Source organism: Pseudomonas eutrophicaquae (assembly GCF_023544715.1).
Classification (GTDB): Bacteria; Pseudomonadota; Gammaproteobacteria; order Pseudomonadales; family Pseudomonadaceae; genus Geopseudomonas.
Genome location: NZ_JAMJEZ010000012.1, coordinates 1 through 57,671, shown reverse-complemented (window position 1 = coordinate 57,671; position 57,671 = coordinate 1). Strand labels below are relative to the sequence as shown.

Here is a 57,671-nt window from a genome sequence, read left to right as displayed (position 1 = left end):
CACTGCAGGCCGAAGCGCTCGACCACGATGTCGTCCAGACCCTGAGCGTGCAGCACCGAGGGGATCTTGTAGATGGTGTCAACGTCTTCCAGGCTGATCACCGCGCGCTCTTCGACGTTGGTGAACAGGGCGATCTTGCGCCGCGAGGACAGATCGACCGGATGGTCAGAACGGCAGATCAGCACGTCCGGCTGCAGGCCGATGGAGCGCAGCTCCTTGACCGAATGCTGGGTCGGCTTGGTCTTGGTCTCGCCGGCGGTAGCGATGTACGGCACCAGGGTCAGGTGCATCAGCATCGCGCGCTTGGCACCGACCTCGACACGCAGCTGGCGGATCGCCTCGAGGAACGGCTGCGATTCGATATCACCGACGGTGCCGCCGATCTCCACCAAGGCCACGTCGGCATCGCCGGCGCCCTTGATGATCCGGCGCTTGATCTCGTCGGTGATGTGCGGAATCACCTGCACGGTGGCGCCCAGGTAATCGCCGCGGCGCTCCTTGCGCAGCACGTCCATGTAGACGCGACCGGTGGTGAAGTTGTTGTTCTGGGTCATGGTGGTGCGGATGAACCGCTCGTAGTGGCCCAGATCAAGGTCGGTTTCCGCACCATCGTGGGTGACGAACACCTCACCGTGCTGGAACGGGCTCATGGTACCTGGATCGACGTTGATGTACGGATCCAGCTTGAGCATGGTGACCTTCAGCCCCCGCGCCTCCAGGATTGCCGCCAGGGAAGCCGAGGCGATGCCTTTCCCCAAAGAAGAAACAACACCACCCGTGACGAAGATGTAGCGCGTCATGAAAAACCCTAGAAGTCTGCGTTTAGGCGGCTGGCCGCCGGGGAATGCGAAGGGAGGCGCAAAGCCTCTTAAAGACGGGAGAATAGTTTACGGCAAAGGTGCAACCTTCTCAAACCTTCGCCCGGCGTGCACTGCCCAATGGCGGTGCATCGGGCGGCTGCCAGCACAGGCGCAGCGTGTCGGCAGAGCCTGCGATCGGTAGCGGCAGATTGGCCACCGCCAGCAGCTGTTCGCTGGCATACAGCAGCGGCAGACGCTCGCGCACGAAGGGGGGCACGCCGGCCTCCTGCAGGAGCCGCTTGAAATCACGCCGCCCGCGCCCAGCCAGCACCAACTGCTCGCCGCCCTGCCGGTAGCGGATCTGCAGGGGCTCGCCAGGCGCTGCCCCCTCCAGCCAGACCGTGCCGTTGCCGGGCAGGCTCAGCGCCTGCTCAGGGATAGGCCAAGCCTGACGATCCATAGCCGGCGCTGATAGCCACTCCCCGCCCAGCCACCACACCCGCCCGGCAAAGCGATGCAGCTCCCCCTGCCCCAGGCGCCAGCACGGCGTGGCATCACGCCCTGCATCACGCAGGGATTCCCAGCCCACCCAGTGCTCGCGGGGCGGCAGCAGGGTCAGCCCTCGCAACCAGTAACGCAGAGCATTGCGCTGCCGTGCCGCCGACAGTACCTGCAAGGGCGCCAGCGCCAGCGAGGGCAACGGCAGCCAGCCGGGCGCGGCAGGCGTCTGCGCACGCGCTAGGTCTTCTACCGCCAGTTCATCCAACAGGCTCGCCGCCTCCTGCTGCTGCGCGGCATCGCGTGCCAGCACCGTGCTGACCGCCGGCCAGTGCTGCGCCAGGCGCGGCAGGATTTCATGGCGCAGAAAGTTACGCGCCAGGCGTGTATCGCGATTGCTTGGGTCCTCAACCCAGTGCAGCCCCTGTGCCTGCGCCCACTGCTCCAGCTCGGCGCGCCCGACCTCCAGCAAGGGGCGCAGCAGCCAACCCTGCCCGAGCGGGCGACTGGCGGGCATGGCCGCCAAGCCCTGTACACCACTGCCACGCAGCAGGCGCAGCAGCAGGGTTTCTGCCTGATCATCACGATGCTGCGCCAACAGCAGCAGCGCACCTGGCGCCAGATGCTCGGCAAAGGCCGCATAACGAGCCTCGCGCGCCGCCCGCTCGACACTGGCGCCCGAGTCCACCGTGACGCGGCATACCGTCAGAGGAATATCCAGCGCCGCACACGCGGCCTGGCAATGTTCCGCCCACTCATCGGCGAAGGCTTGCAGCCCGTGATGTACATGTAGCGCTGAGAGCGGTGGCAATGCCTGATGCCGGGCCAGACGCGCCAGCAGATGCAGCAGCACCAGAGAATCGAGCCCACCAGAGAGCGCCAGGGTCCATAACGGTGCCTGACGCCAGGGCGTCAATACGTGCAACAGGTGAGCTTCAAGGGACATGGCGCAACGGGCCAAGGAGACAGGACAAGAGAGGGAGCGTGGCGCAGAACGGAGCACCTCCATCCTGCGCCAGAGGAATTGCGCCGCCGTCAGGCTACGCCGTAGCTCATCAGACGCTGGTAACGACGCGCCAGCAGGGTCTTGCTGTCGAGCTTGACCAGCTCGCCCAGCTGCTTGCTCAGCGACTGACGCACAGCCTCGGCCATGGCGGCATGGTCACTGTGCGCGCCACCCAGCGGCTCGGGGATCACGGTATCGACGATACCCAGATCCTTGAGGCGCTCGGCGGTCACGCCCATGGCCTCGGCCGCTTCCGGCGCCTTCTCAGCGGTACGCCAGAGGATCGAGGCACAGCCTTCCGGGGAAATCACCGAGTAGGTGGAATACTGCAGCATGTTCAGCTGATCGCACACCCCAATGGCCAGCGCACCGCCAGAACCACCCTCACCGATGACGGTGGCGATGATCGGGGTCTTCAGGCGCGACATGACTCGCAGATTCCAAGCAATCGCCTCGCTCTGCCCGCGCTCCTCAGCATCGATGCCCGGGTAGGCACCGGGGGTGTCGATGAAGGTCAGGATCGGCAGACGGAAACGCTCGGCCATCTCCATCAGGCGGCAGGCCTTGCGGTAGCCCTCCGGACGCGGCATGCCGAAGTTGCGGCGCACCTTCTCACGGACTTCACGGCCTTTCTGATGGCCAATCACCATCACCGGACGGTCATCCAAGCGTGCTACACCACCGACAATGGCCGCATCATCGGCAAAGTGACGATCACCGTGCAGCTCATCGAACTCGGTGAAGATGTGCTCGATATAGTCGAGGGTGTACGGGCGGCGCGGATGGCGGGCCAGGCGGGCGATCTGCCAGCTGGTCAGATTACCGAAGATGCTCTGGGTCAGCGTCTGCACCTTGTCCTGCAGGCGGGTGATCTCTTCGCTGATATTCAGCTCATTGTCGTTGCCCACCATGCGCAGGCCATCGATCTTGGCTTGCAGGTCGGCGATCGGCTGTTCGAAATCCAGATAGTTCGGGTTCATAGCTTTTCCGTGGTGAGCAGGTGGCTGTTCGGCTCAAAATCAGGCGGCCGACTTTACGGTATCGCACGCCTGTGGTCGAGCCTGACGGGGCCAAGGCCCCGCCGATCTAGCGGTATTGCAGAAAGACGTTATCGCGTCCGAACTGGTCACGCAGCGTCTGAAGCAGGCTATCGGCCGGATCGATACGCCACTGATCGGCAAACTGCAGTATCGCCCGGGCATTCTCCCCCTGGTACTCGACACTGACCGGACACCCGCCCCGGCAGGTCGCCAGCTGCTCGCGCAGCCACTGCAGGCGCGATGCCTCAAGCTGGCGGGTATCCAGACGCAGCCGCAGGCTCTCGGCCAGCGAGGTGCGCGCCTCCTCGAGACTCATCACCCGCTTGGCCCGCAGGCGCAGGCCGCCGGAGAAGTCATCCATGCTCACCTCGCCCTCCACCACCACCAGCGCATCGGTCTGCAGCAGCGCCTGTGCCGCGGCGAAGGCCTCGGCAAACAGCGAGGCTTCGATGCGTCCGGAGCGATCATCCAGGGTAACAAAGCCCATCTTGTCGCCGCGCTTGTTCTTCATCACCCGCAGGTTGACGATCAGCCCGGCCACCGTCTGCAGCTCGCGCGCCGGGCGCAGGTCATTGATGCGCTGGCGGGCAAAACGGCGCACCTCGCTCTCATACTCGTCGATCGGATGGCCGGTCAGGTACAGACCGAGGGTCTCTTTTTCACCACGCAGCCGCTCCTTGAGCGACAGCTCGCGCACCTGCCGGTAACTGGCATACACATCGGCTTCGGGCTCGGCAAACACTCCACCAAACAAATCCATGTGCCCGCTGTCCGCGCTGCGTGCCGTCTGCTCGGCGGCCTGCACCGCCTCCTCCATGGCGCCCAGCAGCGCCGCCCGATTGAGGTTGATGCTGGCCTGCCAGGCCTTGGGCTCGTCCTCGTAATACGGCCCGAGGCGATCCAGCGCACCACAGCGGATCAGCGCCTCGAGGGTGCGCTTGTTGATGCGCTTGAGATCGACCCGGGCGCAGAAGTCGAACAGGTCCTTGAACGGCCCCGCCGCACGCGCCTCGACAATCGCCTCCACCGGCCCCTCACCCACACCCTTGATCGCCCCCAGTCCGTAGACGATGCGCCCATCCTCGTTGACGGTGAACTTGAACTCCGAGGTATTGACGTCCGGGGCGTCGATGCGCAGCTTCATGCTGCGGCATTCCTCGATGAGAATCACCACCTTGTCGGTGTTATGCATGTCCGCCGAGAGCACCGCGGCCATGAACGGTGAGGGGAAATGGGTTTTCAGCCAGGCCGTCTGGTAAGACACCAGACCATAAGCCGCCGAGTGCGACTTGTTGAACCCGTAACCGGCAAACTTCTCCACCAGATCAAAGATGTTGCCCGCCAGCTCTGCACTGATGCCATTGGCCGCGCAGCCTTCAATAAAGCCGCCACGCTGCTTGGCCATCTCTTCGGGCTTCTTCTTGCCCATCGCCCGGCGCAGCATATCGGCGCCACCCAGCGTGTAGCCGGCCATCACCTGGGCAATCTGCATCACCTGTTCCTGATAGAGGATGATGCCGTAGGTGGGCTTGAGCACCGGCTCAAGGCCAGCGTACTGGTAATCCGGGTGCGGGTAGGACAGCTCGGCGCGGCCGTGCTTGCGGTTAATGAAGTCGTCCACCATGCCCGACTGCAAGGGGCCGGGACGGAACAGTGCCACCAGCGCGATCAAATCCTCCAGGCAGTCCGGCTTGAGCTTCTTGATCAGCTCCTTCATGCCGCGCGATTCGAGCTGGAACACCGCGGTGGTCTCGGCGCGCTGCAGTAACTGGTAGGTCGGCTTATCATCCAGCGGGATGAAATCGATGTTCACCGGCGGCAGTTGCTGCTTGGCCTGCTCGCGGTTGATGGTCTCCAGCGCCCACTTGATGATGGTCAGGGTACGCAGGCCGAGGAAGTCGAACTTGACCAGCCCAGCGGACTCGACATCGTCCTTGTCGAACTGGGTCACCAGCCCGCCGCCCTCCTCATCACAGGCAATCGGCGCAAAGTCGGTCAGCTTGGTCGGCGCGATCACCACACCACCGGCGTGCTTGCCGGTGCCGCGCACAACCCCCTCGAGCTTGAGGGCCATGTCCCAGATTTCCTTGGCATCCTCGTCGCTGGCGAGAAATTCGCGCAGCGGCTCTTCCATCTCGAAGGCCTTCTCCAAGGTCATGCCGACCTCGAAGGGGATCATCTTCGACAGCCGATCGGCTAGGCCGTAGGACTTGCCCTGCACCCGCGCCACGTCGCGCACCACCGCCTTGGCCGCCATCGAGCCGAAGGTGATGATCTGACTCACCGCGTTGCGCCCGTACTTGTCGGCCACGTAATCGATCACCCGGTCGCGGCCATCCATGCAGAAGTCGACGTCAAAGTCGGGCATCGAGATCCGCTCGGGGTTGAGGAAGCGCTCGAACAGCAGGTCGTAGGCCAACGGATCGAGATCGGTGATCTTCAGCACATAGGCGACCAGCGAGCCGGCACCCGAGCCCCGCCCCGGACCAACCGGCACGCCGTTGTTCTTCGCCCACTGGATAAAGTCGGCGACGATCAGGAAGTAGCCGGGAAAGCCCATCTGGATGATGGTGCCGAGCTCAAACTCCAGTCGATCGACATACACCTGGCGCTTGGCCGCGTAATCGGGCGTGTCCTTGGGCAGCAGGACCGTCAGCCGCTCCTCCAGCCCCTCGTAGGAGGCATGGCGCAGGTAGTCGTCGATGCCCATGCCGTTGGGCGTCGGGAAATCGGGCAGGAAGTAGGTGCCCAGCTGCACCTCAAGGTTGCAGCGCCGGGCGATCTCGACGGTGTTCTCCAGCGCCTCGGGAAGGTCGCTGAACAGCTCGGCCATCTCCTGCGGGGTCTTCAGGTACTGCTGGTCGGAGTAGGTGCGCGGGCGGCGTGGATCATCCAGCGTGCGTCCCTCACCAATGCAGACGCGGGTTTCATGGGCCTCGAAATCCTCGGGACGCAGGAAGCGCACATCGTTGGTGACCACCAGCGGCGCGCCCTGCTCGCCGGCCAGCTGCACGGCGCGGTGCAGGTATTCTTCGTCCCCCACCCGCCCGGTGCGCTGCACTTCCAGATAGAAACACTGCGGGAACGCCGCCTGCCACTCCTCAAGCAGCGCAGCTGCCTCATTCAGCTGACCGGAGAGCAGCGCCAGACCAATCTCGCCCTCGCGCGCACCAGACAACGCAATCAGCCCCTCGGCCGCTTCCATTACCCAGCCACGCTGCAGCACCACCAGCCCGGCGCGCTGCCCCTCGCTCCAGCCGCGGGAAATTAGTTCGGTGAGGTTGCGATAGCCGGTGGCATTCATAGCCAGCAGCGTCAGACGGGTCAGTGGACCTTCTTCATTGCGGCTGTCCAGCCAGACATCCGCCCCGCAGATCGGCTTGATCCCTGCGCCCATCGCACTCTTGTAGAACTTCACCAGCGCGCACAGGTTGCTCATGTCGGTGACCGCCACCGCCGGCATCTCGGCGGCAGCCACAGCCTTGATCAGCGGCTTGATGCGGACCAGACCATCGACCAGAGAGTATTCGGTGTGCAGACGCAGATGAACGAACGAGACAGGCATGGCGGATCCGGGCAGCAGGAACAATGGCCACGGATTGTACAAGTATCAATGCGGCCGCGCTGCAGTCGTCCAGACCTCAGCCTTCGAGCAGGCGCCGCACCGGGGCGAAGGAGCGGCGGTGGATCGGCGTCGGCCCCAGACGCTCCAGCGCAGCCAGATGGGCGGGGGTCGGGTAGCCCTTGTGGGTGGCCAGTCCGTAGCCGGGATAGCAGCGATCCAGCGCCAGCATTTCGCGGTCACGGGTGACCTTGGCCAGGATCGAGGCGGCGGCGATCGCCGGGACGGTCGCATCCCCCTGCACCACCGACGCAGCCGGCACCTCCAGCACCGGGCAACGATTGCCGTCGATCAGCGCCAGGGTCGGGCGGACCGAGAGACCGGCTACGGCGCGCTGCATGGCCAGAAAGGTCGCCTGCAGGATATTCAGCCGATCGATTTCCTCGACCTCAGCGCGGCCCAGACTCCAGGCCAGCGCCTTGCTGCAGATTTCCTCGAACAGCTGCTCACGGCGGGCTTCGCTGAGTTTTTTGGAGTCGTTGAGGCCAATGATGGGGCGCGCCGGATCCAGAATCACCGCTGCCGTGACCACCGGACCGCAGAGCGGCCCACGCCCGACTTCATCGACCCCGGCGACGCAGTCCTCAACCAGCGCAAAATCCAGTCCCAACTGCATCAGCGCTGCTCGATCAGCGTCAGGAGCGCTTCCGCGGCCCGTACCGATGCACCGCGGCGCAGGGTGCGGTGAATGATCTCAAAACCTTCGGTCTGTACCTCGCCGTGCTCCAGCAGCGGCGACAAGGCATCGGCCAGCGCCTCGGCAGTCGCGGCATCCTGGATCAGCTCGGGGACCAGAAAGCGCCCTGCCAGCAGGTTGGGCAGCGCCACGTAAGGGCCTTTGACCAGACGCTTGAGGATCTTGTAGGTCAAAGGGGCCAGGCGATAGGCAACGACCATCGGCCGCTTGAACAGCAGCGCCTCCAGGGTGGCGGTGCCGGAGGCAATCAGCACGGCATTGCAGGCCGCCAGCACCTCGTGGGAGCGCCCATCCACCAGCTTGACCGGCAGATCGCGGCCGACCAGCATGGCTTCAAGCTGGGTGCGCCGCTCGGCACTGGCGCAGGGCACCAGAAAGCGCACGCCAGGATGCAGACTGCGCAGGCGCGTTGCCGCATCGAGGAACAGATCCCCCAGGCGCTGCACCTCGCCACCACGGCTGCCCGGCATCAGCGCCACCAGCGGCCCTTCCTCATCGACCCCCAGTGCGCGGCGTGCTGCGGCACGGTCATTCTCAAGCGCGATGCTGTCGGCCAGCGGGTGACCGACAAAGCACACCGGCACTTGCTGCTCTTCGTAGAAGCGCGCCTCGAAAGGGAACAGGGTAAGCATCAGATCGCAGGCTTCACGGATCTTCAGCACCCGCTTCTGCCGCCAGGCCCACACCGAGGGGCTGACATAATGGGCGGTGCGAATGCCGGCACGCCGCAGGCGCAGCTCAACCCCCAGATTGAAATCCGGGGCGTCGATCCCGATGAACACATCGGGGCGCTCGCTGATCAGGGTTCGCACCAAGCGACGACGGCGCAGCAACAGTTCCGGCAGGCGGCCCAGCACCTCGACCAGCCCCATCACCGCCAGGCGCTCCATCGGGAAATAGCTGTTCAGCCCTTCGGCCTGCATGCGTGGCCCACCGATACCGATGAACTGCGCATCCGGATGCTGCACTTTGAGCGCCTGCATCAGACCCGCACCGAGGATGTCGCCGGACATCTCGCCGGCCACCAGGGCAATTTTCAGAGGACGGGACATAGGATCAGCGGGTAATGCCGCGGGTGGAGCGACGGATCGTGTCGCAGAACAGCTCGACCTCCGGATACTGCGCCGCATCCGCCGCCAGCTCGCCCAAGGCTTCCTCGACGGTCAATCCCTTGCGGTACACCGCCTTGTAGGCGCGGCGCAGGGCCTGCATGGCCTCCTCGCTGAAACCACGCCGGCGCATCCCTTCAAAGTTCATGCTGCGCGCTTCGGCCGGGTTACCGAACACGGTGACAAACGCCGGCACATCCTTGCCGATCGCCGTGCCCATGCCGGAGAAACTGTGGGCGCCGATGTGGCAGAACTGGTGGACCAGGGTGAACCCCGAGAGGATGGCCCAGTCGCCCACATGCACATGCCCGGCCAGCGCGGTGTTGTTGACCAGAATGCAGTGATTGCCGATCACGCTGTCGTGACCGACGTGCACATAGGCCATCAGCAGGTTGTGATCACCGATGGTGGTTTCATTACGATCCTGGACCGTACCGCGGTGAATGGTCACGCCTTCACGGATCACATTGTGATCACCGATCACCAGCCGGGTCGGCTCCCCCTTGTACTTAAGATCGGGCGTATCTTCACCGACCGAAGAGAACTGGTAAATCCGGTTGTGGCGCCCGATGATGGTCGGTCCCTTGACGATCACATGGGGGCCAATGACCGTACCCTCGCCAATTTCCACATCCGGCCCGATGATCGACCAGGGACCGACTTCGACGCTGTCAGCCAGTCGGGCACTCGGATCGATGATGGCACGAGGGTCGATCAGACTCATTTTTTCTGTTCCGCAACGATGATCTGTGCCGAACAGACGGTTTTACCGTCAACACTGGCCTGGCATTCGAACTTCCAGATCCCACGCTTGGCGCTGAGGAAGCGTGCCTCCAGCAGCAGCTGATCACCCGGCGTGACCGGAGCACGGAAGCGCAGATTATCGGAGCCGACAAAGTAGTAGAGGGTATCGGCTGCGGCCTTGGCATCCATCATGCTAAAGCCCAGCAGACCTGCCGCCTGGGCCATGGCTTCGATGATCAGCACGCCCGGCATGATCGGGTGCCCCGGAAAGTGACCGTTGAAGAAGGGCTCGTTGACGGTCACATTCTTGTAGGCGCAGATGCGCTTTTCCTCGAGATCCAGTGCAGTCACGCGATCCACCAGCAGGAACGGGTAGCGGTGCGGCAAAAGCTCACGAATCTCGTTGATATCCATCATGTTCTGGGGGCCTTGAGCAGAAAGAAAAATACGCCGCGTAGCGGCATCAGGCTTCTGATGCCGGATCGGCGTCGGGGGTCACGGCAGCCAGCTGTTTTTCCAGCTGTTGCAGGCGGCGTGCCATGTCATCGAGTTGACGGATACGAGCAGCGCTCTTCTTCCACTCCCCGGCCGGCTGCATAGCCGTACCCGAGGAGTAGGCGCCAGGTTCGGTGATCGAGCGGGTCACCATGGTCATCCCGGTGACAAACACGTGATCGCACACCTCGATATGACCCACCATGCCGACACCGCCCGCGATCATGCAGTGCTTGCCGATCCTGGTGCTGCCAGAAATCCCGCAGCAACCGGCCATGGCGGTGTGATCACCAACCTGCACATTGTGGGCGATCATGATCTGGTTATCGAGCTTGACGCCATCACCGATGACAGTGTCAGACAGCGCCCCGCGATCAATCGTCGTGTTCGCACCGATTTCCACATCATCACCGATGCGCACACCGCCGATCTGGGCAATCTTCACCCAACGGCCCTGTTCATTGGCAAAACCAAAGCCTTCACCACCGATCACCGCGCCAGACTGGATCACCACGCGCTGACCAATCTGCACATCGTGGTAGAGGGTGACACGCGGGGCCAGCCAGCCCCCCGCGCCGATCACGCTGCGCGCACCAATCACACAATGCGCGCCGATCGTTACCCCTGCGCCGATGCGGGCGGCCGACTCGATCACGACACCCGGGCCAATCGAGGCGCTCGGGTCGATGCAGGCATCGTCCGCCACCACCGCGCTGGGGTGAATGCCCGCTACGCCCTGCGGCTTGCGGTCAAACAGATGGGAGATGCGCGCAAAGGCCAGATACGGGTTGGCTACCACCAGAGCATGCCCGGCAAAATGCTCGGCATCTGCAGCGGTCAGCAGTACCGCGGCCGCGCGGCAGCTGCCCAGATGCTTGCGGTACTGGGCATTGGCCAGAAAGCTCAACTGCCCGTCCCCGGCATCCTGCAAGGTGGCCAGGTCATGGATCGGCAGATCAGCCGGACCACGCAACTCAGCCTGCAGGTACGCGGCGAGATCTCCGAGGGTATGCATCGGCATCAGGTGATTCTCAGCGCGACTGGTTCATGCGTTCGATCACCTGCTTGGTGATCTCGAACTGCGGCTTGACGTCAACCACCGCAGCACTCTCCAGCACCAGATCAAAGTTGCCACGCTTGATGACCTCTTCGACGGCCTTGTCCAGCTTGGGCTTGAGCTGCTGCAGCATGTCGCGGTCGGCCAGCGCCTTGGCCTCGTTCAGCTCCTTGGACTGGAACTGGAAGTCACGAGCCTTTTGCTTGAATTCCAGCTCCAGACGCTCACGCTCACTGGTCTGCATCTTCTCGCCATCCTTCATCAGGCGATCCTGGATGCGCTTGGCGTCGCTTTCCAGGGTCTTGAGGCGATTGAGCTGCGGGCCAAACTTCTTTTCCGAGTCCACGGCATACTTCTTCGCCGCATCGGATTCCAGCAGAGCCATCTGATAGTTGAGCACCGCCACCTTCATTTCAGCAAAAGCGGGGAAGCTCACCAGGGCGGTGGCAAACAGAGCAGCTTGGGTCAACTTGCGCACGATGAACTCCTGCGGCGGATCGGTTAGGTAAGTGCGGGGTAAAAATCAGAAAGTCTGTCCCAGCGAGAACTGGAAGACCTGCGTATCGGCGTTATCCGGCTCCTTGACCGGCATCCCGAGACTGAAGCTCAGCGGCCCCAGCGCCGTTAGCCAGGTCAGGCCGACGCCCACGGAGCTGGCCAGATTGCTCAGGTCAATATCGCAGGATGCATCGTTGCGGGCATTCTGCCCGGTGCTGCAGCGGGTACTGAAGACGTTACCGGCATCCCAGAACAGAACGGTACGCAGCGAGCGCTGATCCTGAACAAAGGGCAGCGGGAACAGCAGCTCTGCACCGCCCTGCACCAGCACGTTACCACCAAAGGGTTGCGGATCCTGATCCGGGTCATTGATGGCCGGGGTACTGCGCGGGCCGAGGGAGTTATCCTCAAAGCCACGTACCGAGCCAAAACCACCCGCGTAGTAGTTCTCGTAGAACGGCACTTCACTGGTCGAGCCATAACGCTCGGCGTAACCCAGGCGGGTGTGGAAGCGCAGCGCATAATCCCCCGAGAGCGGCGCAAACACCTGGCCGCTATAGTCGAGGCGGCCGAAGGACAGATCGCTGCCCGGCAGGGTCACCTCGGCACTCAGGCTCTGCGAATAGCCACGGTTGGCGAATACCCCGCGGTTCAGGGTCGATTCAGACCAGCCGATCGAGGCCTTGAAGTTGGTGTAGTTGTCACCCTCGCGGCGAATGAAATCATTGATCTCACCGACGGTGTAAGTGCCCGGCTTGATCTTGTCCTGTTGCAGACTCAGGCCGTAATTCAGGCGCGCTGTCTCGTTGATCGGGTAGCCCAGATTGATGCCAGCCCCGAAGCTGTCAACCGAGTAGCTGGAGACATCGACATCCAGATCGTCATAGTCGGTGGTGCGGTAGAACATATTGTAGCCGAGGCTGACACCGTCTTCGGTCCAGTAGGGGTCCACGAAGCCGAAGCTGTAACGGGTCTGGTACTGGCTGCGGGTCAGACCGATGTTCACTTTGTTACCGGTACCGAGGAAGTTGCTCTGGTTGATCGAGCCACCCAGGATCAGGCCTGCACTCTGGGCAAAGCCAACGCTGGCGGTCACCGAGCCGGAAGGTTGCTCCTCAACGGTGTAATTGACATCGATCTGGTCATCGACACCCGGCACCTGCGGGGTTTCGACGTTGACCTCTTTGAAGTAGCCCAGCCGCTCGAGACGGGTCTTGGACTGATCGATCAGATAGGTAGAAGCCCAGCCGCCTTCGAGCTGGCGCATCTCGCGGCGCAGCACTTCATCTTCGGTCTTGGTGTTACCGCGGAAGTTCACCCGGTTGACGTACACACGCTTGCCCGGATCAACCATGAAGGTCAGGCTGACGCTGTCATCTTCGTCATGGGTTTCCGGAATGCCATTGACGTTGGCAAAGGTGTAACCCTCATTGCCCAGGCGGCGGGTGATCAGCTCACTGGTGCTGGTCAGCACCTTGCGGGAGAAGATCTGCCCAGGCTGCACCAGCAGCAGGCGGCGCACCTCCTCCTCCGGCACCTTCAGATCACCGGCCAGCTTGACCTCGCGAATCCGGTACTGCCGCCCCTCATCCAAATTGATGGTGATGTAGACGTGCTTCTTGTCGGGGGTAATGGACACCTGCGTCGAGGTGATGTCCATGTTGATGAAGCCGCGGTCTAGGTAATAGGAGCGCAGACGCTCCAGGTCACCGGAGAGCTTTTCACGGGAATATTTGTTGTCGCTGCGGAAGAATGACAGCCAGTTGCTCGGGCGCAGTTCCAGGAGCGTGCGCAGCTCTTCATCGGCAAACTTCTGGTTGCCGACGATGTTGATGTGCTCGATAGTCGCGACCGAGCCCTCGGCAATCTCGATCTTCAACGCAACACGGTTGCGCTCCAGCTGCTCGATGCGGGTTTCGATGCTCGCCGAGTAACGACCTTGCGCCACGTACTGGCGCTGCAGCTCGTTACGCACCCCCTCAAGGGTCGCCTGCTGGAAGATTTCGCCTTCCGCAAGGCCCGACTGACGCAGCCCCTTGAGCAGATCATCGGTGGCGATGGCCTTGTTGCCGGTGATCTCGATGGTCGAAATCGACGGCCGCTCGACCACCTCGATGACCAGCACATCGCCCTCGCGGGCCAGGCGGATATCCTGGAAGAAGCCGGTGCGGAACAGCGAGCGCGTGGCATCTGCCAGGCTGTTCTCATCGACCGGGTCACCGACATTAAGCGGTAGGGCACCGAATACGCTACCGGCCGAGACACGCTGCAGACCGTTGATGCGGATGTCGGTGATGGTGAAGGACTCGGCGTGAACCTCGGCGGTGATCAGCGCGGCGATTACCGCAGGTAGCAGCAAGCGTTTCATGGAGTCCTTTTACTTATGCAGACAGTCAAAAAAGGAACTGCCGCCAGGGCGGCAGCTCCACAATACGGGCTTACAGTCGACTGAAGTCGTTGAGCAGCGCCAGCAGCATCAAACCAAAGACCAGTGTCATGCCAATCTGTAGCCCTGCCGCCTGAACACGCTCGGACAGCGGCTTGCCACGCACCCACTCGGCCAGATAATAGACGAGGTGTCCACCGTCAAGCACCGGGATCGGCAGCAGGTTCAAAACGCCCAGACTGATGCTGAGATAAGCCAAAAAACCCAGGAAATCCGCCAGACCCGACTCGGCTGAAGCGCCGGCCACTTTAGCAATGGTTATCGGACCGCTCAAGTTTTTTACCGACAGCTCGCCAAACAGCATCTTGCCGATGGATTCGAGGGTCAGCACGCTCATCGACACGGTACGCTTGACCGCCTCCAAGGCCGATTCCAGTGGCCCGTGCCGGATCTCCCGCAGCATCTCCGCTGGCCATTCGACCTCGCTGACACCCGCGCCCAGATAACCGCTGCGCACATCACCTTGCACCCGCTCGCCCAGCGTCAGCGCAATGCGCAGCAAGCGCTCTTCACGCTCAATCTGGAACTCAACACGCTGCCCCGGCGCACTGCGCACCGCCTCGACCACCGCTTGCCAGTGCTGGAGCGGCTGACCATCCAGGGCCAGCAAACGATCCCCCGCCCGCAGGCCAGCGGCATGCGCAGGCCCATCAGGATCGATGAACGACAGCAGTGGATCGACCGCCGGCATCCACGGACGAATCCCCAGCGAGCCCAGCACATCCGGCGTATCGACACCGCGCTGCCAGTTGTCGAGCACCAGACTGCGCTCAACCTCAAGGGTCGAATCCGGCTCCAACAGCCGCAGGCGCAGGCTACCGCTCTCACCCAGACGGCGGATCAGCTGCAGATTCACCTCCGCCCAGCCGGGCGTTGGCTGACCATCAACAGCCAGCAGTTCAGCTCCAGCCGTCAGCCCCGCCTGAGCCGCGAGACTACCCGGCGTCACCTCACCAATGACCGGACGCGACTGCTGAGTGCCCAGCATCGCCACGCACCAGAAAAACAGCAACGCCAGGAGGAAATTCGCCACCGGCCCGGCCGCCACGATGGCAAAACGCTGGCGCACCGTCTTGCGGTTGAAGGACTGCTCCAGCAGCGCAGCCGGCACATCGCCTTCACGCTCATCCAGCATCTTCACGTAGCCGCCCAAAGGCAGGGCGGCAATCACGAACTCGGTGCCGTGGCGGTCATGCCAGCGCAGCAACGGCCGGCCAAAGCCGACCGAGAAACGCAATACCTTGACGCCACAGCGCCGTGCCACCCAGAAGTGCCCAAACTCGTGAAAGGTCACTAGCACGCCCAGCGCCACCAGGGTACCGAGCAACATGTACATCGCGCTCATCGACTTCTCCTCAGTGTGCGTACTGCTGCAGCCACGCCTGAGCTGCCAGACGGGCCTGACGATCGGCCTCCAGCACCTGCTCAAGGCTACCCGCATCATCTCTCGGCAATTGCTCGAGGACCGCGGCGATCAGCCGTGGAATGTCAGCAAAACCGCTGCGCCCGTCAAGGAAAGCCTCTACAGCCACCTCGTTCGCGGCATTCAGCAGGGCCGGCACCGTCCCACCGGCCTCAGCGGCCTGCCGGGCCAGCGCCAGACAGGGGAAGCGCTGCAGGTCCGGGGCTTCAAATTCCAGGCGCGCAATGGCAAAGAGATCCAGCGGCTCTACCCCGGAATCAATACGCCGCGGCCAGGCCAGCGCGTGGGCAATCGGGGTACGCATGTCCGGATTACCCAGCTGCGCCAACACCGAGCCGTCGATATAGTCGACCAGCGAATGAATCACGCTCTGCGGATGGACCACCACCTCGACCCGTGCGGGCGGCGCATCGAACAGCCAGCAGGCCTCGATCAGCTCCAGCCCTTTGTTCATCATGCTAGCGGAATCGACAGAAATCTTCCGACCCATCGACCAGTTAGGGTGGCGGCAAGCCTGCTCAGGGGTCGCGCGGGCAATCTGCTCCAGCGACCAGTCACGGAATGGCCCGCCGGAGGCCGTCAACAGTACGCGGCGCACCCCCACCCGCTGCAGACCACGCGCATAGTCACCGGGCATGCACTGAAAAATCGCATTGTGCTCACTGTCGATCGGCAGCAACTCAGCCCCCGAGCGCTCGACAGCCTGCATGAACAGCGCACCAGACATCACCAGCGCTTCCTTATTGGCCAGCAGCACGCGCTTGCCTGCCTCCACCGCCGCCAGGGTAGATGTCAGCCCGGCAGCGCCGACAATCGCGGCCATCACAATGGCACAATCCGGATGAGAAGCCACAGCGCAGAGGCCTTGCTCACCACTGAGCACCTCAGTCGCCAGACCTGCAGCCCGTAACGCCTCGCGCAGTGCACTGGCTGCCGCCTCGTCAGGCACCACGGCATAACGCGGCCGGTGCTGCAGGCACTGACGCTGCAGCAGTTCAAGACGCGAGAAGCCCGTCAGGGCGAAGACCTGATAGTCCTGCGGATGGCGGGCCAGCACATCCAGCGTTGATTGACCGATCGAACCGGTCGCGCCCAACACCGTGACCGGGCGAGGCTCCAGGGTATTGACCGCACTCATGTCGCACTCCAGCCATACAGCCACAGCAGGACGGCAAACAGTGGCACCGCAGCCGTCAGGCTATCGATACGATCCAGCACCCCGCCATGCCCGGGCAACAGCGCACTGCTGTCCTTGAGGCCGGCCTGGCGCTTGAACATGCTTTCAGTCAGATCACCCACCACCGACACCAGTACCAGCAGCGCCACCGCCGGCAGCGCCAGCAGCAACTGGCGCACCGTCCAGTCGAAATACACCGATGCCAGCACCGTCAGCAGCAGGCAGGCTGCCAGCCCCCCATACACACCCTCGCGGCTCTTGCCCGGACTGACCGCCGGTGCCAGCTTGCGCTGGCCATAACGACGCCCGACAAAATAGGCACCGATATCGGCCGTCCAGACCAGCAGCATCACCGCAAGGATCAGCAGGTTACCCAGCGGCCAAGCCTTGAGCAGCATGAGCCCCTGCCAAGCGGGCAGCAGCACCAGCAGACCGATCAACAGCCGCAGACCGCGTGCCTGCCAGAAACGGGCACTGGACGGATAACCGTACAGCAGCAAGACCGCCAGCAGCCACCAGAGCAGCGCCAGCCACAGCACCGGCACCGCCAGCGCCGGCAACAGATACAGAACCCCCAGTGCCAGCAGCACCAGTGCGGCGTAACCGATACGCTGACGCTGCGCCGCAAGGCCCGCCAGCTGCGCCCACTCCCAAGCACCCACCGTGATCACCGCCGCAATGAACAGGGCAAACCAGCCGCCCTGCAACCAGAAGAAGCCAGCCAGTGCAACCGGCAACATGAACAGGGCGGTGATGATGCGCTGTTTCAGCATGTGGAATCCCGTGAGTGTTGGTCAGCGATCACCTGCTCGCTGGTGCGGCCAAAGCGCCGCTGCCGGCTGGCAAAATCATCCAGCGCCTCGCGCATCGCCGCCTGCTTGAAGTCGGGCCAGAACAGCGGCGAGAAATACAGCTCGGCGTACGCCATCTGCCAGAGCAGGAAATTGCTGATGCGCTGCTCGCCACCGGTACGGATACACAGATCCACCGACGGCTGCCCGGAGGTCACCAGCGCCGCTTCAAGGTGCTGCGGCTGGATCTCTTCGACCGCCAAGCGCCCCGCCACGGCCTCACTGGCCAGATGGCGAGCAGCCTGGGTGATATCCCACTGCCCGCCGTAATTGGCGGCGACTTGCAGCAGCATGCGCGTGCCACCTGCCGTCTCTGCCTCGGCTTTCTCCATAGCGGCCTGCAGTTCAGGCTGGAAGCGGCTACGGTCGCCAATGATGCGCAGCGCGATGCCATGCGCCGCCAGACGCCGCACTTCACGGCGCAGCGCCAGCAGAAACAGCTCCATCAGCGCGCCGACCTCATCAGCCGGACGCCGCCAGTTTTCGCTGGAGAAGGCGAACAGGGTCAGCACCTCGACCCCGGCATCCGCACAGACCTCAATGACGGCGCGGACCGCATCGACCCCTGCTTTATGACCGGCCACGCCGGGCAGGAAGCGCCGCTTCGCCCAGCGATTATTGCCATCCATAATGATGGCCACATGGCGCGGCACCGTATGGGTGCCGGCCTGCAGGGTCTTGTCCATGCGTAGCCTTCGTCAGACCGCCATCAGATCGGCTTCCTTGGCCTCGAGGGCCTTGTCGATCTCGGCAACGTGTTTGTCGGTCAGCTTCTGCACGTCTTCAGCGGCGCGGCGCTCTTCGTCTTCGCTGATTTCCTTGTCCTTGACCAAGTCCTTGAGCTGACCCAGGGCATCGCGGCGGATGTTGCGCACGGCGACACGCGCGTTTTCAGCCTCGCCACGCGCCTGCTTGGTGTAGCCCTTGCGGGTTTCCTCAGTCAGCGCTGGCATCGGCACACGAATGGTAGTGCCCGCCGTGGCCGGATTGAGACCCAGATCAGAGGTCATGATCGCTTTCTCGACTGCCTGGATCATGCTCTTGTCGAACACGGTCAGGGCCAGGGTACGCGAGTCCTCAGCGGTCACGTTGGCGACCTGGCGCAGCGGGGTGTCGGCGCCGTAGTAGGAGACCATCACGCTGTCCAGAATGCTCGGGTGGGCGCGACCGGTACGGATCTTGGCAAAGGCATGATCCAGCGATTCCAGCGACTTCTTCATGCGCTCCTGCGCGTCCTTCTTGATCTCGTTGATCATTTTTCAACCCTCTTCGACCAGGGTGCCTTCAGCGCCCCCGACAACAATGTTTAGCAAGGCTCCGGGCTTGTTCATGTTGAACACCCGCAGCGGCATCTTGTGATCACGGCACAGGCAGATGGCCGTCAGGTCCATCACGCCCAGCTTGCGATCCAGCACCTCGTCATAGGTCAGACGCTCGAATTTCTCGGCGTTGGGATCCTTGAACGGGTCAGCAGTGTACACACCATCGACCTTGGTGGCCTTGAGCACCAGATCGGCATCGATCTCGATGCCCCGCAGGCAGGCCGCCGAGTCGGTGGTGAAAAAGGGATTGCCGGTACCGGCAGAGAAGATCACAACCTCACCGGTGTTGAGATGGCGCACCGCCTTGCGGCGATCGTAATGATCGGTCACCCCGACCATGGAAATCGACGACATCACCAGCGCCGGGATATTCGAGCGCTCCAGGGCATCACGCATGGCCAGCGAGTTCATCACGGTCGCCAGCATGCCCATGTGATCACCGGTCACGCGATCCATGCCGGCAGCACTCAGCGCTGCACCGCGGAACAGGTTGCCACCACCCAGCACCAGACCGACCTGTACACCGATACCGACCAGCTGGCCGATTTCCAGTGCCATGCGATCCAGCACCTTGGGATCGATGCCAAACTCTTCGCTGCCCATCAGCGCTTCACCGCTGAGCTTGAGCAGAATGCGTTTGTAGCGGGGTTGGCGACCACTGAGCTGGGCCATACGAATCTCCTGCGGCATGGGAAACGGAAAAACCGGGGCTGCACCACCAGCGCAGCGGCTGGTACGGGGAAGTTCGCCAGTCACTGCCTGGCGCCGGCCCGCAGCACTTTCGGGCCTTCATAGAAAAGGCTGCACGCCAGGGCGGGCAGCCTTTTCAGGATGGTATCAGACCATCTTACTGCTTGCTGGCAGCCGCTACCTGGGCAGCCACTTCGGCCGCGAAGTCGCTCTCGGCCTTCTCGATGCCCTCGCCCACTTCGTAACGCACGAAGGACACGATCTCGGCACCGGCTTTCTTGGCCAGCTCACCGACCTTGACATCCGGATCCTTGACGAACGGCTGCTCGACCAGGCTGGCTTCAGCGAGGAACTTGGCAATACGGCCCTTGACCATGTTCTCGACGATGTTTTCCGGCTTGCCGGCGATCTTCTCGGCGTTCAGCTGCAGGAAGATTTCCTTTTCCTTAGCGATGGCTTCTTCAGAAACCTGGTCACCGCTCAGGAACTGCGGGTTGGACGCAGCCACGTGCATGGCGATGTCCTTGGCCAGCTCTTCGTTGCCGCCCTTCAGGCAGACCAGCACGCCGATGCGGTGGCCGTGCAGGTAGGCGCCAACCACGTCGCTTTCCACGCGCACCAGACGGCGGATATTGACGTTCTCGCCGCACTTGGCGACCAGGGCTTCACGTGCGGACTCGCGGGAAGCGATCAGCGGCGCGACGTCGGTCAGACCGTTGGCAACGGCTTCTTCCAGGCTCGCAGCGACAAAGCCCTTGAAGTCATCCTGCAGAGCCAGGAAGTCGGTCTGCGAGTTGACTTCGATCATCACCGCGGACTTACCGTCAGCGGCAACCTTGGCAGCGATCGAACCTTCAGCGGCAATGTTGCCCGCCTTCTTGGCCGCCTTGATGGCGCCGGACGCGCGCATGTCGTCAATGGCCTTCTCGATGTCGCCACCAGCGGCCACCAGCGCCTTCTTGCACTCCATCATGCCCTGACCGGTACGCTCACGCAGTTCTTTTACCAGGGCTGCAGTCACTTCTGCCATGTACAAAATCCTCTTGGATGGGTAATCAACCATGCCGCCCGCAGGCGGGCTTTCGATTCTCGAGGTGGCAAAAAGGGGGCCTAGCCCCCTTTTTGCGCACTGGATGACGCGACGCGAGTCGTGACTCAGCCAGCAGCGGCTTCGCCAGCAACGGCCTCGGCGAACTCTTCGCCAGTGCCGGACTTGGCCTTGCCACTCAGCACGGCATCAGCCATCGCGCCCAGATACAGTTGCACGGCGCGGATGGCATCGTCGTTACCGGGGATGATGTAGTCCACACCTTCCGGGCTGCTGTTGGTATCGACTACGCCGATGACCGGGATGCCCAGCTTGTTGGCTTCACTGATGGCGATGCGCTCGTGGTCAACGTCGATCACGAACATGGCGTCCGGCAGACCGCCCATGTCCTTGATGCCACCCAGGCTGCGCTCGAGCTTCTCGAGTTCACGGGTGCGCATCAGTGCTTCTTTCTTGGTCAGCTTGTCGAAAGTGCCGTCCTGAGACTGGGTTTCGAGCTCACGCAGACGCTTGATGGAAGCGCGGATGGTCTTGAAGTTGGTGAGCATGCCGCCCAGCCAGCGGTGGTCAACGAACGGCATGCCAGCGCGGGCTGCTTCTTCGCGAACGATCTTGCCTGCAGAGCGCTTGGTGCCGACGAACAGAATCTTGTTCTTGCCAGCAGCCAGCTTCTCAACAAAGCTCAGGGCTTCGTTGAACATCGGCAGGGTCTTTTCGAGGTTGATGATGTGAATCTTGTTGCGCGCGCCGAAGATGAACTTGCCCATCTTCGGGTTCCAGTAACGGGTCTGGTGACCGAAGTGGCAGCCGGCTTTCAGCATGTCGCGCATGGAAACTTGGGACATTGGTATTCCTCGATGTATCGGGTTGTGCCTCCACGCATCCCAAAGTCCAACCATTGAAGGCACCCAGGACAGTGTGTCGATGCGTGTGTGGTTTCTTGTGCCTTTTCGGGACCACCCCGAAAAGCGCGGCGCTTTATAGCACGTTTACCGGCGACGATAAACCACTGCCGGCGCAGGCAGGGCTGGCCCTGCGGGGCCTGTCTGCTAGAATCGCGGCCTTCCTGTACGCTGCGCCTCCCGGCCGAGAGATCCCATGACCGTTTCCATCAAGACCCCCCAGGATATCGAGAAAATGCGCATCGCCGGCCGTCTGGCCGCCGAAGTGCTGGAGATGATCGAGCCACATGTACGCGCCGGCGTCACCACTGATGAGCTCAACCGGATCTGCCATGACTACATCATCGAGGTGCAGCAGGCGATCCCGGCGCCGCTCAACTACAAGGGCTTCCCCAAGTCGATCTGCACCTCGGTCAACCATGTGGTCTGTCATGGCATTCCCAATGACAAGCCGCTCAAGGATGGCGACATCATCAATATCGACATCACCGTGATCAAGGATGGTTATTTCGGCGATACCAGCAAGATGTTCCTGGTCGGCAAGGTGCCGGAGTGGGCAGAGCGTCTGTGCAAGATCACCCAGGAGTGCCTGTACAAGGGCATCTCCGTGGTGCGCCCCGGCGCGCGTCTTGGCGACATCGGCGAAATCATCCAAAAGCATGCCGAGAAAAACGGCTTCTCGGTGGTCCGCGAATACTGCGGCCACGGCATCGGCACTGTTTTCCATGAAGAGCCGCAGGTGGTGCATTACGGCCGCGCCGGCACCGGCATGGAACTCAAAGCCGGGATGACCTTCACCATCGAGCCGATGATCAATCAGGGGCGTTATGAAACCCGCCTGCTCGGCGATGGCTGGACGGCGATCACCCGTGATCGCAAGCTCTCCGCCCAGTATGAGCACACCATCCTGGTCACCGAGACCGGCTACGAGATCCTGACCCTGCGCGCGGACGACACCATCGCCCATTGCGCCCCCTGACCCGCCAAGGAATCGCCGATGCCCACGCTCCATGCTGATCCTGAACTGTTCGACCGTGGCCAGTTCCAGGCCGAACTGGCGCTGAAAAGCAGCCCGGTGGCGGCCTTTCGCAAGGCAATCCAGCGGGCATCGGACATCCTCGACAGCCGCTTCAGCGCGGACGGCGACATCCGCCCACTGATCCACGGCCGCGCCTGGTTCATCGATCAGCTCCTCACCGCCGCCTGGTCGCGCTTTGACTGGGGATCGGCGGGAGTCGCCCTGATCGCGGTGGGCGGCTATGGGCGTGGTGAGCTGCACCCGCACTCGGATATCGACCTTCTGATCCTGCTGGATGGCAACCATCACGAGTCGCTGCGCACGCCCCTGGAAGGCTTCCTCACCCTGCTTTGGGACTGCGGCCTCAAGGTTGGCCAGAGCGTGCGCTCGATCGAGGAGTGCGTCAGCGAAGCACGCGCCGATCTGACGGTGATCACCAACCTGATGGAAAGCCGCACCCTGGCCGGCAGCGATGCCCTGCGCCAGCGCATGCTCGAGGCCACCTCAACGCAGCACATGTGGCCGGCACGCGAGTTCTTCCTCGCCAAGCGCGCCGAGCAGCGCGCCCGCCACGCCAAGTACAACGACACCGAATACAACCTTGAGCCCAATATCAAAGGCTCGCCCGGCGGCCTGCGTGACCTGCAGAAGATCCTCTGGATCGCCTGCCGGCTGTACGGCACCCTGGAGCTGGACAAGCTGGTCGGCAGCGGCGTACTCAGCGAGCGGGAACTGGCCATCCTCAAGAGCTCGCGTGATTTTCTCTGGAAGGTCCGCTACGCCCTGCACATGATCACCGGACGGGCCGAGGATCGCCTGCTCTTTGACCACCAGCGCCGCCTGGCCGGCCTGCTTGGCTTTGAAGCCAGCACCAGCAAGCTGGCGGTCGAGCGCTTCATGCAGAAGTATTACCGGGTGGTCATGGCGGTTTCCGAGCTGGGCGATCTGGTCAATCAGAGCTTTGAGGAACTGCTGGCCGAACCCAGCGAACCCGGCCCGCCGCGCGCCCTCAACAACCGCTTCCAGGTGCGCGATGGCTTCATCGAGGTCACCTCGCCCAGCGTGTTCAAACGCACCCCCAGCGCCCTGCTGGAAATCTTCGTGCTGATGGCCGCTCATCCGGAAATCCGTGGCGTGCGTGCAGCGACCATCCGCCTGCTGCGCGACCATCGCTATCTGATCGATGAGGCGTACCGGTCTGACCTGCGCAACACCAGCCTGTTTGTCGAGCTGTTCCGCTCACCGCGCGGCATCCATCGTAACCTGCGACGGATGAACCGCTACGGCATCCTCGGCAGCTATTTGCCGGAGTTCGGCCACATCATCGGGCAGATGCAGCATGATCTGTTCCATATCTATACCGTTGATGCCCACACCCTCAACCTGATCCGCCATCTGCGCAAGCTGAGTCACCCGGAATTTGCCGAGAAGTACCCGCTGGCCAGCGAGCTGATGGGCAAGCTGCCCAAGCCCGAGCTGATCTACTTCGCCGGCCTGTTCCACGACATCGCCAAGGGCCGTGGCGGCGATCACTCCGAGCTGGGCGCTGCCGATGCGCTGGCCTTCTGTGCCCGCCACCAGCTACCGTCCTGGGATGCCCGCCTAGTGGCCTGGCTGGTGCGCCATCACCTGGTGATGTCCACCACCGCCCAGCGCAAGGACCTCTCCGACCCGCAGGTGATCCATGAATTTGCCGTGCGCATGGGCGATCAGGTGCACCTGGATTACCTCTATGTGCTGACCGTGGCCGACATCAACGCCACCAATCCCAGCCTGTGGAACTCCTGGCGCGCCGCGCTGCTGCGCCAGCTGTACGCCGAAACCCGCCTGGCGCTGCGGCGCGGCCTGGAAAATCCGCCGGATCGCGAAGACCTGATCCGCGAGCACCAGCATGCGGCACTGGCCCTGCTGCGCCAGCGCGGCATCATCGACAGCGATGCCGCCGAGCAGCTGTGGAGTCAGCTGGGCGACGATTACTTCCTGCGCCACAGCGTCGCTGACATCGCCTGGCACAGCGAGGCCATCCTGCAGCATCGCCATGACGGATCGCCGCTGATCCTCATTCAGGAAACCACCCAGCGCGAGTTCGAGGGCGGCACGCAGATCTTCATCTATGCCCCCGACCAGCACGATTTCTTCGCGGTGACCGTCGCCGCGATGGATCAGCTCAACCTGAGCATTCAGGACGCCTGCATCCTCACTTCGACCAGCCAGTTCACCCTCGATACCTATGTGGTGCTGGATGCTGATGGCGGCTCGATCGGCGAAAACCCTGCGCGTATCGAGGAGATCCGTGCCGGGCTGGCCGAAGCGCTCCAACACCCCGAGCACTACAGCAGCATCATCCAGCGCCGGGTACCGCGCCAGCTCAAGAGCTTTGCCTTCGCGCCCAGGGTCACCATCCAGACCGATGCCCAGCGCTCGCTGAGCATCATCGAGGTGATTGCCCCGGACCGCCCGGGCCTTTTGGCGCGGATCGGGCAGATCTTCCTCGACTTCGACCTCTCGCTGCAGAACGCCAAGATCGTCACCTTGGGCGAGCGGGTCGAGGACGTATTCTTCGTGACCAATGCCGCCGGTCAGCCGCTGGCCGACCCCGAGCTCTGCGCGCACTTGCAGGATGCCATCATCCAGCAGCTCTCCGATGCGGCCGCCACGCTGGCGACGCCCTCCAGCATCCGCTTCTGATACAGGATTTTTTCGATGAATCGAGCCCTTGACCTGCTGCAGCCCTACCCGTTCGAGAAGCTGCGTGCCCTGCTGGCCAGTGCCCAGCCACCGGCAGAGAAGAACCCCATCGCCCTCTCGATCGGCGAGCCCAAGCACCGCTCCCCGGAGTTTGTCGCCCAGGCGCTGGCTGATAATCTGGCTCAGCTGGCCGTCTACCCGACTACCCTGGGTCTACCGGCATTGCGCGAATCGATCAGCGCCTGGTGCGAGCGGCGCTTTGGCGTGCCGGCCGGCTGGCTGGATCCGGCCCGCCATGTGCTGCCGGTCAACGGCACCCGCGAGGCGCTGTTTGCTTTCACACAAGCCGTGGTGAATCGCTCGGCGGACGCGCTGGTGGTCAGCCCCAATCCGTTCTACCAGATCTACGAAGGCGCCACCCTGCTGGCCGGCGCCCAGCCGCACTACCTGCCCTGTCTGGAAGACAACGGCTTCAACCCGGACTTCGACGCCGTGCCGGCCGAGGTCTGGCAGCGCTGCCAGATCCTGTTCATCTGCTCACCGGGCAATCCCACCGGTGCACTGGTACCGCTAGAGACCCTGAGGAAGCTGATCGCCCTGGCGGATCAGTATGATTTCGTGCTCGCCGCCGACGAGTGCTACAGCGAGCTGTATTTCGACGAGGACAACCCGCCGCCCGGCCTGCTCAGCGCCTGCGTGGCCCTTGGCCGCCAAGACTTCAAGCGCTGCGTGGTGTTCCACAGCCTGTCCAAGCGCTCCAACCTGCCGGGCCTGCGCTCGGGCTTTGTCGCCGGGGATGCCGAGATCCTCAAGCCGTTCCTGCTCTATCGCACCTACCACGGCTGCGCCATGCCGGTGCAGACCCAGCTGGCCAGCATCGCCGCCTGGAACGACGAAGGCCACGTGCGTGCCAATCGTGACCTGTATCGCGAGAAGTTTGCCGCGGTGCTGGAGATTCTCCAGGGCGTACTGGAGGTCGAATACCCGGACGGTGGCTTCTACCTGTGGGCGAAGACCCCGCTGGATGATGCCACCTTCACCCGCGAGCTGTTCGAGCAGGAACACGTCACCGTGGTCCCCGGCTCCTACCTGTCCCGTGAAGCCGACGGCATCAACCCGGGCGCCGGGCGGGTGCGCATGGCGCTGGTCGCGCCGCTGGCCGAATGCGTCGAAGCCGCGCAGCGTATCCGCGCCTATCTGGAGCGCCGCGCCGGATGATGGACAATCCGCTCAACGTAATGACCGCGCTGATCCTGCTCGGCATGCTGCTGCTCGGCACCGGCTACGCCCGGCGCGCCAGCGATGCCGGCGTGGTGGTGATGGCCATCGGTGTGCTGGTGATGCTCTCCTCGCTGGCCTATCGCCTGTTTCTGGCCCTGAACTGACGAGAACTTCGTGATGACTACCGTGTACCTGTACGGCATCAAGGCCTGCGACACCATGAAAAAGGCCCGCGCCTGGCTCGACGAGCACGGTGTGGCCTACCAGTTTCACGACTACAAGGTCGCCGGCATCGACCTTGAACGTCTGGAGGCCTGGTGCAACGAACACGGCTGGGACAAGGTGCTCAACCGCGCCGGCACCACCTTCCGCAAACTCCCCGAGGCCGAGAAAGCCAATCTCGATCAGGCGCGCGCCATCGAGCTGATGCTCGCACAGCCGTCGATGATCAAGCGCCCGGTCCTCGACCTCGGCTCCCGAACCCTGCTCGGCTTCAAGCCGGACCTCTACGCTGCCGCGTTCGCCTGAGCCGGTGGCCCGTAACTCTCAGAAGGAAAGACTCCGCATGTCGCAGAACCTCTACAGCATCGCCTTTGGCGTTGGCACCCAGAACCGCCAAGGCGCCTGGCTGGAAGTCTTCTACGCCCAGCCGCTGCTGGCCCCGGCCGCCGCACTGGTTGATGCCATTGCCGCGCCGCTGGGCTATACCGAGGGCAACCAGACCATCGCCCTCAGCAACAACCAGGCCCATGAACTGGCCGGCCTGCTCAAGGGTATCGATGCCGCGCAGGCGGCGCTGCTGACCCGTCTGGCAGAAAGCCGCAAGCCGCTGGTCGCCGTGCTGCTGGCCAGCGATGCCGCCCCGGAAACCACGCCGGAGGCCTACCTCAAGCTGCACCTGCTGTCCCATCGTCTGGTCAAGCCGCACGGCACCAGCCTGGCCGGGATCTTCCCGCTGCTGCCCAACGTCGCCTGGACCAACCAGGGCGCGATCGATCTGAACGAGCTGGCCGAGCGCCAGCTCGAAGCACGCCTGCGCGGCGAGCTGCTGGAAGTCTTCTCGGTCGACAAGTTCCCGAAAATGACCGACTACGTGGTGCCGAGCGGCGTGCGCATCGCCGACAGCGCCCGCGTGCGTCTGGGCGCTTACATCGGCGAAGGCACCACCATCATGCACGAGGGCTTCGTCAACTTTAACGCCGGCACCGCGGGTCCCGGCATGATCGAAGGCCGCGTGTCGGCCGGCGTGTTCATCGGCAAGGGCTCGGATCTCGGCGGCGGCTGCTCGACCATGGGCACCCTGTCCGGTGGCGGCAACATCGTCATTTCGGTCGGTGAAGGCTGCCTGATCGGCGCCAATGCCGGCATCGGCATCCCGCTGGGCGATCGCTGCACCGTAGAATCCGGCCTGTACATCACCGCCGGCACCAAGGTCGCCGTGCTGGACGATCAGGGCACGCTAGTGGAAGTGGTCAAGGCCCGCGATATCGCCGGGCAGAGCGATCTGCTGCTGCGCCGCAACTCGCAGACCGGCGCGGTCGAGTGCCAGACCAACAAAACCGCCATCGAGCTCAACGAAGTGCTGCACGCACACAATTGAGCCCGCGACTCAGACGGGAAGAGGCCTCGGCGTCTTCCCGCCTGGCTCAATGCCGCTGGAGGTAAGCGCTCGCGCCCCCCCAGCGGCCACCCCTCTGCCGCAAATGCCTGCATGCACGCCGCAAGGCAGCATCGCCCCAGACAGGAATCGCCATGTCCCTGCCCTCGCCCTGGCGCGCCGACTTTCCGGCCTTTGCCCGTTTTCACGCCGATGCCCTGACCTATCTGGACAGCGCCGCCACCGCGCAAAAACCCCAGGCGGTGCTGGATACCCTCTATGAGGTGTACGCCCAGGGCGCTGCCAATGTGCATCGCGCCCAGCACCTGCCGGGCGAGCGTGCCACGCGGGCCTTTGAGGGGGCGCGGCAGAAAATCGCCGACTGGCTGAATGCCGGGCAGGCTGAGCAGATCATCTTTACCCGCGGCACCACCGAGGGCATCAACCTGCTGGCTTACGGGTTGGAGCATCATTTCCAGCCGGGTGATGCGCTGGTGGTCAGCGCCCTGGAGCATCATGCCAACCTGCTGCCCTGGCAGCAGCTCGCCCAGCGCCGTGGGCTGGAGCTGGTAATCCTGCCGCTGGATGCCGCCGGCGACATCGACCTAGAGCAGGCGGCCACACTGATCGGCCCGCGCACCCGTCTGCTGGCAGTCAGCCAGCTGTCCAATGTGCTGGGACGCTGGCAACCGCTGCAGCCCCTTCTGACCCTGGCCCGCGCGCAAGGGGCGCTGAGCGTGGTGGATGGCGCGCAGGGCGTGGTGCATCAGCGCCCGGATCTGAGTGCACTGGATTGCGATTTCTACCTGTTCTCCGGCCACAAGCTGTATGGCCCGGATGGCATCGGCGTGCTGTATGGCCGCCCGGAGGCGCTGGCCCAGCTGCGGCCCTGGCAGTTTGGCGGCGAAATGGTGCAGCAGGCCGACTACCACAGCGCGCGCTTTCGCCCGGCACCGCTCGGCTTTGAAGCCGGCACCCCGGCGATTGCCGCCGCCATTGGCCTGGGCGCCGCCCTGGATTACCTGATGAGCCTCGACAGTCAGGCAATGGCCGCCCATGAGGCGGCGCTGCACCAGCGCCTACTCGCCGGACTTAGCCGCTTCGAGGGGCTGCAGCTGCTGGGCCAGCCCGATACGGCGCTGGCCTGCTTCACCGTCGCCGGGGTACACAACAGCGACCTGGCGCACCTGCTGACCGAGCAAGGCATCGCGGTGCGCAGCGGCCAGCATTGCGCCATGCCGCTGCTGGCACACCTCGGCCTGCCGGGCGCCCTGCGGGTTTCTCTGGCGCTCTACAACGACGGCGATGATCTGGAGCGCTTCTTCGCCGCCCTCCACCATGCCCTGGACCTGTTACGATGAGCCAACACACCGCCTCCCCCCCCGAGCACTTGCCCGCCGCCGCCCATGAGGCACTGGCTGCATTCAGCACCTGTGCCAGCTGGGAGGCGCGGGCCCGTCTCTTGATGCAATGGGGCGAGCGCTTGGCACCGCTGACGGACAGCGAGCGCTGCGCCGAAAACCAGGTGCATGGCTGCGAGAGCCAGGTCTGGCTGGTTGCCGATCATCACGGCACACGCTTGCAGTACCGCGCCAGCAGCGATGCGCGTCTGCTACGCGGCCTGCTGGCATTGCTGCTGCTGCGCGTCAATGGCCTGAGCGCTACGGAGCTGGCGAGCGTCGATCTTGCCAACTGGTTCACCCAGCTTGGCCTCGCCCGTCAGCTCTCACCCTCGCGCAGCAACGGACTGAATGCGGTGCTCACGCGCATCCGTGCACTGGCGGCCTGAGGGGCCGGCCCACAGCCGTATTTCATCCCTCGGCGGCAGCGCTCTGTGTACTGGCCGCCTTGCGCTCGGCCGGGCGCCGCGCTCCAGCAACCAGCTTGTCGATCAGCCGGGCGGCCGCCACCATGCCAAAGGTCGCAGTCACCATCATCACCGCGCCAAAACCGCCGGCACAGTCCAGCCGCACGCCCTCACCGGCAAACCCCTTGGTCTGACAGACGCTGCCATCCGGCTTTGGATAACGCAGCTGCTCGCTGGAAAACACGCACGGCACGCTGTACGTGCGCCCCGGGGCGCGGGAGAAACCATAGTCGCGGCGCAGCAGCGAGCGCACCTTGGCGGCCAGCGGGTCATTGAAGGTCTTGTTCAGATCCGCCACCTGCACCTGGATCGGGTCGATCTGCCCGCCCGCACCGCCGGTGGTGATGATCGGAATCTTGCGCCGCTTGCACCAGGCAATCAGCGCCGCCTTGGCCGCCACGCTGTCGATGCAGTCGATCACTCCGTCCAGCTGCTCGGTGATGTGCTCGGCCATGCTCTCGCGGGTGACGAAATCGGCCACCGCGTGCACCACGCAATTCGGGTTGATCGCGCGGATCCGCTCAGCCATCGCCTCGACCTTGGCGCGCCCGATGTTGCCGGTGTGCGCATGGATCTGCCGGTTGGTGTTGGTCACGCAGACATCGTCCAGATCAAACAGCGAAAGCTCACCCACCCCGCTGCGCGCCAGTGCCTCGGCCACCCATGAACCCACCCCACCGATCCCCACCACCGCCACATGGGCACTCGCCAGCCGCTCAAGGCCGAGGCGACCATAAAGACGGGCAATGCCGCCAAAACGCTGCTCATCGATCTGCATGAAACCCCCGAAAAAATGCGTCGCGCATTATAGATTTGTGGTGACGGTGCGCACAGCGGGCCACCCCCTGTACAGCCCAGAGGGCCGGGAGTAGGATGCGCGCGCCCCGACGCTCGTCGGATCTCTCTGTTCCACTTCTCGGAACCCCGCATACATGTCTGCTCGCAAACTGGGTCTCAACCTGGTCATGGTCGTGGCCGTGGCCTCCCTGTTCACTGGCCTGTGGGCCTGGTACAACCAGCCGATCAAGGCGCCCGACTGGCCGGACAATATCTCCGGCTATTCCTACTCGCCGTTTCGCCTGGGTCAGAATCCGCAGGAAGCGATCTACCCCAGCGAGGCCGAGGTGCGGCAAGACCTTGAACTGCTCAGCCGCCAGACCGACAACGTGCGCACCTACTCGGTGGACGGCATCCTCGGCGACATCCCCCGTCTGGCGGAAGACTCAGGCCTTCGGGTCACGCTGGGCATCTGGCTCAGCAATGATCTGGAAGCCAACGAGTGGCAGATCCAGCGCGGTATCGAGATCGCCCGCCAGCAGCGCAACGTGGTGCGCGTGGTGGTCGGCAACGAAGCGCTGTTCCGCGAGGAGGTGACCGTCGAGCAGATGATCGGCTACCTCGACCGGGTCCGCGGCGCCCTCAAGGTGCCGGTCACCACCGCCGAGCAGTGGCATATCTGGCAGAAGTATCCGGAACTGGCCAAGCATGTCGATCTGGTTGCCGCCCACGTCCTGCCCTACTGGGAGTTCGTGCCCCGCGAGGATTCCGTGCAGTTCGTGCTGGAGCGCGCCCGCGAGCTCAAGCAGCTGTTCCCGAAAAAGCCACTGCTGCTGGGCGAGGTCGGCTGGCCGAGCAACGGGCGCACCCGCGGCGGCGCAGTGGCGGACCAGGCCGAACAGGCGCTGTACCTGCGCAGCCTGGTCAATACCCTGAATGCCCGGGGTTACAACTACTTCGTCATCGAGGCCTTCGATCAGCCGTGGAAGGCCGGCGATGAAGGCGCGGTGGGCGCTTACTGGGGTGTCTACAACGCCGAGCGCCAGCCCAAATTCCCCTTCACTGGCCACGTGGTGGAAATCCCCGAATGGCGCCTGCTGGCCAGCGCCTCCGTGGTGCTCGGCATGCTGGCGCTGGCCCTGCTGCTGATCGACGGCAGCGCCCTGCGCCAGCGCGGGCGCACCTTCCTGACCGTGGTGGCCTTCCTCGCCGCTACCCTGCTGGTCTGGATCGCCTACGACTACAGCCAGCAATACAGCACCTGGTTCGGTAGCCTGGTCGGCATCCTACTGGGCTTTGGCGCCCTGGGGGTGATGATCGTGCTGCTCACCGAGGCGCACGAGCTGGCGGAAACGGTCTGGAAGCGCCAGCGGGTGCGTCCGTTCCTCGCCGTGACGGGCGATGATGCCTGGCGGCCCAAGGTGTCGATCCATGTGCCCTGCTACAACGAGCCGCCGGAGATGGTCAAACAGACCCTCGATGCCCTGTCGCGCCTTGACTACCCGGACTTTGAAGTGCTGGTGATCGACAACAACACCAAGGATCCGGCGGTCTGGGAACCGGTGCAGACGCATTGCGAAACCCTCGGGGCGCGTTTTCGCTTCTTCCATGTCGCCCCGCTGGCCGGCTTCAAGGGCGGCGCGCTGAACTATGTGCTCGAGCGCACCGCCGCCGATGCCGAGATCATCGCGGTGATCGACTCCGACTACTGTGTCGAGCCCGACTGGCTCAAGCACATGGTGCCGCACTTCAGCGATCCGCAGATTGCCGTGGTGCAGTCGCCACAAGATTACCGTGATGGCCATGAGTCGCTGTTCAAGAAGCTGTGCTTTGCCGAGTACAAGGGCTTCTTCCACATCGGCATGGTGACCCGCAACGACCGTGACGCGATCATCCAGCATGGCACCATGACCATGATCCGCCGCGCAGTGATGAGCGAGCTGGGCTGGGCCGACTGGTGCATCACCGAGGACGCCGAGCTGGGTCTGCGGGTCTTCGAGAAAGGCCTCTCCGCCGCGTATTCCGAGCAGAGTTACGGCCGCGGCCTGATGCCCGACACCTTCATCGATTTCAAGAAGCAGCGCTTTCGCTGGGCCTATGGCGCCATGCAGATCATGAAGCACCATGCGGCCAGCCTGTTCCTCGGGCGCGGCAGCGAGCTGTCGCGCGGGCAGCGCTATCACTTCATCGCCGGCTGGCTGCCGTGGGTCGCTGACGGCCTCAACGTGTTCTTTACCCTCGGCGCCCTGCTCTGGTCGGCGGCGATGATCATCGTCCCCAACCGGGTCGATCCGCCGCTGATGATCTTTGCCATCCCGCCGCTGGCCCTGTTTGTCTTCAAGCTCGGCAAGATCCTCTACCTGTACCGCCGGGCCATGGGTGTGCGCATGTGGGATGCAATGGCTGCCGCCGTGGCGGGACTCGCGCTCTCCCACACCATCGCCAAAGCGGTGATCTACGGCCTGTTCACCCGCAGCATTCCGTTCTTCCGCACCCCGAAGATGCGCAGCAGTCACGGCTTGCTGGTGGCCCTGGCGGAAGCCCGCGAGGAAGTCTTCGTCATGCTGCTGCTGTGGGGCGCCGCGCTGGGCATTGCCCTGACCCAGCCAGTCCCCAGCCTGGATGTGTACTTCTGGGTCGCCGTCCTGCTGGTGCAGTCCCTGCCCTATCTGGCCGCCTTGCTGATGGCCCTGCTGTCGGCCAAAGCGCCTCAGGACAACGCGGACGAGGTGCCGACGCCGGGCTGACGGCAGGTGAGGCACCGGGTGGGTTGATACCGGCCGCACCTTCACGAGAACGGCGCCCGAACGGGCGCCGTTTTCCTTTAAGATAGCCCCCCTCGATCTGCCCCCGCTTCGGAGTCTGCATGACCACCCTCTCTCCCACCCTCGAACTGGCCTGCGAGCTGATTCGCCGCGCCTCCGTCACTCCGCTGGATGAAGGTTGCCAGGCCCTGATGATGGCGCGCCTGGCCGCTTGTGGCTTCACCCTCGAGCCCATGAACATCGAAAACGTGGAGAACTTCTGGGCCCGGCGCGGTGGCGAAGGCCCGGTCTTGTGCTTTGCCGGCCATACCGACGTGGTACCCACCGGCCCGCTGGAGGCCTGGCAATACCCGCCGTTCGCACCGTTCATCGACGAGGACGGCATGCTGCGCGGGCGTGGCGCCGCAGACATGAAAGGCAGCCTGGCGGCCATGATCGTCGCTGTTGAGCGTTTCGTCGCCGATCATCCGCAGCATCAGGGCGCTATCGCTTTCCTGATCACCAGCGACGAGGAAGGTCCGGCGCTCTACGGCACCCAGGCGGTGGTCGAGCGGCTGGCCGCGCGCCGTGAGCGCCTCGACTGGTGCATCGTCGGTGAGCCGTCGAGCACGGCGCTGGTCGGTGACATCGTCAAGAACGGCCGGCGCGGCTCGCTGAACGGCAAGCTGCGCGTCAAGGGCGTGCAGGGGCATGTGGCCTATCCGCACCTGGCCAGCAACCCGATCCACCTGGCGGCCCCGGCACTGGCCGAACTGGCCGCCGAGCACTGGGATGCCGGCAATGCCTTCTTCCCGCCGACCAGCTTCCAGATTTCCAACGTGCATGCCGGCAGCGGCACCACCAACGTGATTCCGGGTGAGCTGACCTGCATGTTCAACTTCCGCTTCTCCACCGAGTCCACCGTGGAAGGCCTAAAGCAGCGTGTCGCGCAGATCCTGGAGAAGCACGGGCTCGACTGGGACATCGACTGGACCCTCTCTGGCCTGCCGTTCCTCACCGAGCCGGGCGCGCTGCTGGATGCCGTCTCGGCCAGCATCCAGGCGGTGACCGGCCGTGAGACCAAGCCCTCCACCACCGGCGGCACCTCGGACGGGCGCTTCATCGCCACCCTCGGCACCCAGGTGGTTGAGCTCGGCCCGGTCAATGCCACCATCCATCAGGTGGATGAGCGGGTGCTGGCCAGCGATCTGGACCTGCTCACCGAAATCTACTACCAGACGCTGGTGCGTCTGCTGGCGGCCTGAGCATGCTGATCTGTCCGATCTGCAGCAGCGCCCTGCACACTGAGGCAACCGGCGTGCAATGCGCGCATGGCCATCGCTTCGATCGCGCCCGGCAGGGCTATCTGAACCTGCTGCCCGTCCAGCACAAAAAGAGCCTGGACCCGGGCGATAACGCGGCAATGGTCGAGGCCCGGCGGCGCTTTCTCGGTGCCGGCCACTATGCACCGCTGGCGACGCGACTGGCTGAATTGGCCGCCGCCAAGACGCCCACACGCTGGATCGACATCGGCTGCGGCGAGGGTTACTACACCGCCGAGCTGGCCGCTGCCCTGCCCGCGGCCGATGGCTACGCGCTGGACATCTCCCGCGAGGCAGTGAAGCGCGCCTGCAAACGCGCCCCACAACTGACCTGGATGGTCGCCAGCATGGCCCGCATCCCGCTGACTACCGGCTCCTGCACCTTGCTGGCCAGCGTGTTCAGCCCGATCGACTGGAATGAGGCTGCGCGTCTGCTGCGTCCCGGTGGCGGCATCCTGCGTCTGGGCCCGGCACGCCTGCACCTCTACGAGCTGCGCCAGAAGCTCTACGATGAAGTGCGCGACTATCAGGACGACAAGCACCTGAACGCCCTGCCCGACAGTCTGCAGCTGGCCGACACCCAGACCCTCGAGTTCCGCCTGATCCTGGACAGCCTTGAGGCGCGCAGCGACCTGCTGGCGATGACCCCGCATGGTTGGCGCGTCAATGCCGAGCGGCGCGAGCGGATCCTCGCCGAGCCTTTCGAGGTCACCGTCTCCGCCCGCTACGACTGGATCGAGCGCCGCTGAACCCACTGCCCCGCCCAAGGAATTGCCCCATGCGCCAACCGGACATCGAGATCTACCTCAAGGACGTCGAACTGCCAGCGGTCAGCGCCTGGCTAGAACAGGCCATCGGCCCCTGCACACCGTGGCAGACCCGCGGTCAGGTGCAGCGCTGCACGGCCGGCGGCATTCCGGTGACCTGGTTGCCCAAGGCCATCGGGCGCTGGAGCAGCCTGCTGCTGGAAAGCGATCAGACCCCCTGGGCGGACGATCTGGCCTGTGCCCAAGCGGCCTTCGCGGCCCTAGGTGTGCAGGTGCGCTGCGCCCCCGGCAGCTGGAGCGAGGAGCAAGGCGAAGCCGATGCCGATCGCTGGCTGAAGGTCAGCGCCGAGGGCGTCAGCGAAATCCAGTGGCGCACGGACTAAACCGGTGCCAACGCCCTCACCCCCCGCGCCATGTAGCAACCCGCTGCGCGTGCTGTACCGCGACAACTGGCTGCTGGCAGTGCATAAACCGGCCGGATTGCTGGTACACCGCAGCCCGATTGACCGGCACGAAACCGAGTTCGCCCTGCAATATGCCCGCGAACTGAATGACGGCGAGCATGTCTACCCGGTACACCGCCTCGACCGGCCGACCTCCGGCCTGCTGCTGTTCGCCCGCGATCCGCAGACGGCCAGCCAACTGGGTCAGGCCTGGATGGCCGGCGAGATCCACAAGACCTATCTGGCCGTGGTGCGTGGCTGGACGCCGGAACAGGGCTGCATCGATCATCCGCTGCGCGAGCACGCCACCGATCGGCGCGAGAAAGACGTCGAGCAGCCGCTACGCGAAGCGCTGACCCACTACCGGCGCCTGGCCACCACCGAGATCCCGGTAGCCATCGAGGGCTATCCGCAGAGCCGCTACAGCCTGGTGGAGCTGCAGCCGGTCACCGGACGCAAGCACCAGCTACGCCGCCACCTGCAGCACATCAGCCACCCGATCATCGGCGACACCAACTACGGCCGCACCCGCCACAACCACTACTTTGCCGAGCGCTTTGGCACCAGCCGCCTGATGCTGGCCGCGACGGCCTTGCGCTTGCGTCATCCGGCCCACGGGGACTGGCTCACGCTGGAGGCCGCTCCGCAGGACAGCTTTCTTGCGGTGCTGTCGATTTTTGAAGATCTACCGGACCGGACACCATCGCCGCTGGGCATCGGCATTTAGTTGCTGCGTATCAGCACGTTCCAAACAAACCAGCACCGTAATTGGGGCGCGTTACGAAGCGGAAACAGCAGAAACTCGGCTATACACCACCACGCCAACCCGCTGGATGTGCTCCAGAAAGGCGGGATTGTCGATGTGATGCTTCAGCACCAGGTCCAGGCCGTAGGGCAACACCTGCTCATCCAGTATCGCGGCCAGTTGCAGAAACTCAGCAAACGGCATGTCTGGTGCATCCAGGCATAGATCGATATCCGAGTTACGCCGATGTGTGCCCATGGCGCGGGAGCCAAACAGGATCGCCTGGCGGACCTGCGAGTGACGGCTCAGCTCAGTCTGTATCTGCCGTGCAATGTCGGATGGCAAGCCGCCCAATCGCTCAGTCCCTGTCACGCTGTTGCTCCAGGCTCGCCAGAAGGGCTTTTAACAAGGCGTGGTAGCAATTCAGCACCTGATCAGCGATCAAACGCGCAGTTTCACGGTTGTAGGTATGAGAAGTGAGCGTGCGGCTCTTGATCATCGCCAGCCACTGCTCGCCATCCTCGATGAGACCGCGCTCGAATGCCAGACGGATAGCATCCCGACTGCCCTGAATACCGGTTTCACCTTGGTTCTGATAAAAATCCTTGATGCTGTTCCAGGCCAGTTCGTAGGTGTACTCGAAGGCCTGAATCAGCCCCTGCTCTTCCAGCTTGGACAGCCCGCGGGCATGGCTCAGGGCAACTGCTTCATCCAGCTCAGCAAAGGCGCGCTGGAAATTTTGCAGACGCTGATGCCAGCGAATGTCATGTGTGGGGTTCATTTTTCAGGCCTCAATAGTCGACGGGTATTGAACAGCAGGCACTCACGGCGCGGTCCTGCTGGGACATTGTACGACCCAATATGCCTCTCCCAGCTTGCACAGCCAGCTATCCGCCTTCACAAGCTACGACGCAGCGCCTCGTCATGAGGCATCACAGTGACCCGCACCTGCGGGTCATGATTGCCGCCGCCCAGAATCACTCCGCGCAGCGGCGTGACGTCACTGAAATCGCGCCCCCAGGCCAGGGTGATGTGCTCCGTGCCGGCAATCAGGTTGTTGGTCGGGTCAAAGTCCACCCAGCCCTGTGCGGGGCACCAGACCGCCAGCCAGGCGTGGGAGGCATCGGCGCCGATCAGTCGCGCCTGTCCGGGCGGCGGCTCGGTGAGCAGGTAGCCGCTGACATAACGCGCCGCCAGCCCGCGAGCGCGCAGGCTGGCCAGCATCAGGTGCGCGAAGTCCTGACAGACGCCGCGGCGCTGCTCAAGCACCTCGACCAGCGGGGTGTAGACCGAGGTGGCGGCGGCGTCATAGGTAAACTCGGTGAACAGCTGGGTCATCAGCGCCTGCACGGCCTCCAGCAGCGGGCGTCCGGGAGTGAAGCACGCGGCAGCCCAGTCCGCGAACACCTGCTTGATGTGCACATAGGGCGACTCGAAACGATAGCGCGCCGCCTCCAGCGCCTGAGGGTCCAGATGGCGCCCGCTGTAGGCCAGCTGGTCACAGACCCGCTCCCAGGGGGGCGAGGCGGCCAGATCCACTGCCGGACGCGCCAGCACCTCGAGATCCAGCCGGGCGCGCACGATCAGCTCATCGTGCGGACGCTCGAAGGCCAGACGGGTCAGGGGATTGCCGAATACATCCAGCTCGTCACGGCGCCGGGTCGGCTCGGGACTGACCTGCAGGCTGCGCGCATGACAGCGCTGCCAGGCGCATTCACGCGGCCACAGGTGGGCGAGCTGCTGGGCCAGCGACACCGGTGCGGTGTAGTGATAGTGAGTGTCGTGCAGCACCAGATAACGGGCGCTCTGGGTCATGTGCGGGGGCCTCTCAGGTCGACTGTGTCTGCTGGCTGGCATCGACATGCACAAAGAAGTGCAGGCCCAGCTGATCGGAGAGCTGTCCGGCGCAGGCGGTGATCTCTTCCAGCAGCGTCGCCAGCGCCAGCGCTGTCTCCGTGCCTTGCGGCGCTTCCAGCTGCCCTAGATCGAAGGCCGCCAGTTGCTGCTCCAGCGCCTGTAGGGCCGCCGGTGCGGTAATGCCGTCCAGATCCTCCAGCGCATCCAATGAGCGCTGCAGCATGCGCAGCTGGAAGCGCACGGCATGCGGGTTGTATTCATCGATCAGCAAGAGATCAAGCACCGGGATCGCCTGCGCCGCGGCCAGGTAGCGGGTGCGGTAGGTGATGCTGCTGTTGCCCAGCTCCAGCAGCCAGTTCAGGGCGCTGGCGTCATACAGGGCCAGGTCATCGAGGAAGGCGACGATGCTGTCGCTGAGCATCTGCAGGCGCTCGATGCGCCGGCCGATCATCAGAAAACGCCAGCCGTCATCGCGAGTCATGTCGTCGAGAGCAAAGCCGGACTGCGCTGCCAGAGCCATCAGCAAGGCATCGAGAAACGCCAGCAGCTCGCCCGGATCGGCGCCGCTGTCCAGGGCCTGTACGTCGCGATTGAGCTGCAGCAGCGCCTGCCAGTTCTCGCCGGACAGCTTGCCGCGCACGCTGGTCGCGGACCAGTGCAGGTTGTCGAGGTTGCTGCGCAGGCTAAAGCCCCACTGCGGGTCAGTCACTGCCCGCTGCAGACGCTCGCCCAGCGTATCGCGCTCGCCCGCCTCGGGGAGCAGCTGCAGGCGCTGGGCCACCGCCAACGCGCTGTAGAGGGCGCGCGGGTCATCGTCATCGACATAGCGGTCGATCAGGATGCGCAACAGCCGTGCGCTGTATTCGCAGCGCTCACAGTAGCGGCCGAACCAGAACAGGTTCTCGACCATCCGCGAGGGCAGATACGGGTCACGGCGCACGATATCGGCGGCGCCCAGGGTGCGGGTCAGTGGCGTCCACGGCTCGCCGTGCTGGCGAGGCCCCAGCACCCAGGTGTCCTTGCTCACCCCGCCGTGGGTCATCGACAGCGGCGCGTTGGCCGTTTCGGGCGCTGTGCGGGTCAGGGCACCCGGCATCACTCGGTAACCGTCCGGGCCGGCTACGGCAAAGACACGCATGGTGATGGGCCGCGCCGCCAGGCGGCCCTCACCTTCACGCCAGACCGGCGCCAGTGACAATTGTGGTCGCTCATGGGCGACATAGGCATAGGGCCGCTGGCAGATCCGCTCGCGCAGGGACTCCAGCTCTGCCTTGTCCAACTGCGGACCGAACTGCGGGGTAAAGCGCTGCGAGGGGAAGGTGCCGCGGATCACCAGCTCCGGCAGGCGCTGCAACGCCTGCTCGAAGACCGGCGGCTCGCCACACCACCAGCTGGCAATCGAGGGCAATTGCAGCGGCTCGCCCAGCAACTGCTGGCAGATCACCGGCAAGAATCCCGGCAAGCCCGGTGACTCCAGCACCCCGCTGCCCAGCGCATTGGCCACCAGCACCCGCCCCTGGCGCACCGCTTCCAGCAGGCCGGGCACGCCCAGCACCGAGTCGCTGCGCAGCTCCAGGGAATCACAGAACTCATCATCCAGACGCCGCAACACCGCATGCACGCGCTTGAGCCCGCCGAGGGTCTTGAGGTACACGCTGGCATCTCGCACCGTCAGGTCGCTGCCCTCCACCAGCGGATAGCCCAGCTGGCGGGCGAGGAACAGGTGCTCGAAGTAACTGGGGTGGAAACGCCCGGGTGTCAGCAGCACCACCAGCGGGGTTTCTCCCGGAGCTGCCGGCGCCTGGGCGGCCAGGGTCTGCTGCAGGGTACGGAAATAGCCGGCCAGATGCTGTACGCGCAGGTCGCGGTACAGCTCGGGGTAGGCGCGGGCAATCAGGTGGCGGTTTTCCAGTGCATACCCGGCACCGGTCGGCGCCTGGGTACGATCGGCGGTGGCCCACCAGCGCCCATCGCTGCCCCGCACCAGATCCACCGCATAGACATGCAGCCAGGTGCCACCGGGCGGGGTGATGCCCTGACAGGGCCACAGGTAATGGTTATGCCCATAGACCAGATCTGCCGGCAACAGGCCCTCGGCAATCAGCCGCTGCTCGCCGTAGATATCGGCCAGCAAGGCATTGAGCAGGCGCGCACGCTGCGCCACCGCAGACGCCAGCGGCTCCCACTCCTCGGCCGGAATCAGCTGCGGCAACAGATCAAGCTGCCAGGGCCGGTCCGCGCCGTCCGGGTCAGCATACACGTTGTAGGTGATGCCGTTTTCGCGGATCTGCCGGTTCAGCAGCGCCTGACGCTGCTGCAGCTGCTCGCGCGTGCAGCGCTGCAGCGGCGCCAGCAGTGCCTGCCAGTGCGTGCGTATCCGGCCCTCGGCATCGAACAGCTCGTGGTGGCCCGCAGCCTCGCGGGGATAGTCGCTCAACAGATGGGACATGGGGGACTCGACAACGGATGACCAGACATAGGCTGCGCCCGAAGGCGCAGCCCACCGTCTTAGTGGCGACGCAGATCCAGCGTCATCGGCAGTTCGCGGTTGACCGACGCGGCCTCGGCCTGCACCCGGCCCGGCGTATGGCCGATGCGGAAGAAGCGCGCCAGCCGGCGACTTTCGGCCTCGTAGGCATTGACCGGCAGGGCCGCGTAATTGCGCCCGCCAGGATGCGCGACATGATACTGGCAACCGCCCAGCGAGCGCGCCATCCAGGTATCGACCAGATCGAACACCAGCGGCGCATGCACGCCGATGGTCGGCTGCAGGCAGGAAGCCGGCTGCCAGGCGCGGTAGCGGACCCCAGCGACGAACTCACCGACCGTCCCGGTCGGGGTCAGCGGCACCGGCACGCCGTTACAGGTCAGCACATACCGATCCGCCGCAAGCCCGGTGACGCTCACCTGCAGACGCTCCAGCGACGAGTCGACATAACGCACCGTACCGCCCGCCGAGCCCTCCTCGCCCAGCACATGCCAGGGCTCCAGCGCCTGACGCAGCTCCAGATGGATGCCGGCCGTGGCGAAATCGCCGACCTTGGGGAAGCGGAACTCGAAGTGCGGCGCGAACCACTCGGCACGCAGCGCGTAGCCCGCGGCATTCAGCTCATGCAGCACATCTTCAAAGTCCTGACGCACAAAATGCGGCAGCAGGAAGCGGTCATGCAGCTCAGTGCCCCAACGCACCAGCCGCTGCGGCTGATAGGGCTCCTTCCAGAAGCGGGCAATCAGCGCGCGCAGCAGCACCTGCTGGGCGAGGCTCATCCGCGCATGGGGCGGCATCTCGAAGGCACGCAGCTCCAGCAGGCCGAGGCGCCCGCTGGCCGAGTCCGGCGAGTACAGCTTGTCGATGCAAAACTCGGCACGGTGGGTATTGCCGGTGACATCGACCAGCAAATTGCGCAGCAACCGGTCCACCAGCCAGGGCGGGCAGTCGCTGCCGGGCGCGGGCATCTGCGCGAAGGCGATTTCCAGCTCATAGAGGGCATCGTTGCGCGCCTCATCGACCCTTGGTGCCTGGGAGGTCGGGCCGATGAACAGGCCGCTGAACAGGTAGGACAGCGAGGGGTGGTTGTGCCAGTAGCTGATCAGGCTGCGCAGCAGATCCGGACGGCGCAGGAACGGTGAATCTGCAGGCGTCGCCCCGCCCAGCACAAAGTGGTTGCCGCCGCCGGTGCCGGTGTGGCGGCCATCGATCATGAACTTCTCCGAGGACAGCCGGGTCAGGCGAGCCGCCTCGTAGAGGAACTCGGTGCGCTCGACCAGCTCGCTCCAGCTGGCCGCCGGGTGAATGTTGACCTCAATGACCCCAGGATCAGGGGTGACGCGAAAATGCGCCAGCCGCGGATCGGCCGGCGGCTCGTAGCCTTCCAGCAGCACCGGGCAGTCCAGCTCGACAGCGGTGGCCTCGATGGCGGCAACCAGCGCCAGATAGTCCTCCAGCGCTGCGAGCGGCGGCATGAACAGGTACAGCTTGCCGTCCCGCGGCTCGGCGCACAGCGCCGTGCGCACGATCTGCGCCGCCGATTCGAACAAGGCGGGTGCTGGCTGCGAGGCGCTGACACCCCGTGGCGTCTCTTGGGTAGGGCCCGCCGCGGGGCGCGGCTGCTGGCGGATCTGCCGATAGCCCGGCAGCGGCGGGAAGCTCTGGTTAGGGTCCGCCGCCTGCACATAGGGGTAATCGCTGGCACTGACCCAGGGCTGCGAGTCCAGCGGCAGGCGATAGCCGAGCGGCGAGTCACCGGGAATCAACCGGCACTGCTCATCGCGCAGGAACCAGGAACCGCTCTGCCAGCGCTGGCCATCGGCACTGCGCGCCAGCGGCAGGATATGACCGACCACCTGATCAAGGCCACGCTCGAATACCCGGCGCAGCCGCTTGCGCTCCAGCGGATCAGCCAGGCACGCATCCTCCACCGTGACGTTGCCGGGCAGACGGCGCTCGCGCCACAGGTAATACAGCCAGTCCTCGAAGGCGGGGAATACAGAGGCCTCACTCAGGCCCAGCCGGCAGGCTAGCGTCTCCAGAAAACGCTCGGCCAGCGCCGCATCCGCACCGTAATGCTGCTGCTCATCGGCAATCAGGCGACGATCCTGCCAGACGGGCTCGCCGTCGCGGCGCCAGAAGCAGTTGAGGGACCAGCGCGGCAGCTGCTCGCCCGGATACCACTTGCCCTGACCAAAATGCACCAGCGCCTGCGGGGCGTAATGATCGCGCAAGCGGTGGTACAGCTCCGCCGCCAGTCGGCGCTTGTTCGGGCCGAGGGCTGCGGTATTCCACTCCTCGTCATCGGGGTAATCGATGGCGATGAAGGTCGGCTCACCGCCCATGGTCAGGCGCACATCGGCCTCGCGCAGGTCGGCATCGACCTGCTCACCCAGCGCATTGATCGCCTGCCACTGCGCGTCGCTGTACGGCAGGGTGACCCGCGGCGCTTCCCAGATGCGCTCGACCTGCATGTGGTGGCTGAAGTCGCATTCACACGGGTCCACCCCGCCGCTGATCGGCGCCGCCGAGGACGGCTCGGGGCTGCAGGCGACCGGGATATGCCCCTCGCCGGCAAACAGCCCCGAGGTCGGGTCCAGACCGATCCAGCCGGCACCCGGCAGGTAGACTTCGCACCAGGCGTGCAGGTCGGTGAAGTCGGTCTCGGTGCCGGAAGGGCCGTCGAGGGCTTTGACATCGGCGGTCAGCTGGATCAGGTAACCGGAAACAAAGCGCGCCGCCAGCCCCAGATGGCGCAGCAGCTGCACCAGCAACCAGGCCGAATCCCGGCAGGAGCCGGAGCGCTTGGTCAGGGTTTCCTCCGGGGTCTGCACGCCGGGTTCGAGGCGGATCAGGTAGTCGATATCGCGGGACAGGCGCTGGTTGAGATCGACCAGAAAGTTGACGCTCGGGGTCGGAGTGCGGTCGATCCCGGCCAGGTACTCGGCAAGATGCGACGTCGCCGGCAGGGTCACCCGGTAAGGCGCCAGCTCGCGCTGCTCGCCGTCGGTGTAGATGAAGGGAATCTGCTCGGCGTAGGGCTCGAGGAAGAAGTCGAAGGGGTTGAATACCGCCATTTCGGCGACCAGATCGACCTCGACCCGGAACTCGCGGGTCTTCTCCGGGAACACCAGACGGGCCAGGTAGTTGCCCTGCGGGTCCTGCTGCCAGTTGATGAAGTGCCCCTCAGGCTGCACCTTGAGGGCGTAGGAGAGGATCCGGGTTCGACTGTGGGGCGCCGGGCGCAGGCGGATGATCTGCGGCCCGAGGTGTACGGGGCGGTCGTAGCGGTAATGGGTGAGATGATGCAGTGCGACATGGATCGACACGGCGGGCCTCCTGCGAGCCAGAACGATAAGGTGACCAAGCAAAACCCATGCCGCTGCTGCCGCTGTTGCTCCATGCGACCCGCCCGGCGGGCACGCTGCCCGGTACGACGCAAACACTGGGATCGCAGCGTGGCACAACGCCCCACGCGCGGCAATCACCTATCCGGCCAGCGCCAGCACCACCAGCACGCTGCATTCGACCAGCTCCAGCAGTGCCCCGGCGGTATCGCCGGTCGTGCCGCCCAGACGGCGCAGCAGCGCGCGGCGGCACAGCACGAACACCACCAATGTGCTCGCCAGCGCCAGCGCGCCACTGCGCCCAGCGAGTAGCACCGTCAGCGCCACCAGAGCCAGCACCCAGAGCGCCGGGCGGCGCGGCAGCTGCTCGGCCATGACACTGCCCAGCCCACCGGCCCGCACATACGGGGTGCCCCAGAACAGCAGCAGCACCGCACCGCGCGCCAGCAGCGCCGCCAGCAGCAGCGCCAGCACCTCGCCACGCAATAGCAGCGCCCAGAGCGCGGTGAATTTAAGCAGTAGCAAGAGAATCAGCGCCGCCACCGCCATCGGCCCGCTGGCTGGATCCTTCATGAGCGCCAGGGTGCGCGCCCGATCGCCATAGCCGCCCACCCAGGCATCCACCGTGTCGGCCAGCCCGTCCAGGTGCAGGGCGCCGCTGGCCAGCACCCACACCGCCAGCAGCAAGGCGGCCGCCAGCGGGGCGAAAGTCTCGGCCAGCAGCACGGCGAGCAGCGCCAGCCCGCCGCCCAGCAGCGCCCCGACCAGCGGGTAGCAGAGCAGCGAGCGGCCAAGCTCGGCCGGCGCGGGCATACCCGGCAAGCGGATCGGGATACGGGTGAGAAATTGCAGGGCGATCAGCAGCGGCAGCAGGGTCTTCATCGGCAAGCTCGGGGCGTTAGAGAAGTAGATCAGCCGCTCAGGCAAGCGACAGCGCTCGAAGGTCCAGCGCGCCGTCTGCGGCGGCCACCTGCAGGCGGCGCAGCGCGCCATGCCCGACCTCGACCTGCAGCAGATCCTGACGCGGCAGACAGGCCGCACGGGCCAGCAGCAGACGCATCACGCCACCGTGGGTCACCAGCAGCAGGTGGCGGCCGGCGAAGGCCTGTTGCAGGCGCGCCACGGCATCCAGCACCCGGGCTTCGAAATCGATCAGCGGCTCGCCGCCGGGCGGCGTGAAGGCATAGGGATCGGCCCAGAAGCGCCCCAGCCCCTCGGCGTCCCGCGTCATCAGCTCGGCGGCGCTGCACCCGTCCCAGTCGCCAAAGTCCAGCTCGCGCAGATCGGCTTCAAGGGTCAGCGGCAGTGCAAGGCGCTCGGCCAGCGCCTGCGCGAACGCGGCGCAGCGCTGCAGCGGCGAGCTGATGATCGCCTGCCAGGGCATGGGCTCGGCCACCGCGGCGTGCATCTGCGCCCAGCCTTGCTCGGTCAGGGCATCGTCGATGCGCCCGCGCAGGCCGCCGCCGTGCTCGGTTTCGCCGTGACGCAGCAGGTCGAGGATCATGCGCCGCCCTCGCTGATCCGCGCCTCGGCAAAGGTCGCCATCCCGCCGTGCAGCAGGCAAGCCATCTGCAGCAGGGGTACCGCCAGCGCCGCACCACTGCCCTCGCCCAGGCGAAGGTTCAGATCCAGCAAAGGCTCGGCCTGCAGCGCCTGCAGCAGCACGTCGTGACCGGGTTCGGCCGAGCGGTGGCCAAACAGCAGCCAGGCGCGGCAGTGGGGGTTGAGGCGCACAGCGCACAGTGCCGCCACCGTGGTGATGAAGCCATCCACCAGCACCGGCAGCCCTTGCTGGGCGCAGGCGATAAAGGCACCGCACAGCGCCGCCAGCTCGAAGCCGCCGAGGCGGCGCAGCGCCTCCAGCGGCGAGGTGCATTCAGCCAGATGCTGCTGCAGCGCGGTCTCGATGACCTGCTGCTTGTGGCGCACCTGCTCAGGTGCAAGCCCGGTACCCGGGCCGGTCAGGGCCAGTGCCGGCAGATCCAGCAGCGCGCAGCCCAGCGCCGCGGCGGCGGTGGTATTGCCGATCCCCATCTCGCCACCGATATACAGCGCCGCATGGTCCTCCAGCGCACGCAGGGCACTGGCACGCCCGGCTTCCAGCGCCGCCAGGCACTGCTCAAGGCTCATCGCTGGCGCATGGGTGAAGTTGGCGGTACCGGCGGCGATGCGCTGATCGAGCACCCCGGCCGGTGGCGGGGTGTCGCCGAGCGTGCCGACGTCCACCACCTCCAGCTGCGCAGACAGCTGGCGGGCCAGCACGCTGATCGCCGCCCCGCCATTGACGAAGTTGGCCAGCATCTGCCGGGTGACCGCCTGGGGGTAAGCCGACACGCCCTCAGCCGCCACGCCATGATCCCCGGCAAAGACCCCGATCCAGACCCGCTCAAGCCTTGGGCAGGTGCGCCCCTGCAGCGCCGCCAGCTGGATGGCCAGCACCTCCAGACGCCCCAGTGCGCCACGCGGTTTGGTCAGCTGCTGCTGATGCTGTTCGGCCTTGTAGCGGGCCACGTGATCCAGCGGCTGCACCGCCGTTTGCCACCAGTATTCGCTCACACCTTCTCCCCTTTAAGCAGCAGCGGCAGCCCCGCCACACACAGCTGAACCCGATCAGCGCGCTCGGCCAGCGCCTGATGCAGCCAGCCGGCTTCATCGACATAACGGCGGGTCAGCTCACCCAGCGGCACAACACCCAGCCCGCTTTCATTGCTGACCAGCAGGATGCGCCCGGGCAGCGCCTGGATTCCGGCCAGCAGCGCATCACGCTCGCGCTCCAGATGTGCGCCCTCTTCCATCCACAGCAGATTGCTCAGCCACAGGGTCAGGCAATCGACCAGCAGGCAGCGATCGGCCGCCGCTTCTGCACGCAGGACCGACATCAAAGCCAGCGGCTCCTCGATCAGCGCCCAGTCGGCGGGGCGGCGCGCGCGGTGATGGGCAATCCGCGCGCTCATTTCCGCATCGCCCGCCGTGGCGGTGGCGATGTAGGTCACGGCCAGCCCCGATTCGCAGGCCAGTCGTTCTGCCAGGCGGCTCTTGCCCGAACGGGCGCCCCCTAGAATCAGCTCAAGCATGGGCAACGGCCCCTTCTGGTCACAAAGGCGCGCATTGTGCCGCAACGGCGCCGAACCTGCAGGCGCTTGAGCCATCGGGCGTACCCACAAATCCGCACGGGGCTGGCAACGGCAGGCCGCGCACGGATGCCCTGCTCAGGCGCGCCCGCTCTCATTTTTAAGCCCGCAGAGTGAGCGCAGCGCCGCGGTATCCAGATGCTGCTCGACCAGATCCGCCAGCCGCTCGATGTCGCGCTCACGCAGGGCGTGGTAATCCGGGCTGCTCACCCGCGCAAGCCCCGCCCAGCGCAGCAGCGCATCACAGGCGGCGGGTGTTTCGAACAGGCCGTGCAGGTAGGTGGCGATGACCTGCCCATCGGCGCTCACAGCGCCGTCGAGGCGGCCATCTTCCAGTTGCACCAGCGCCTGCTGCAGCGCCGGCCCTTGGCTGATGCCGGCGTGGATCTCATAACCGCTGATCGCCGCAGCGCTGGCCAGCAGCCGACCGCGGACCTGATGCAGCTGCTTGTCGGCCTTGAGCTCACTCGCCAGCGCCAGCAGCCCCAGCCCAGCGCTGCGCCCGGGCGGCCCCTCCAGCCCCAGCGGATCGTCGATCCACTCACCGAGCATCTGCAGGCCGCCGCAAATGCCCAGCACCCGCCCGCCGTAGCGCAAATGACGCATCAGCGCCGCCGCCCAGCCCTGCTCGCGGAAGAAGGCCAGATCCGCCCGCACACTCTTGGAGCCGGGCAGGATGATCAGATCCGCCGCCGGCAAGGGCTGGCCGGCCTTGACGAAGGTCAGCTCGACCTGCGGATGCAGGCGCAGCGGATCAAAGTCGGTGTGGTTGCTGATCCGTGGCAGCACCGGCACCACCACCTTCAGGCGCTCGGCATCCTTGCTCACCTGGCGGATGTCGATGGCATCCTCGGCCTCCAGGTGCAGGTCGTGCAGGTACGGCAGCACGCCCAGCACCGGCTTGCCGGTATACTGCTCCAGCCAGTCCAGCCCGGGTTGCAGCAGGGCCAGATCACCACGGAAGCGGTTGATCACAAAGCCCTTGACCCGTGCCTGCTCGGAGGGCGACAGCAGGGCCAGGGTGCCGACCAGATGGGCAAAGACCCCGCCCTTGTCGATATCGGCAATCAGGATCACCGGGCAATCGACCGCCTCGGCAAAGCCCATGTTGGCAATATCCCGATCGCGCAAGTTGATCTCCGCGGGCGAGCCGGCGCCCTCGACCATCACCACCGCATACTGCGCCTCCAGCCGCTGGTGCGACTCGAGCACCGCCTTAAGGGCGATGCGCTTGTAGTCGTGGTAACGCACCGCGCTCATGCAGTCGATGGCGCGGCCATGGATGATCACCTGCGCGCCGGTGTCACTGTTGGGCTTGAGCAGTACCGGGTTCATGTCGGTGTGCGGAGCCAGGCCAGCGGCCTGAGCCTGAACCGCCTGGGCACGGCCGATCTCGCCACCGTCGGCGGTGACGGCGCTGTTCAGGGCCATGTTCTGCGGCTTGAAGGGGACCACCGCCACACCCTGACGGCGCAGCCAGCGGCACAAGGCGGTGACCAGCGTGCTCTTGCCGGCATCGGAAGTGGTGCCCTGCACCATCAGAGTGCTCATCGCCGAACTCCTGTCTGTAAAATGTCGGTCAGTGCCTGCTCCAGCCGCGCCCAGCCGGCGGCGTCGCCCGGCAGACCAATACGCAGACTGGGCGGATCGCTAAATAGACGCACCAGAATGCCGCGCTGGGCCAGTGCCTCATGCAGGGCGCTCGCCTCGGGATGGCGCAGCCATTGAAACAGCGCGGTGCCCCCGCACGGCGGCAAGCCCAGCCGGCGCAGCAGAGCGGCCAGACGCGCGCCATCCGCCTCCAGCTGCGCGGCACGGCTGGCACGCGCCGCCGCCGCGTCAGGCGCCAGCGCCGCACAGCCGATCAGCCGCGCCGGCCCGCTGACCGTCCAGGGGCCGAGGTGCTGCTGCAGACGCGCCAGCAGCGCCGGCTCAGCCAGCACAAAACCCAGCCGCACTCCGGCCAACCCAAAGAACTTGCCGAATGATCGCAGCACCACCAGCCCCGGCTGATGGGCATGGGCGGCGATGCTTTGCGCCGCGCTGCAATCCATGAACGCCTCATCCACCAGCAGCAGCCCGCCACGCGCCGCAAGGCGGGCGTGCCAGGCGAGCAGCTGATCCGCGCTAAAACGCATCCCCGTGGGGTTATTCGGGTTGGCCAGCACCAGCACATCCTGCTGCTCCAGCTGCGCCTCGATCGCCTCGGCAGACACGGGCTGCAGCGCATGTCCGGCCCGCTGCCAGGCGGCGGCGTGTTCGGCATAACAGGGCGTCAGCACCGCTACCCGCGCCCGCGGCCAGAGCAGCGGCAGCGCCTGAATGGCCGCCTGACTGCCCGCCACCGGCAGGGCGTGCTGCGCGCCGTAACAGCGGGCTGCCAGTGCGGCGAGCGCATCGCCCTCTTCTGGCAGGCGCGCCCAGGCACTCTCCGGCAAGGGCGGCAGCGGCCAGGGGATCGGCGCAATGCCGGTGGAAAGGTCCAGCCAATCCGCCTCGGCAATCCCATAGTGACGGGCTGCGGCCTTGAGGCGGCCGCCGTGTTCGAGCAAACCCTCAGCCATACAGCCAGCCCCCCAGCAGGATCAGCAGCAACCACAGCAGCACACCGCGGCGCAGCAGTGCCAGCGCCGCCTCGATGCTCTGCGCGCTGGCCGGCTGCCCGCAGCCCAGCACTGGCCGTGCCTGCCATTGCCCGTGATAACAGGCCGCCCCGCCCAGCTGCACGCCAAGCGCCCCGGCACCGGCAGCCATCACCGGCCCACCGTTCGGGCTGGCGCACTGCCCTGCCTGACGGCGCCAGCAGTTCAGCGCCTGGTGGGTCTGGCCGAGCAGCGCCCAGCTCAGTGCCGTCAGGCGGGCTGGCAGGTAATTGAGCAGATCATCCAGCCGCGCGGCGGCCCAGCCAAAGCGTTCAAAACGCGCGGTGCGATAGCCCCACATGGCATCCAGCGTATTGGCCAGCCGATAGAGCACCACTCCGGGCGCCCCGGCCAATGCAAACCAGAACAGCGCGGCAAACACCGCATCACTGCTGTTTTCCAGCACCGATTCGGTCGCTCCACGGGCCACGCCCTCGGCATCCAGCACCTGGGTGTCGCGGCTGACGATCATCGACAGCGCCTGCTGCGCCGCCGGCAGATCCCCGGCGCGCAGCGCGGCCGCGATCGGCCTGGCGTGCTCATGCAGGCTGCGCAGCCCCAGCGCGGCGTACAGGGCAAGGATCTCCAGCAGCCCGCCGATCAGCGGCAGGCTGGCCAAGAGCGCCGCCAGCAGCGTCAGCGGCAATACCGCCAGTGCCCAGGCCATCAGCCCCTGCCAGCGACGGCCAGAGCCCTCACGATTCCCCCAGGCCTCCAGCGCATTGGCCAGCCGTCCGAACCCGACCAGCGGGTGATAGCGGCGCGGCTCGCCACACAGGGCATCCAGCAGCACCGCCGCCAGCATCGACAACCCCAGACTCATGCCGGCTGCCCCCAGTAGTCATCGAACAGCAACTCGGCCAGTGGGCGCTCCTCGCACCAGTTTTCCTCGACCAGCATCGGCCGGGAATAAAAGTGCGCCACCGGCCCGAGGCAGAGGATCGCCACCGGCTCCGCGCCCTCCGGCAGGCGCAGCAGTTCGGCCAGCGCCTGCGGCTCGAACAGCGACACCCAGCCCATGCCCAGCCCCTCGGCGCGGGCGGCCAGCCAGAGGTTCTGGATCGCGCAGGACAGCGAGGCCAGATCCATCTGCGGCAAGGTGCGGCGCCCGAACACATGCTGCTCACGCCCGGACGGCAGTACGGCAACCAGCAGCTCCGCGCAGTCGAGAATGCCATCGACCTTCAAGGCCATGAACGCCTCACCGCGCGCGCCCAAGGCCTGAGCGGTGGCCTGGCGCTCGGCCTCGACCAGTTGCGCAATCTGCTGACGCAGCGCCGCCTCGCGGATGCGGATAAAGCGCCAGGGTTGCATCAGGCCGACGCTCGGGGCCTGGTGGGCGGCCGTCAACAGGCGCGTCAGCAGCTGCGGGTCCACCGTGCCGCCGCTGAAATGGCGCATGTCACGGCGCTCGGCAATCGCCCGGTAGACCGCAGCGCGCTCGGCGGGGCTGAAGGCGTGCGCGTGCTGATCCGGAGGGCACGGTACCGCGCCCTCCGAGGCTGCGCGCGATGCACAGCCGTCAGCCGGCAGGAGATTACAGGTAGACCGGGACATCAGGCGCTCCATCCAGGGGTCAAGGGGCCAGCAGCGCCGCCGCCGCGCGCGGCGCCGAGGGCAGGTAGAAATGCACGTAACTGGCCGTCAGACGGCCGACCTGATAGAGCGGCTCGCGGGTGCGCCGGTAGTTGGGGCATTCGCCAAAGCTCACCGGCGTCAGCGGGCAACTCATCTGCGAATGGTGGTAGCTGTGCCCACGCAGCACACCCTCCGGCAGGCTGACCGCCTGCATGGCCAGGGTGACCAGCTTGGGCTGCATCTGCGCCTCACCGGGCAGCAGGCCGAGCATCTGCCCACGCTGGCCCGCTACATCGCTCAAGCTCTCCAGCAGGTAGAGCATGCCGCCACACTCGGCAAGGATCGGCTTGCCCTGTACATGATGCGCGCGGATCGCCTCGCGCATCCCGTGGTTGCGCTCCAGCGCGGCCAGGTGCAATTCAGGATAGCCGCCCGGCAGGTACAGGCTGTCAACCTCCGGCAGCTGGTGATCCACCAGCGGCGAGAAGAAATGAAGCTGCGCCCCCAGCTCACGCAACAGATCCAGATTGGCCGGATAGACAAAGGCAAAGGCCGCATCCCGCGCCACGCCGATGCGCACCCCCTCCAGCAGGCGCGGGCAGTCCAGCGGCGCAGCGGGCTCAAAGTCTACCGCCGGCGGCAGCGCCGCCTCGATGCTCTGCGCCAGCAGCGCGGCCGCCGCCTCCAGCCGCGCCTCCAGATCCGCCAGCTCCCCGGCCTGCACCAGCCCCAGATGCCGGCTCGGCAGGCTGATCGCCGCCTCGCGCGGCAGCGCGCCGAACCAGTGCTGTGCGCCGGCCAGACTGGTCTTGAGAATTTCGCCGTGGCGGGTGCTGCCAACCCGGTTGGCCAGCACCCCGGCAAACGGCAGATCCGCCTGATAGCTGGCCAGCCCGTGGGCGATGGCGGCAAAGGTCTGCGCCATCGCTGAACCGTCGATGACTGCCAGCACCGGCACGCCAAAGCGCCGCGCCAGATCCGCCGCCGACGGGCTGCCGTCAAACAGCCCCATCACCCCCTCGATCAGGAGCAGATCCGCCTCACCCGCCGCCTGCCAGAGGCGCCGCCGACACTCCTCCTCACCGACCATCCACAGATCCAGCGGATAGACCGGCGCGCCACAGGCCCGCTCCAGAATCATCGGGTCGAGAAAGTCCGGGCCACACTTGAAGACCCGGACCCGCAAGCCCTGGTTGCGGTAATGGCGGGCCAGCGCCGCGGTCACCGTGGTCTTGCCCTGCCCCGAGGCGGGTGCGGCGATCAGCAGCGCCGGGCAGCGGCGCGTCTGGGAGGGCTCAGCCGCCGGCGTGGGCGAGCGCAGGGTCTCGGTCATCAGAACTCCACCCCTTTCTGCGCCTTCACCCCGGCTTTGAAGGCGTGCTTGATCAGGCCCATCTCGGTCACTGTGTCCGCGGCGGCAATCAGCGCCTCCGGCGCACCCCGCCCGGTCACCACCACATGCTGCAGCAGCGGGCGCGATTCGATGTCTGCCAGTACCGTGTCCACTTCGAGGTAGCCGTACTTGAGGGCAATGTTCAGCTCATCGAGTACTACCAGAGCGATCTGCGGATCAGCCAGCAGGCTGCGCGCCACTGCCCAGGCTTCCTGGGCCTTGGCGATATCACGCTGGCGATCCTGGGTTTCCCAGGTGAAGCCCTCGCCCATCACGTGATAGCTGACCTCCTCGGGGAAGCGGCGGAAAAAGGCCTCTTCACCGGTGCTGGCGGCGCCCTTGATGAACTGCACCACCCCTACCCGCAGGCCATGACCCAGCGCACGGGCCACCATGCCGAACGCCGAACTGCTTTTGCCCTTGCCATTGCCGGTGTGCACCAGCAGCAGGCCGTACTCGTCCTGTGCTTCGGCAATCTTCTGATCGATCAGCGCTTTCTTGCGCTGCATGCGTGCGCGATGGCGCTCATCGCGGGCCAGATCCTCGCTCATGCGCGCACCTCCAGTGCCGGGCGTTGCAGGCTACGGGCCAGGCCGAGCAGGAGGCCAGCGGCGGCGACGTAACCGACCAGCACCTGCAGCGAGCCGGGGTAGTAGGTGGCGATGCGCGTCAGCAGGCCGGCCAGATCCGGCTCGGCAAAGCGCCCGGAGAGGAAGTAGAAGCCGCCACTGGCGCACAGGTGCGCCAGCAGGCTGGAGCCCAGCAGGCAGCCGCCCAGCACCGGCAGAGTACGCCACGACCATTGATGCCAGCGGGCGTACAACCGCCCGCCCAGCCACAGGCTGGCGTAGGCCGGCAGCAGCATCCAGTAGGCCAGAGTCAGGCAATGGTTGCTGGCCCCGCCCCAGGTCACTGCGGCCAGATCCAGCCCCACGGCGCCTAGAAACAGCGCCGGGAAGCTCCAGCGCGCCGGCAGCAGCACACCGGCGAGGAAGAACACCGCCCAGGAGGCACTGGGCAGATTGAGCAGCGCGCTGTGCTGGCCGCGGGTGGCCGCCAACAGCACGGCCAGGCCCAGGCCTGCGGCCAGGCGCTGACGGGGGGTAAGGTCGAGCATGGTCAAACTCCTTGCAAAGCGCGGGTACGGCGGTACCCGCAGAGGGGATTCAAAGCGCCTGGTAGCGCAGGGTCAGCGCCAGGCTCTGGGCCGGCTGCTCAAAACCGGCCGCGGTCTGGTAGTCGGCATTGAGCAGGTTGGCGGCCTTGAGCTGCAGGCGCCATTGCGGGTTGAACTGCCATTCACCGCGCAGATCCAGGGTGGCGAAGCCGGACAGGCGCGTCTGGTTTTCCAGATCGTCATAGCTGTGGCTCTGGGCATGCAGCCCGGCACCTAGCGTCAGGGCGCCAAAGCGCCGGTCCAGATCCAGATTCAGGCTGTGGGCGGGACGGCGATTGAGGTCCTTGCCGTGATAGGCGATGCCACTGCGACTGCGGCGGGACGAGCGGTTCTCGGCCTCGACAAAGCCGTAGGCGGCCTGCCAATCCCAGCCTAACCAGTGGCTAGAGAGGCTCAGCTCCAGACCGCGCAGGCGCGCTTCATCGACGCCCTGCGCCTGGCTCTGTCCGGCCACCGTGACGGTGGCGATCAGCTCCTCGACCTGCGTGCGGTAGACGCTGGCCGACCACTGCCCCCAGTCATGCTGGCCCACCAGGCCGATTTCGACGCTGCGCGAGGTCTCCGCATCCAGCAGCGGGTTGCCAAACCCCGGGAAATACAACTGATTGAAGGTCGGCGCCTTGAAGGCGGTGCCGGCACTGGCATAGACGCGCAGATCCTCGTTCAGCGTGTAGCCCCAGGCGAGACTGCCGGTTTCGTGATCGCCGAACTGCTCATCGACATCACGGCGCAACGCCCACTGCCAGTCGTGGCGCTGGTAGCTGCCCAGGTATTGAGCGAAGTAGCCGTGGTTGTCGCGCCGATCCTCACGGTAGGCGGTGCTGCTGTCGATCTGATCACGCAGGTAGTCGCTGCCCAGCACCAGCAGGTGCCCTTCGGCCAGCTGGATATCGTTCTGCCAGCTCAGGGTGTCGCGCTGGCTGGCAAAGCGCGAGAAGAAGCGCGCATCCTGGAAAGCGTCCGAGCGATCCTCATTGCGCCCGGCGCGCAGGGTGATCTGCCAGGGCTCAAAGGGCTGCAGGCGAGCCGTCAGACCGGCCACCCGCTGCAGGCCGTCCGCATAGGCATCCCGGCCGCTGATGCCGGTGCGGCCCAGGGCGTCGTAGTGATTGCGTGAATCGGCCTGCAGGAAGCTGCCTTCCAGCTCAAACCCCTCGGCCAGCCGCTGCCCGGCGCGCAGTGACACCGAGCGGTTGCGATACCCATCAAGGTCATCCTCATAGCCGCTGGTGCCGCGGCTCTTGGCATTGATCCCATTGGTGTCGCTGGTCGTTACGCCCAGGTTGAACCAGCGGTCACCCTGGCTGGCCGAAAGCCCGGCACTGGCGCTCTGGGTGTCGCGACTGGCGGCGCCCAGCGCCAGGAAGGGACGCACGCCCGACTCCGTCTGACGCCGGGTGAAGATATGGATCACCCCGCCGATCGCCTCCGAGCCATAGAGACTCGAACGGGGGCCGCGCACCACCTCGATGCGCTCGATCAGCTCGACCGGCAAATCTTGCAGCGCCACGGCGCCGCTGGTGGCCGAACCGACCCGGATGCCATCGATCAGCACCAGTACGTGAGTGGAGTTGCTGCCGCGCATGAACAGCGAGGTCGTCTTGCCGGGGCCGCCGTTGTTGGCCAGGGTCACGCCCGGCACGCGCTGCAGCAGTTCCGGCAGGGAACTGGCCTGCAGGCGCTCGATATCGGCGCGCTCGATCAAAGTCACCGCCGCCAGCGAGCGGTCAAGGCTCTGGGCGGTCCGGCTGGCCGTGATCAGCTGGGAGGGCATGGGCAAGGGATCGGCCGCCAGGGCCAGGGACGGCAGCGCGCACAACAGCGCCGCCGGTAATACAGAATGATGCATCGCAGTCTCTCCGTGTCGCGCTCCCCGCGCGAGCCACTTGAAGGCAGACGACGGATGCGACGACGGCCAGGCCACCCGAAGGGGCCTGCGACCGGCGGACAGCGCCCGCCGCGCTACCGTGAATGCGACAGGCCGGTCTCCGGGCTTGCGAGTGGAATCCTCCGAAAACCGCGCCTTCCCATGCCAGAGCACAGTGGCCACTTGCGATTTCTTGACTCGCCTACCGTTGCGGGGGCAGCGCCGGAATAGTCTGCAAAGCAAGACGCACCGGCTTCCCTGTTTCACCCCTCCGAGTCGTGAGCTGGGGGGCACCTGAAGCAGGGCGCGAAGGTTAGAGGGTTAGCCGCGCCAGGTCAAACGTGCCGGCGCGCGCGGCAAAGCCTGCGCTGCAGAAACGACAATGCCCGCACGGGGCGGGCATTGTCGGCGTGCCTTGGGCAGATCAGCGAACGATCTGCGCCTCGACCTCGGCCTCTACGCGGCGGTTGACCGCACGACCGGCTTCGGTCGCGTTGTCGGCCACCGGGCGGGACTCGCCATAACCGACCGCGTTGACGCGCTCACCAGCCACGCCGTACTGGTTGACCAGCACTTGACGCACGGCAGTTGCACGACGCTCGGACAGACGCTGGTTGTAAGCGTCAGTGCCGACGGCATCAGTGTGACCTTCAACCACGGTGGTGGTCTGCGGGAACTGGTTCATGAACTCGGCGAGGTTCTGAATATCACCGAAGCTCTCCGGCTTGACCTGGGCCTTGTCGAAGTCGAACTTCACATCCAGCTCGACGCGCACCAGCTCAGGGGCCGGCTCAGCGGCCGGTGCTTCGTACACCGGAGCCGGGGCGGGAGCGGCGACCGGCATCGGAGCCGGAGCGGCGCTGCCACCACCGAAGTTCACGCCCACGCCGACGCCCGCCATCCACTCGGTCTGCTCGTGATCGAGGCCGTACATGGCGTCGACACCGCTGCGCAGCACGACGTTTTCGGTGACGTAGTACTTCACGCCGGCACCGGCTGTGGCCATGGTGGTCTTGTTCTGACCGCGCTGGAAGGTGTTGTCGAGTTCCTGGTGGGCGAAGCCGACCGAGGCATACGGACGCAGGCTGCGAGCGCCCGGCAGACCGAAGTGATAGGTGGCATCCAGGCTGGTCAGACTGCCATCGATGTCTTTCTGGCTCGGGAAGCCAACGTCAGCTTCCAGGCCACGGTAGACACCGTGGGAGAGGTTCAGCGAGACATCGTCGGTCAGAAAGTAACCGATGCCGGCGCCAACCAGAGCGCCGTCAGTGCTGTTGTGGATGCTGTCCGGGTTGTAGTACTTGGCGAAAACTTCAGTTTCGACTGCACCTTGACCCTGCGCCAGCGCATTCACGGAAGTTGCGGCCAGCACGGAGGCGATCACAACGCCCAAGGTGTTTTTCAGTTTCATCCATTATTCCCCTATCTAGGTTTTTGGCGGTTGCCCGGATCTGACAGGCACCCAGTTTTTAAGTTTAACACAGAGCAAAAGACCGCTATAGGGTACCTCTAAAAACACACATCCGAGCTGAGCCAGGCAGTGACGAGCACAACTCCTGGCATCCGAGTGCCGGGGG

Annotated in this window: 51 protein-coding genes and 1 riboswitch (1 of these 52 running past the window's edge); of the genes, 13 read left to right on the top strand and 38 right to left on the bottom strand. The window is 65.3% G+C overall.

From position 1 onward, the window contains the following. The 19 genes from MXC11_RS07530 to rpsB all read right to left on the bottom strand — a co-directional run. Positions 1–800 carry the start of a CTP synthase gene (locus MXC11_RS07530; RefSeq protein WP_250007209.1) on the bottom strand. Its footprint begins 838 nt before the window's first position, so the window shows 800 of its 1,638 coding nt (coding positions 1–800); the start codon lies at positions 798–800; its stop codon lies beyond the left edge, outside the window. A 109-nt stretch (positions 801–909) separates the two neighbouring features. After that, complete coding sequence (gene tilS / locus MXC11_RS07525) at positions 910–2,244, bottom strand: tRNA lysidine(34) synthetase TilS (RefSeq protein ID WP_250007207.1); 1,335 nt, start codon at positions 2,242–2,244, stop codon at positions 910–912. Positions 2,245–2,333: 89 nt separating this feature from the next. Beyond that, the gene (locus MXC11_RS07520) at positions 2,334–3,284 is read right to left on the bottom strand and encodes an acetyl-CoA carboxylase carboxyltransferase subunit alpha (protein WP_250007205.1); all 951 of its coding nucleotides are present in this window, start codon (positions 3,282–3,284) and stop codon (positions 2,334–2,336) included. Between the two features lie 106 nt (positions 3,285–3,390). Continuing rightward, complete coding sequence (gene dnaE, locus MXC11_RS07515; RefSeq protein ID WP_250007203.1) at positions 3,391–6,909, bottom strand: DNA polymerase III subunit alpha; 3,519 nt, start codon at positions 6,907–6,909, stop codon at positions 3,391–3,393. A gap of 76 nt (positions 6,910–6,985) precedes the next feature. Next, positions 6,986–7,582, bottom strand: a complete 597-nt coding sequence (rnhB, locus tag MXC11_RS07510) for a ribonuclease HII (protein WP_250007201.1) — start codon at positions 7,580–7,582, stop codon at positions 6,986–6,988. After that, positions 7,582–8,715 carry a lipid-A-disaccharide synthase gene (lpxB, locus tag MXC11_RS07505; protein WP_250007199.1) on the bottom strand — a complete coding sequence of 378 codons (1,134 nt, stop codon included), beginning with the start codon at positions 8,713–8,715 and terminating at the stop codon, positions 7,582–7,584. The genes rnhB and lpxB overlap by 1 nt, the downstream gene beginning before the upstream one ends. 4 nt (positions 8,716–8,719) lie before the next feature. After that, on the bottom strand, positions 8,720–9,496 hold the full coding sequence (gene lpxA, locus MXC11_RS07500; RefSeq protein ID WP_250007197.1) for an acyl-ACP--UDP-N-acetylglucosamine O-acyltransferase: 777 nt from the start codon (positions 9,494–9,496) through the stop codon (positions 8,720–8,722). Continuing rightward, positions 9,493–9,933, bottom strand: a complete 441-nt coding sequence (gene fabZ / locus MXC11_RS07495; RefSeq protein WP_250007195.1) for a 3-hydroxyacyl-ACP dehydratase FabZ — start codon at positions 9,931–9,933, stop codon at positions 9,493–9,495. The genes lpxA and fabZ overlap by 4 nt, the downstream gene beginning before the upstream one ends. A gap of 46 nt (positions 9,934–9,979) precedes the next feature. Beyond that, positions 9,980–11,032, bottom strand: coding sequence for a UDP-3-O-(3-hydroxymyristoyl)glucosamine N-acyltransferase (lpxD, locus tag MXC11_RS07490; RefSeq protein ID WP_250007193.1), 1,053 nt, complete (start codon positions 11,030–11,032; stop codon positions 9,980–9,982). Positions 11,033–11,042: 10 nt separating this feature from the next. Beyond that, complete coding sequence (locus MXC11_RS07485; protein WP_250007191.1) at positions 11,043–11,546, bottom strand: OmpH/Skp family outer membrane protein; 504 nt, start codon at positions 11,544–11,546, stop codon at positions 11,043–11,045. Positions 11,547–11,591: 45 nt separating this feature from the next. Further along, positions 11,592–13,934, bottom strand: a complete 2,343-nt coding sequence (bamA, locus tag MXC11_RS07480; RefSeq protein ID WP_250007189.1) for an outer membrane protein assembly factor BamA — start codon at positions 13,932–13,934, stop codon at positions 11,592–11,594. Between the two features lie 70 nt (positions 13,935–14,004). Continuing rightward, positions 14,005–15,357 (bottom strand): sigma E protease regulator RseP, encoded by a 1,353-nt coding sequence (rseP, locus tag MXC11_RS07475; protein ID WP_250007187.1) that lies wholly within the window; start codon positions 15,355–15,357, stop codon positions 14,005–14,007. Between the two features lie 10 nt (positions 15,358–15,367). Then, positions 15,368–16,573, bottom strand: coding sequence for a 1-deoxy-D-xylulose-5-phosphate reductoisomerase (gene ispC, locus MXC11_RS07470; protein WP_250007185.1), 1,206 nt, complete (start codon positions 16,571–16,573; stop codon positions 15,368–15,370). Then, positions 16,570–17,385 carry a phosphatidate cytidylyltransferase gene (locus MXC11_RS07465; protein ID WP_250007183.1) on the bottom strand — a complete coding sequence of 272 codons (816 nt, stop codon included), beginning with the start codon at positions 17,383–17,385 and terminating at the stop codon, positions 16,570–16,572. The genes ispC and MXC11_RS07465 overlap by 4 nt, the downstream gene beginning before the upstream one ends. Further along, on the bottom strand, positions 17,379–18,149 hold the full coding sequence (gene uppS / locus MXC11_RS07460; protein ID WP_250007181.1) for a polyprenyl diphosphate synthase: 771 nt from the start codon (positions 18,147–18,149) through the stop codon (positions 17,379–17,381). The genes MXC11_RS07465 and uppS overlap by 7 nt, the downstream gene beginning before the upstream one ends. A gap of 12 nt (positions 18,150–18,161) precedes the next feature. Then, positions 18,162–18,719, bottom strand: coding sequence for a ribosome recycling factor (frr, locus tag MXC11_RS07455; protein WP_250007179.1), 558 nt, complete (start codon positions 18,717–18,719; stop codon positions 18,162–18,164). 3 nt (positions 18,720–18,722) lie between these two features. Continuing rightward, entirely contained in the window at positions 18,723–19,457 is a 735-nt protein-coding gene (gene pyrH, locus MXC11_RS07450; protein WP_250007177.1) for a UMP kinase, read from the bottom strand. 175 nt (positions 19,458–19,632) lie between these two features. Next, positions 19,633–20,505, bottom strand: coding sequence for a translation elongation factor Ts (gene tsf, locus MXC11_RS07445; RefSeq protein WP_250007175.1), 873 nt, complete (start codon positions 20,503–20,505; stop codon positions 19,633–19,635). A 125-nt stretch (positions 20,506–20,630) separates the two neighbouring features. Beyond that, entirely contained in the window at positions 20,631–21,368 is a 738-nt protein-coding gene (gene rpsB / locus MXC11_RS07440) for a 30S ribosomal protein S2 (RefSeq protein ID WP_250007173.1), read from the bottom strand. A 253-nt stretch (positions 21,369–21,621) separates the two neighbouring features. Here rpsB and map point away from each other — a divergent pair, with 253 nt between their 5' ends. From map to MXC11_RS07400, 8 genes are all read left to right on the top strand, one after another. Then, positions 21,622–22,404: a type I methionyl aminopeptidase gene (map, locus tag MXC11_RS07435; protein WP_250007171.1), complete on the top strand. Its 783-nt coding sequence runs from the start codon at positions 21,622–21,624 to the stop codon at positions 22,402–22,404. Between the two features lie 18 nt (positions 22,405–22,422). Then, positions 22,423–25,131, top strand: coding sequence for a [protein-PII] uridylyltransferase (locus tag MXC11_RS07430; RefSeq protein WP_250007169.1), 2,709 nt, complete (start codon positions 22,423–22,425; stop codon positions 25,129–25,131). A gap of 15 nt (positions 25,132–25,146) precedes the next feature. Further along, positions 25,147–26,349: a succinyldiaminopimelate transaminase gene (dapC, locus tag MXC11_RS07425; RefSeq protein WP_250007167.1), complete on the top strand. Its 1,203-nt coding sequence runs from the start codon at positions 25,147–25,149 to the stop codon at positions 26,347–26,349. Further along, positions 26,346–26,516, top strand: a complete 171-nt coding sequence (locus MXC11_RS07420) for a hypothetical protein (RefSeq protein WP_250007164.1) — start codon at positions 26,346–26,348, stop codon at positions 26,514–26,516. Before dapC ends, MXC11_RS07420 begins: the two co-directional genes overlap by 4 nt. A gap of 13 nt (positions 26,517–26,529) precedes the next feature. Next, positions 26,530–26,880, top strand: a complete 351-nt coding sequence (locus MXC11_RS07415) for an ArsC family reductase (RefSeq protein ID WP_250007162.1) — start codon at positions 26,530–26,532, stop codon at positions 26,878–26,880. Between the two features lie 37 nt (positions 26,881–26,917). Continuing rightward, the gene (gene dapD, locus MXC11_RS07410) at positions 26,918–27,952 is read left to right on the top strand and encodes a 2,3,4,5-tetrahydropyridine-2,6-dicarboxylate N-succinyltransferase (protein ID WP_250007159.1); all 1,035 of its coding nucleotides are present in this window, start codon (positions 26,918–26,920) and stop codon (positions 27,950–27,952) included. Positions 27,953–28,104: 152 nt separating this feature from the next. Next, positions 28,105–29,310, top strand: a complete 1,206-nt coding sequence (locus tag MXC11_RS07405) for an aminotransferase class V-fold PLP-dependent enzyme (RefSeq protein ID WP_250007157.1) — start codon at positions 28,105–28,107, stop codon at positions 29,308–29,310. Then, positions 29,307–29,738: a SufE family protein gene (locus MXC11_RS07400; RefSeq protein WP_250007150.1), complete on the top strand. Its 432-nt coding sequence runs from the start codon at positions 29,307–29,309 to the stop codon at positions 29,736–29,738. Before MXC11_RS07405 ends, MXC11_RS07400 begins: the two co-directional genes overlap by 4 nt. Positions 29,739–29,760: 22 nt before the next feature. On the opposite strand, the gene tcdA is transcribed toward MXC11_RS07400, so the two are convergent. Next, positions 29,761–30,594, bottom strand: coding sequence for a tRNA cyclic N6-threonylcarbamoyladenosine(37) synthase TcdA (gene tcdA, locus MXC11_RS07395; protein ID WP_250007148.1), 834 nt, complete (start codon positions 30,592–30,594; stop codon positions 29,761–29,763). Between the two features lie 154 nt (positions 30,595–30,748). Here tcdA and MXC11_RS07390 point away from each other — a divergent pair, with 154 nt between their 5' ends. The 5 genes from MXC11_RS07390 to MXC11_RS07370 all read left to right on the top strand — a co-directional run bounded on the left by MXC11_RS07390 (position 30,749) and on the right by MXC11_RS07370 (position 36,596). Continuing rightward, positions 30,749–33,340 carry a glycosyltransferase gene (locus tag MXC11_RS07390; RefSeq protein ID WP_250007146.1) on the top strand — a complete coding sequence of 864 codons (2,592 nt, stop codon included), beginning with the start codon at positions 30,749–30,751 and terminating at the stop codon, positions 33,338–33,340. A 119-nt stretch (positions 33,341–33,459) separates the two neighbouring features. After that, complete coding sequence (gene dapE, locus MXC11_RS07385; RefSeq protein WP_250007144.1) at positions 33,460–34,602, top strand: succinyl-diaminopimelate desuccinylase; 1,143 nt, start codon at positions 33,460–33,462, stop codon at positions 34,600–34,602. Between the two features lie 2 nt (positions 34,603–34,604). Further along, a complete protein-coding gene (locus MXC11_RS07380; RefSeq protein WP_250007142.1) occupies positions 34,605–35,408 on the top strand; it encodes a putative RNA methyltransferase in 804 nt (267 codons plus the stop codon). A gap of 29 nt (positions 35,409–35,437) precedes the next feature. Next, positions 35,438–35,809: a hypothetical protein gene (locus MXC11_RS07375; protein WP_250007140.1), complete on the top strand. Its 372-nt coding sequence runs from the start codon at positions 35,438–35,440 to the stop codon at positions 35,807–35,809. Positions 35,810–35,813: 4 nt separating this feature from the next. Then, positions 35,814–36,596, top strand: a complete 783-nt coding sequence (locus MXC11_RS07370; RefSeq protein ID WP_250007138.1) for a pseudouridine synthase — start codon at positions 35,814–35,816, stop codon at positions 36,594–36,596. 51 nt (positions 36,597–36,647) lie between these two features. Here the strand turns inward: MXC11_RS07370 and MXC11_RS07365 are convergent, their stop codons facing one another. The 18 genes from MXC11_RS07365 to MXC11_RS07280 form a co-directional block, all read right to left on the bottom strand. Beyond that, on the bottom strand, positions 36,648–36,986 hold the full coding sequence (locus tag MXC11_RS07365) for a nucleotidyltransferase family protein (protein WP_250007136.1): 339 nt from the start codon (positions 36,984–36,986) through the stop codon (positions 36,648–36,650). Further along, the gene (locus MXC11_RS07360; RefSeq protein WP_250007134.1) at positions 36,973–37,395 is read right to left on the bottom strand and encodes a nucleotidyltransferase substrate binding protein; all 423 of its coding nucleotides are present in this window, start codon (positions 37,393–37,395) and stop codon (positions 36,973–36,975) included. Before MXC11_RS07360 ends, MXC11_RS07365 begins: the two co-directional genes overlap by 14 nt. Positions 37,396–37,511: 116 nt before the next feature. Continuing rightward, positions 37,512–38,429 (bottom strand): transglutaminase family protein, encoded by a 918-nt coding sequence (locus MXC11_RS07355; protein WP_250007132.1) that lies wholly within the window; start codon positions 38,427–38,429, stop codon positions 37,512–37,514. 13 nt (positions 38,430–38,442) lie between these two features. Further along, a complete protein-coding gene (locus tag MXC11_RS07350; protein WP_250007130.1) occupies positions 38,443–40,920 on the bottom strand; it encodes a circularly permuted type 2 ATP-grasp protein in 2,478 nt (825 codons plus the stop codon). 59 nt (positions 40,921–40,979) lie between these two features. Then, on the bottom strand, positions 40,980–44,288 hold the full coding sequence (locus MXC11_RS07345) for a transglutaminase family protein (protein WP_250007128.1): 3,309 nt from the start codon (positions 44,286–44,288) through the stop codon (positions 40,980–40,982). Positions 44,289–44,447: 159 nt separating this feature from the next. Further along, the gene (locus MXC11_RS07340) at positions 44,448–45,179 is read right to left on the bottom strand and encodes an adenosylcobinamide-GDP ribazoletransferase (RefSeq protein WP_250007244.1); all 732 of its coding nucleotides are present in this window, start codon (positions 45,177–45,179) and stop codon (positions 44,448–44,450) included. A gap of 46 nt (positions 45,180–45,225) precedes the next feature. Further along, a complete protein-coding gene (cobC, locus tag MXC11_RS07335) occupies positions 45,226–45,810 on the bottom strand; it encodes an alpha-ribazole phosphatase family protein (RefSeq protein ID WP_250007126.1) in 585 nt (194 codons plus the stop codon). Further along, a complete protein-coding gene (cobT, locus tag MXC11_RS07330; protein ID WP_250007124.1) occupies positions 45,807–46,862 on the bottom strand; it encodes a nicotinate-nucleotide--dimethylbenzimidazole phosphoribosyltransferase in 1,056 nt (351 codons plus the stop codon). The genes cobC and cobT overlap by 4 nt, the downstream gene beginning before the upstream one ends. Beyond that, positions 46,859–47,380 carry a bifunctional adenosylcobinamide kinase/adenosylcobinamide-phosphate guanylyltransferase gene (cobU, locus tag MXC11_RS07325; RefSeq protein ID WP_250007121.1) on the bottom strand — a complete coding sequence of 174 codons (522 nt, stop codon included), beginning with the start codon at positions 47,378–47,380 and terminating at the stop codon, positions 46,859–46,861. Before cobU ends, cobT begins: the two co-directional genes overlap by 4 nt. A 135-nt stretch (positions 47,381–47,515) precedes the next feature. Continuing rightward, entirely contained in the window at positions 47,516–48,988 is a 1,473-nt protein-coding gene (locus tag MXC11_RS07320; protein WP_250007118.1) for a cobyric acid synthase, read from the bottom strand. Continuing rightward, the gene (cobD, locus tag MXC11_RS07315; protein WP_250007242.1) at positions 48,985–49,989 is read right to left on the bottom strand and encodes a threonine-phosphate decarboxylase CobD; all 1,005 of its coding nucleotides are present in this window, start codon (positions 49,987–49,989) and stop codon (positions 48,985–48,987) included. Before cobD ends, MXC11_RS07320 begins: the two co-directional genes overlap by 4 nt. A gap of 4 nt (positions 49,990–49,993) precedes the next feature. After that, on the bottom strand, positions 49,994–50,902 hold the full coding sequence (cbiB, locus tag MXC11_RS07310) for an adenosylcobinamide-phosphate synthase CbiB (RefSeq protein WP_250007116.1): 909 nt from the start codon (positions 50,900–50,902) through the stop codon (positions 49,994–49,996). Next, complete coding sequence (gene bluB / locus MXC11_RS07305) at positions 50,899–51,636, bottom strand: 5,6-dimethylbenzimidazole synthase (RefSeq protein WP_250007114.1); 738 nt, start codon at positions 51,634–51,636, stop codon at positions 50,899–50,901. Before bluB ends, cbiB begins: the two co-directional genes overlap by 4 nt. 19 nt (positions 51,637–51,655) lie before the next feature. Next, positions 51,656–52,990, bottom strand: a complete 1,335-nt coding sequence (locus MXC11_RS07300; RefSeq protein WP_250007112.1) for a cobyrinate a,c-diamide synthase — start codon at positions 52,988–52,990, stop codon at positions 51,656–51,658. After that, positions 52,990–53,601, bottom strand: coding sequence for a cob(I)yrinic acid a,c-diamide adenosyltransferase (cobO, locus tag MXC11_RS07295; RefSeq protein WP_250007110.1), 612 nt, complete (start codon positions 53,599–53,601; stop codon positions 52,990–52,992). Before cobO ends, MXC11_RS07300 begins: the two co-directional genes overlap by 1 nt. Beyond that, on the bottom strand, positions 53,598–54,167 hold the full coding sequence (locus MXC11_RS07290) for a hypothetical protein (RefSeq protein WP_250007108.1): 570 nt from the start codon (positions 54,165–54,167) through the stop codon (positions 53,598–53,600). The genes cobO and MXC11_RS07290 overlap by 4 nt, the downstream gene beginning before the upstream one ends. A 49-nt stretch (positions 54,168–54,216) precedes the next feature. After that, complete coding sequence (gene btuB, locus MXC11_RS07285) at positions 54,217–56,076, bottom strand: TonB-dependent vitamin B12 receptor (protein WP_250007106.1); 1,860 nt, start codon at positions 56,074–56,076, stop codon at positions 54,217–54,219. Positions 56,077–56,189: 113 nt separating this feature from the next. After that, positions 56,190–56,407, bottom strand: a riboswitch (cobalamin riboswitch). A gap of 111 nt (positions 56,408–56,518) precedes the next feature. Continuing rightward, on the bottom strand, positions 56,519–57,505 hold the full coding sequence (locus tag MXC11_RS07280) for an OmpA family protein (protein WP_250007104.1): 987 nt from the start codon (positions 57,503–57,505) through the stop codon (positions 56,519–56,521). Positions 57,506–57,671 lie beyond the last annotated feature (166 nt).

Bases quoted from the DNA above. Each gene is read 5' to 3' on its own strand.
- tilS (WP_250007207.1), bottom strand. From the start codon at position 2,244: ATGTCCCTTGAAGCTCACCTGTTGCACGTATTGACGCCCTGGCGTCAG.
- MXC11_RS07520 (WP_250007205.1), bottom strand. From the start codon at position 3,284: ATGAACCCGAACTATCTGGATTTCGAACAGCCGATCGCCGACCTGCAA.
- dnaE (WP_250007203.1), bottom strand. From the start codon at position 6,909: ATGCCTGTCTCGTTCGTTCATCTGCGTCTGCACACCGAATACTCTCTG.
- rnhB (WP_250007201.1), bottom strand. From the start codon at position 7,582: ATGCAGTTGGGACTGGATTTTGCGCTGGTTGAGGACTGCGTCGCCGGG.
- lpxB (WP_250007199.1), bottom strand. From the start codon at position 8,715: ATGTCCCGTCCTCTGAAAATTGCCCTGGTGGCCGGCGAGATGTCCGGC.
- lpxA (WP_250007197.1), bottom strand. From the start codon at position 9,496: ATGAGTCTGATCGACCCTCGTGCCATCATCGATCCGAGTGCCCGACTG.
- fabZ (WP_250007195.1), bottom strand. From the start codon at position 9,933: ATGATGGATATCAACGAGATTCGTGAGCTTTTGCCGCACCGCTACCCG.
- lpxD (WP_250007193.1), bottom strand. From the start codon at position 11,032: ATGCCGATGCATACCCTCGGAGATCTCGCCGCGTACCTGCAGGCTGAG.
- bamA (WP_250007189.1), bottom strand. From the start codon at position 13,934: ATGAAACGCTTGCTGCTACCTGCGGTAATCGCCGCGCTGATCACCGCC.
- rseP (WP_250007187.1), bottom strand. From the start codon at position 15,357: ATGAGCGCGATGTACATGTTGCTCGGTACCCTGGTGGCGCTGGGCGTG.
- ispC (WP_250007185.1), bottom strand. From the start codon at position 16,573: ATGAGTGCGGTCAATACCCTGGAGCCTCGCCCGGTCACGGTGTTGGGC.
- MXC11_RS07465 (WP_250007183.1), bottom strand. From the start codon at position 17,385: ATGCTGAAACAGCGCATCATCACCGCCCTGTTCATGTTGCCGGTTGCA.
- uppS (WP_250007181.1), bottom strand. From the start codon at position 18,149: ATGGACAAGACCCTGCAGGCCGGCACCCATACGGTGCCGCGCCATGTG.
- frr (WP_250007179.1), bottom strand. From the start codon at position 18,719: ATGATCAACGAGATCAAGAAGGACGCGCAGGAGCGCATGAAGAAGTCG.
- pyrH (WP_250007177.1), bottom strand. From the start codon at position 19,457: ATGGCCCAGCTCAGTGGTCGCCAACCCCGCTACAAACGCATTCTGCTC.
- tsf (WP_250007175.1), bottom strand. From the start codon at position 20,505: ATGGCAGAAGTGACTGCAGCCCTGGTAAAAGAACTGCGTGAGCGTACC.
- rpsB (WP_250007173.1), bottom strand. From the start codon at position 21,368: ATGTCCCAAGTTTCCATGCGCGACATGCTGAAAGCCGGCTGCCACTTC.
- map (WP_250007171.1), top strand. From the start codon at position 21,622: ATGACCGTTTCCATCAAGACCCCCCAGGATATCGAGAAAATGCGCATC.
- MXC11_RS07430 (WP_250007169.1), top strand. From the start codon at position 22,423: ATGCCCACGCTCCATGCTGATCCTGAACTGTTCGACCGTGGCCAGTTC.
- dapC (WP_250007167.1), top strand. From the start codon at position 25,147: ATGAATCGAGCCCTTGACCTGCTGCAGCCCTACCCGTTCGAGAAGCTG.
- MXC11_RS07420 (WP_250007164.1), top strand. From the start codon at position 26,346: ATGATGGACAATCCGCTCAACGTAATGACCGCGCTGATCCTGCTCGGC.
- MXC11_RS07415 (WP_250007162.1), top strand. From the start codon at position 26,530: ATGACTACCGTGTACCTGTACGGCATCAAGGCCTGCGACACCATGAAA.
- dapD (WP_250007159.1), top strand. From the start codon at position 26,918: ATGTCGCAGAACCTCTACAGCATCGCCTTTGGCGTTGGCACCCAGAAC.
- MXC11_RS07405 (WP_250007157.1), top strand. From the start codon at position 28,105: ATGTCCCTGCCCTCGCCCTGGCGCGCCGACTTTCCGGCCTTTGCCCGT.
- MXC11_RS07400 (WP_250007150.1), top strand. From the start codon at position 29,307: ATGAGCCAACACACCGCCTCCCCCCCCGAGCACTTGCCCGCCGCCGCC.
- tcdA (WP_250007148.1), bottom strand. From the start codon at position 30,594: ATGCAGATCGATGAGCAGCGTTTTGGCGGCATTGCCCGTCTTTATGGT.
- MXC11_RS07390 (WP_250007146.1), top strand. From the start codon at position 30,749: ATGTCTGCTCGCAAACTGGGTCTCAACCTGGTCATGGTCGTGGCCGTG.
- dapE (WP_250007144.1), top strand. From the start codon at position 33,460: ATGACCACCCTCTCTCCCACCCTCGAACTGGCCTGCGAGCTGATTCGC.
- MXC11_RS07380 (WP_250007142.1), top strand. From the start codon at position 34,605: ATGCTGATCTGTCCGATCTGCAGCAGCGCCCTGCACACTGAGGCAACC.
- MXC11_RS07375 (WP_250007140.1), top strand. From the start codon at position 35,438: ATGCGCCAACCGGACATCGAGATCTACCTCAAGGACGTCGAACTGCCA.
- MXC11_RS07360 (WP_250007134.1), bottom strand. From the start codon at position 37,395: ATGAACCCCACACATGACATTCGCTGGCATCAGCGTCTGCAAAATTTC.
- MXC11_RS07355 (WP_250007132.1), bottom strand. From the start codon at position 38,429: ATGACCCAGAGCGCCCGTTATCTGGTGCTGCACGACACTCACTATCAC.
- MXC11_RS07350 (WP_250007130.1), bottom strand. From the start codon at position 40,920: ATGTCCCATCTGTTGAGCGACTATCCCCGCGAGGCTGCGGGCCACCAC.
- cobC (WP_250007126.1), bottom strand. From the start codon at position 45,810: ATGATCCTCGACCTGCTGCGTCACGGCGAAACCGAGCACGGCGGCGGC.
- cobU (WP_250007121.1), bottom strand. From the start codon at position 47,380: ATGCTTGAGCTGATTCTAGGGGGCGCCCGTTCGGGCAAGAGCCGCCTG.
- MXC11_RS07320 (WP_250007118.1), bottom strand. From the start codon at position 48,988: ATGAGCACTCTGATGGTGCAGGGCACCACTTCCGATGCCGGCAAGAGC.
- cbiB (WP_250007116.1), bottom strand. From the start codon at position 50,902: ATGAGTCTGGGGTTGTCGATGCTGGCGGCGGTGCTGCTGGATGCCCTG.
- bluB (WP_250007114.1), bottom strand. From the start codon at position 51,636: ATGTCCCGGTCTACCTGTAATCTCCTGCCGGCTGACGGCTGTGCATCG.
- MXC11_RS07300 (WP_250007112.1), bottom strand. From the start codon at position 52,990: ATGACCGAGACCCTGCGCTCGCCCACGCCGGCGGCTGAGCCCTCCCAG.
- cobO (WP_250007110.1), bottom strand. From the start codon at position 53,601: ATGAGCGAGGATCTGGCCCGCGATGAGCGCCATCGCGCACGCATGCAG.
- MXC11_RS07290 (WP_250007108.1), bottom strand. From the start codon at position 54,167: ATGCTCGACCTTACCCCCCGTCAGCGCCTGGCCGCAGGCCTGGGCCTG.
- btuB (WP_250007106.1), bottom strand. From the start codon at position 56,076: ATGCATCATTCTGTATTACCGGCGGCGCTGTTGTGCGCGCTGCCGTCC.
- MXC11_RS07280 (WP_250007104.1), bottom strand. From the start codon at position 57,505: ATGAAACTGAAAAACACCTTGGGCGTTGTGATCGCCTCCGTGCTGGCC.